Below are 57,671 nucleotides of genomic sequence, written 5' to 3'. Positions count from 1 at the left end.
CATCTATGCATGGTATGAGTGAGATGTTGTTACGTTATCACCGTATAATCGGCATGAATCATGAACAATTGATTTTGTTACAAGCAAGTATTCAGTTACATGATGCTGTGGAGATTGAAGAGGCAACGGGATTTTCGAGAGAGACGATTGCAGAATTGTTTTCACAGATATCCGAGCTGGGTATTATTCGTTTTAACGAACGAAACGAACTTGATTATCAGAGCTTATTTGAGACTCTAAAATCGATTGAAAAAAGATCGATGCCGTTTCGCGAGCGGTTAACGAGGGAATATTCGAAAGCGTCACGAACGAATCAGAAGCATGTGGGGTATGTAGAATTGGTACCAGTGAAAAAGGGAGTGGCTGTGAAGTTAATGGATGGTACATTCCTCTCTATTAAGCAGACAAAGGATTTGAGCAACGAATTAATGATGTTTGCTCAATCGATGAAGGAAGAGGACTTACAACGTTTTAATCGAAATGTACAGCAGAAGCAAGACAAGGTTCAAAACGATGAGAATCGCTATGAAGAGTATGAAGATTAACTTCAAGTTATGATATAATGAAAATTCCTAGAATGTGTGTTCGCTTGGTGTAGGGGGGATAGTTTTTGCGGATTATGGGGATTGATCCGGGCTATGCGCTTGTGGGATATGGAGTGATTGACCAAAAAGGTGGCAGATTGGAAGCAGTTGATTATGGTGCGATTCAAACAGAGCCTCATTACTCCATCCCGACCCGAATGAAGCAGGTTTATGATGCGATGAAGGTATTATTGGATCGCTTTCGACCTGAAGTAGTGGCGATTGAGAAATTATTTTTTAATAAAAACGTAACCAATGCACTACTTGTGGTCCAAGCACGAGGTGTTATCATCTTAGCGGTGGAAGAGGCAGGAATCCCGATTACAGAATATACCCCTTCTCAGGTGAAAGTGGGAGCTGTGGGATACGGGAAGGCAGAGAAGCGCCAGGTTCAAGAAATGGTGAAGATGCTACTTCGTTTGTCTAAGGTTCCCAAGCCAGATGATGTAGCAGATGCACTGGCAATCGCAATCTGTGAGGCACATTCTTCCAAGTCGATATCCCAAGTAGGACGAGGAGGAATTTCGTGATGATTGATTTTTTGCGGGGATCGATGGCGTACCGAGGAACTGACTATATAGCGATTGAAGTAGGAGGAGTTGGGTATCAAGTCACAGTGACCAATCCATTTTCCTATGAAGAGCAAGAGTCGGTTTTTCTCTATACTCATCAAGTAGTCCGAGAGGATGCCCAGTTATTATATGGCTTTCAAACAACAGATGAGCGAGATTTATTTCGTTTATTACTAGAGGTTTCTGGAATAGGACCTAAGGCAGGGATTGCGATCTTAGCAGGAGGGAATCCCCAGCAGATTGTATCGGCGATTCAGTTAGAGGATTTAAAATTTCTAACAGCATTACCTGGGATAGGAAAGAAGACCGCACAGCGGATTGTGTTAGATTTAAAAGACAAATTACAGAAACTAGGCTGGGATCGTCGATTCCAATTGACTTTATCGTTGCCAGACCAAATAATGGAGAAATCGGTTCATCGCACAATGGATGACGACTCCAATATGCGAGATGTGGTGGAGGCATTAACGGGGCTTGGCTATCACGAAGAGGAAGCTAGGTCATCCGTGATAAAAGCGAGAGAATCTACCGAAAAAGAACTTTCTACAGGAGAATGGGTTCGTTTGGCTCTACAAGTGTCTGTGAAGAGATAGGAGGGTGAAGGATGGAAGATCGGATCATCTCAAGCAAGATGATGATGGAAGAGGATGAGATGGTTGAGTTTAGTCTGCGCCCTCGATCTCTGCGGGAGTATATCGGACAGTCTCGGGCCAAGGAGAATCTAAAAGTCTACATAGAAGCAGCCAAGATGAGAAATGAAACGCTTGATCATGTATTGTTATACGGACCCCCAGGTCTAGGGAAGACGACACTTTCCCATATTATTGCTAACGAGATGGGAGCACAGATCCGCACGACTTCAGGTCCTGCGATTGAACGCCCTGGGGATCTAGCAGCGATTTTGACTAATTTACAACCGCATGATTTTTTATTTATTGATGAAATACATAGATTAAATCGTTCTGTAGAAGAAGTATTATATCCAGCAATGGAGGATTTTGCGCTTGATATTATGATTGGTAAGGGTCCTAGCGCCCACTCAGTTCGGTTGGACCTCCCCCCCTTTACCTTGGTAGGAGCGACTACAAGAGCGGGTTCTCTTTCTGCCCCCCTCCGAGATCGATTTGGTGTAGTGAGCCGTTTGGAGTATTATACCCAAGAAGAGTTAGCTTTTATTGTGATGAGAGCATCTGATTTGTTACAAGTAGGGATTCGAGAAGAAGGGGCTCTCGAGATTGCGGCTCGTTCCCGAGGGACGCCTCGTGTTGCAAATCGGCTTCTAAAACGAGTACGTGACTTCGTTCAAGTGCAAGGGGATGGGGTCATCACAGGAGATGCTGCACGAGATGCATTAGACCGAATTCAAGTGGATAGACTGGGATTAGATCACGTCGACCATCGATTGCTACTCTCGATTATCGAGAAGTTCCGCGGAGGTCCCGTGGGACTGGATACCATCGCCGCTACCATAGGTGAAGAGCCAAATACCATTGAAGACGTGTACGAGCCCTATCTTATGCAAATCGGCTTCCTTCAGAGAACCCCCCGTGGGCGGATGGTGACGTTACGTTGCTGCGAGCATTTTGGTTTACAATGGCCCGAAAAGTGATTCTTACTATTTGAGCTGTGGATAGATACATGCCCGAGGATTGTCGCGACAGACATTCCTTTGATTTTCGTATTGGTAATGATATTTTGGAGTGAGCATACATGAACGTAGCAGATTTTTCATTTGAGTTACCCAAAGAACTAATTGCACAGACCCCATTAACCGATCGAACTGCTTCTCGGTTAATGATTGTAAACCGCAAGTCAGGAGAGCTAACACATACGCAATTTCCTGAGGTTGTGGGCTATTTAGAAGCAGGAGATGTACTGGTCCTAAATGATAGCCGAGTTCGACCTGCGCGGCTTATTGGGACGAAAGCAGATACGGGGGCGAAGATTGAGCTTTTATTATTACAACCGATGGGCGGAGATCGCTGGGAAGCTCTAGTGAAGCCAGCTAAGAGGGTGAAGCAAGGATCGGTTATCCAATTTGGCAATGGAGAACTGCGAGCTGTTGCGGAAGAGTCGACCGAAGTGGCAGGGGGGCGTGTGTTTCGCTTAGAGTACCAAACTGATGATATAGAAGCCCTGTTTACCCAATTAGGCGAGATGCCCCTGCCTCCCTATATTCATGAACAATTAGATGATCCTGAACGATATCAGACAGTCTTCTCTCGCTCGATAGGCTCTGCGGCGGCTCCAACTGCGGGGCTTCATTTTACGGATGAGATTTTGACGGCGATTCGCCAAAAAGGTGTACAAGTTGCATTTATTACCCTTCATGTGGGATTAGGTACATTTCGACCTGTTACGGTTGATAAGATCGAAGAGCATCAGATGCATGCTGAGTATTATGAGATGAGCGAAGAGACAGCATCCACTATAAGGGAAGCCAAAAAAGCAGGAAAACGAGTGGTAGCCGTCGGAACGACTTCGATTCGTACCTTGGAGACCATTGCGAGAAGGTTTGTGTCAGAGGTGCAAGCTTGTAGTGGATGGACGGATATTTTTATCTATCCAGGATATGAGTTTCAGATAGTAGATGGGTTATTGACGAATTTTCATTTACCACAGTCCACTCTATTAATGCTGGGAAGTGCTTTTAGCAGTCGGGATATCTTGCTTCATGCGTATGAAGAAGCGGTGCAGGAGCGATATCGGTTTTTTAGTTTTGGAGATGCTATGTTGCTTATATGATGACTTGTCTTCTATAATATTGGCAGTGGTAAAGGTTTTTTCGTTATAATGGATAATAAGTTAGGAAGGAACTAGAATATTGGCTGTACGTTATGAACTATTGAAGCAATGTAAGCAGTCTGGTGCACGACTCGGAAGGCTTCATACGCCACATGGTGTCATTGAGACCCCCATCTTCATGCCGGTAGGTACACTGGCGACGGTAAAAACAATGAGTCCAGAAGAGTTAAAAGAGATGGATGCACAGATTATCTTGAGTAATACATACCATTTATTTATTCGGCCAGGTCATGAGATTGTAAAAGAAGCGGGTGGATTACATCAGTTCATGAACTGGGATCGTCCGATTTTGACCGATAGCGGTGGATTTCAAGTTTTTAGCCTAGGTGATTTGCGTAAGATTACCGAGGAAGGGGTGCAATTTCGTTCGCATTTGAGCGGAGAGAAGTTGTTCTTATCTCCTGAAAAGGTGATGGCGATTCAAAATGCTCTCGGTGCGGATATTATTATGGCGTTTGATGAGTGTCCGCCCTATCCAGCAGAGTATGAGTACGTGAAAAACTCGACTGAGCGCACTTATCGGTGGTTAAAAAGATGTAAAGAAGCCCACGATCGTCCAGAAGATCAGGCGTTATTCGGTATTGTCCAAGGGGGCGAATACCGTGAGCTTCGCGAAGAGAGTGCTCGACAGTTAGTGGACTTGGATCTGCCAGGCTATGCGGTAGGTGGGTTAAGCGTAGGAGAACCACATGAGATGATGTTTGAGATCCTTGGATATACGACACCCCTTCTTCCTAAGGACAAGCCCCGCTATCTAATGGGAGTCGGTTCACCAGAAGCTCTAATTCAAGGAGCCATTCTGGGGGTCGACATGTTTGACTGTGTCTTACCTACTCGAATAGCAAGAAATGGGACTACGATGACGAGTGGAGGTCGCCTTGTTGTGCGGAATGCTAAATTTACGCGTGACTTCGGTCCATTAGATCCCAATTGTGATTGCTACACTTGTCGCAACTATTCTCGTGCCTATCTTCGTCATCTTATTAAGGCAGATGAAACGTTTGGGCTTCGATTGACAACGTACCATAATCTGTATTTCCTACTTAACTTGATGCACCAAGTACGTCAAGCCATCATGGAGGATCGTCTTCTCGATTTTCGTGATGAATTTATGATGAAGTACTATGGTACCTTAAATCCGGTCCAAAAATTTTAAATTTAAACCACATTTAGGAGGAATACCCATGCAACAGTACCAAGCATTTATTTTCCCTGTCTTGCTAATCGCGATTTTCTATTTCTTGCTAATCCGTCCACAAAATAAGAGTCGTAAACAGCGTAATGCTATGATCGCTTCTTTAAGTAAGGGAGATAAAGTTGTAACGATTGGTGGCCTTCATGGTACGATCGTCGATTTAAATGATCAGACCATTACCATTAAAGTAAACGACAACACTCGTCTTGTTTTTGAACGTGCCGCGATCAATGAAAAGAAAACCGGCACAGATGTAACAGCCACTTCAACTGAAGAGACATAAGAAGAAAAATAAAAAGCTATTTTCTCCGATCAAAGGAGAAATAGCTTTTTATTTTTTGGATAGGTTAATCCCAATCATCCCGCCTAAGGCTCCTAGTCCAAATGAGCATATACCAAAGATCAACGGCTCGACACGTAGTGAGGTATCAAAGGCGAGAAATCCGATGATCATCAGTATCAGTGTGTAAAGAATGCCTTGAATCCCCCCCATAATCCAGCCATTTCGTTCCGTTCGTTTTCCAGAGATCAGACCGCCCGTAAAAATCGAGCTAGCGTTAATCAGAAAAGTAATCCATGGCAAGCTACTGGTTTGGAGGTCCGTGTAGCGGAGTACGACGGCTGTACCGAGAGAAAGGATGAGTACGGATGACCATATCACACATTGGCCCATGATCCATGGGGAGTTCAGGCCAGTACGATTGGAATGAAAAATCGTTGCTTTCATAAAGGATTCTACTCCCTTCGTATGTTGATTAGGGCAATTCGGGCAAAGTAACTTCGGAAATGCCTGCTTTGGTACAATTTATGAGCCAGTCCATTCATATATGATTTTAATAGTAGAGATTTCGAGATCATAAAAAATCGGCTTACGGTCAAAATAAACAAATAGGACTGAAATATAATCGACCAACTATGCTAAACGAGGAGCAATGTATCTTACCATTTTCACCGGAAAGGAGGAAACTGTGTGCTTTGGATGTCCGTGCTACGAACCATTTTCATCTATATTTTTCTTTTTCTCATGATGAGATTAATGGGAAAAAGAGAGATTGGGAAATTATCGATATTCGATTTAATTGTATCATTTATGATCGCGGATCTAAGTGCGATCGTACTAGATGATATTGAAAGACCTCTTGTGGATGCCATTGTACCCATTCTCGCTCTGGTTTTATTACAAATTGGGATGTCATATTTGTTGCTTAAGAGTCGCAAAGCACGCAACCTGATTGAAGGAGAGCCAACTGTTATCGTCAGAGATGGAAAAATTATTGACTCCATAATGGCGAAATCAAGATATAATCTTGATGACTTATTAATGCAACTACGTGAAAAAGACATCCCTGATGTATCGGATGTAGAGATTGCTATATTAGAGACTTCAGGGAAATTAAGCGTGTTTCCCAAGGTGGAAAAGGCCCGACTAACAAAGGGAGATGTGCAAAATGATGGTTCTAAGTTACGTCCGTTTCGCATGCCAATTCCTGTTATCATTGAAGGAAGGGTGCAGGAGCAGGAACTGACGGAATCGGGATATAACCATATATGGCTTAAGCAAGAGTTGCGAAAAAAGGGAGTGAAGGATTTTAAAAATGTATTTTATGCAAGTGTTGATCAATATGGAAATATTTATATCGATTTAAGAGATACATAATGCCTTTGCCTAAGATGAAAGGAATCATTTTAAGCAGAGGCATGTTTAATTTATCTTGGGAGGAACCGAGCCACCCAAGCTCCTACATATGGGAGACGAGATACGTCATCTTTTCGAATTAAGGAAAAGAGAACGAGGCAAATGAGATAGATCCCGAACCCGCATAAGATGGTTAATAAAATGCGTTGTAACAAGGGACTATGTGCTTGGGTTCCTAAATAGTAGCAGACGAATCCCATCCCACCGATGCTGATACTAAGTTTTACTAGTTCTCTAGCATTAATCATGTAAGGGACGAGTTTGATAATACTAAGAAAATGCAAGCAGGTTACAACGAATATGCCGATATTGATAGCGATGGCCACTCCCATAATGCCAAGTGATGGCCTAGTGGCGAGGAGCCAGATAAATACCATTTTAATGACAGCTCCGATAATGGAATTTCGCATCGCGATATTTGCTTTGTCCAACCCTTGAAGCACAGCGGCAAAAGGACCTTGTAAGTAGTGAAATAAAGAAATGGGAGCCATGATCTGAATCATTTGACCAACACTTGGTTGATGATAGAGCAAGGTAGCAAGTGGTTCTGCTAGCACATAAACCAACATAGTACAGGGAGCACCGATAATTAAAGAAAGCCGGATTGCCTGTTGTAGTCTTCGCTCGATTAAGGTGGTATTATTTTGCGCTGCTGCCTCGCTCACTGCTGGAACGAGGGAGACGGTTAAGGCGTAGGTAATAAAAGCGGGAAAGAAGACTAACGGTAACGCCATTCCCTCTAACTGGCCGTATAAGGCTGTAGAGGTAGCTGCGGCGATCCCAGCAATGGCTAAACTTTGCGATACAATAATAGGCTCTACCGCATAAGCAAGGGAGCCGATGGTTCTGCTCAACGTAACGGGAACAGCAACCCGGAAGAAGTCGGTTATCGTGTTGAATCGACTCACAATATTTTTTTCATCTTTCTTGTTTTCTCTCCTCTTCCATATTTTTCTTAAAATAGGACACTTTGGATCTTTTCGGTATCGATAATAGAGGAATAACATCCCTGTAAACTCACCGATTACCATTCCGATCATTGCCCCCGAAGCGGCATATTCCACACCGTAGGGTAGCAAATATTTTGCTAACATGAGGACCGTAAAGATCCTCACTACTTGTTCGATAATTTGAGAAAGAGCATACGGGCTCATATTTTGTCGGCCTTGGAAGTAACCGCGGAAGATGCTGGATACGGCGATAACAGGAATGATGGGAGTGATTCCCATCAGAGCGTAGAGTGTTCTAGGGTCAGTTAATAGGGTTTTGGCTAAGATTGGAGCAAAGACAAATACCAAACTGGTAACGATTGTACTGGTGATTCCTACTACAATCCCTGCTACAATAATGATGTGTGGGATCTTGTGCTCTTCATTTTTAGCCTCAGCTTCGGATACTAGCTTTGAGATTGCTACAGGGATTCCAGCAGAAGTGATCACAACAGCGAAGATTAAAATCGGAAAAGCAAGTTGAAAAAGGCCCATTCCTTCGTCCCCGATCAGACGAGATAAAGCAATGCGATAGATAAAGCCAAGAATTTTGGTTAAAAATCCAGCACCTACCAGTATGAGGGTGCCAGCGAGGAAGCTCTGTTTGTGCATGGTAACTCCCTTCTTCCGTCCACTACGTTTTAGTACAAGTTATGCCTTGTCCGATAGGCTCATGACTCTTTTTCGTAGATAGAAGGAAAGAAGGTTACGCGTGCAGAATTGATACATTCAAAAGATGTCGAATGAGTAAGATTGGAGGGAAACGATGTCGATGCTAGCTTTGCCTGAACAGGAATATGATTTCGATGAAGATGAAATTCAACAATTAACATCGGAAGAATTAGATGAATGCCTCGAAGATCTTTGTAGAAGTAAAGCATCCGAGTTTCATTTATATGGATATGAAAATGTAACACCCGAACAAATATGGGCTTGTGTTTCAGATGAACATCGTCAGGGCACCCCGAGACTAAACCGCTTAGTGAACGATATTATGTCTCTAAAAGCGAGCCGCTTTATGAACTGGTTAATGCTACATAATATCTATAAAAGTGAGTAAAGTCTTAAAGGTCATCAGCCATGCTGATGGCTTTATTTGTCACAATTGACTCCCGGGGCTTCACTTGGGATAATAGGACTTGGTAATGGAATAAGGAGGACAGTCCATGAAGGTCAAAAAAGGAAAAGTAACGATTTTTATCATCATCGTCGTGGCGATCCTCGCGCTTGCTGGTACGACCGCTCTTCCAGTGTGGAACAAGATTACAAAGGGATTGGATTTACAAGGGGGCTTTGAGGTTTTATATGAGGCACCCAAGGATCAAAAAGTAGATAAAGCCATTCTTCTTGATGTAGCAAACGCACTTGAGCGACGAATTAACGTACTGGGTGTGTCTGAGCCCGAGATTTCGATTGAAGGGAATAATCGAATTCGGGTACAGTTAGCAGGGGTGAAGGATCCTGCGAAGGCTCGGGAGCTCTTAGGGAAACAGGCTGAATTAACATTCCGTGAACCAACAGGAAAAACGGCTGTTATTAAGGGTGCCGACCTGAAACCAGGTAGTGCCAAATTAAGTTTCGATGAATACAATAGCCCGGTTGTGGCCATTGAATTTAAAGATGGAAAAAAATTCGAAGAGATTACAAAAAAATACATAGGGCAACCTTTACCGATCTATTTGGATGAAAAGGAGTTGAGCAGCCCTGTCATTCAAACCGTGATCAGTGGTGGGAAAGCAACCATCAGTGGACAAAAGACCCCAGAAGAGGCAAAGGAATTAGCAAGCCTCCTAAATGCAGGTGCCCTTCCGATCAAGCTTCAAGAAGTTCAAAGCTTTGCTGTGGATGCGAGTTTGGGACATCAATCGATGAGGGATACCTTAATAGCAGGTGGACTTTCTGTTCTCATGATCTTTATCTTTGTAATTGGTTTCTATCGTCTACCAGGTCTTGTGGCTGTTATGACTCTGATCGCATACACATACCTAAACTTGGTTATCTTCGCTTTCTTAAAAGTAACTCTTACCCTGCCGGGGATTGCCGCCTTTATCTTAGGGATTGGGATGGCAGTAGACGCCAACATCATTATGTCAGAGCGTATTCGTGAAGAATTACGTGTAGGTCGTACGGTGAAGAGTGCGCTGAAAGCAGGTTCTAAGCGCTCATTCTTAACGATTTTTGATGCGAACTTTACGACTATTTTAGCTGGTGGTGTCTTATTTGCTTTTGGTACGGCTGGGGTAAAAGGATTCTCAGTGGCATTGATCGTCGGGATTTTGTGTAGTTTTGTGACCGCAGTTGGATTGTCACGTTGGTTGATGTCACTCTTAGTCAACTCAAATCTAGTGAAAAATCCCGTGCTGTTCCGTGTGAAGGAGGATGAGATTGGTGAACTATAAATTTAATTTTGTGCGTTATCGCAAACCGTTCCTATTAGCCTCTCTCATCATCGTGTTAATCGGGATTGGTTCTCTCTTTATTCAAGGATTAAATCTAGGTGTTGACTTTGTGAGTGGTACACGCCTTGATTTTACGGTGAAGCAAAACGTTGATGTGGAAAAGGCAAAAAGTGTTCTAGAGAACAACGGTTTTAAGCATCCTAATGCACGTGCGGCTGGCGACAAAAAAGAAATAGTCGTCTTCCGTACAGAAAGTATTTTAGATAAGCCGAAAATCGATAAACTCGCAGGGGATTTATCAAAGGAATTTGATGTGAAGGTAACGGTGCAGGAACAGAAAGTAGACCCCATTATCGGGCGCGAACTGGCACGTAATGCCATCATTGGCGTACTGATTGCTTGTGCCATTATTGGGATTTACATTGCATTTCGCTTTGAATATCGATTTGCGATGGCAACGGTAGCTACGTTGTTATACGATGCTTTTCTTATCATCACGTTCTTCTCTCTGTTCCAGATCGAAGTAGACCTATTCTTTATCGCCGCGATCCTAACCATCATTGGTTATTCGATGAACGATACAATTGTCGTCTTTGACCGGATTCGTGAAAATGAAGAGAAGCTACAACCAAAGACATGGGAACAATTATCTGATATGGTAAACCAAAGTATCCAACAAACCTTGGTTCGATCGATTAATACGGTTCTCACTGTATTATTTGGCGCCGTATCCCTATTCCTACTGGGTGGAGAGGGAATTCGGAATTTCTCCCTTGCTCTAGTTGTTGGACTATTAGCAGGAGCGTATTCTTCGATCTTCATCGCCTCCCAGACCTGGGTTATGTGGAAATGGCGCTCAATAAAGGCTGGAAAAGAAGAGCCGAAATTATCACCTACAACTGAATAAGAACATCATTGTTTCCATACAATGAAGGAAAAGACCGCGGAGAAGATCTGCGGTCTTATTTCTGGAGGAGCAACTATGGGTGATCAACGGTTTCAAGAGATCAATCGAGCAGCGTGGATTGGGATATTTTTTAATATCTTATTGACCATTGTAAAGGGGATAGTTGGCTTTTTGGCTAATAGTCGTGCCTTGATTGCGGAAGCGGCTCACTCAGCAGCTGATTTAGTGGGCTCTCTTACTGTCTATTTTGGAATTCGTGTAGCGAAGCGTCCTCCAGACCCCGAACATCCGTATGGGCATGGCAAAGCAGAGATAGTGGCATCATTTATCGTAGCGGTCTTGTTATCTATGGTGGGAGTGGAGATTGCACGAAGTTCCTTCCAAGCATTATTTGATAAATTGGAGCCCCCAGGTATTTCGGCTGCGGTTGTCGCCTTGCTATCGATTTTGGTAAAAGAGATGTTATATCGTTATACTTATCGGATAGGAAAGCGTCAAAATAGTCAAGCTACAGTAGCTCATGCTTATGAACATCGCGCCGATGTATTTGCCACGATCGCGGCCTTAGTGGGGATACTCGGGGCGGTGCTAAGCCAGTATATCGGTGTTCCCGAGTTAGTCTATCTCGACCCGATTGCAGGTATGGTAGTCTCGCTATTTGTCTTTTGGATGGCTTACCGATTAGCTCGTGAAGCGATTTATAATTTACTAGACCCTGTCCTTCTTCCGAAAGAAGCCCAAGAATTAATTGATGCAGTTCGACCAGTAACAGGTGTGATGGATATTGATAACTTACGTGCTCGTCAGCACGGTCATTATGTGATTGTAGACGTAAAAATTTCCGTAGATCCCCATATTACAGTTGAAGAAGGGCATCGAATTGGGAAGCAGGTAAAGCGAACCCTCTTAGACCGTTTTGATCATGTAGAAGATGTATTTGTACATGTAAACCCATATGATGGAAAAATTTTGCAGTAGAAATAAGGAATGAATCACCGTTTTCCCTATCTTTGTGCTATAATCATACCGCGAAGAGAGGTGAACGGTTTTTTATGATTCGTTCGAAGACGAGATGGATCCCTGTGGAGGCAGATCCACAGCAGATCCAGAAATTAGCGGAAGGTTTGTCTGTTCATCCGACGATAGCCAGGTTACTGATTCGTCGCGGGCAAACCGATATCGAAACGGCTCAGAGGTTTTTACGTCCTTCCATGGATTTCTTACATGATCCCTACGCATTAGATGGTATGAGGGAAGCGATTGAACGAATTCGCTCTGCGCTGACTCATCAAGAAAAGATCCTTATTTATGGTGATTATGATGCAGACGGTGTGAGTAGTACGAGCTTATTATTAAATGTGTTTCGTACCCTGACTACGCGAGTTGATTACTATATCCCGAACCGCTTTCGGGAGGGTTATGGCCTTAATCAAGAAGCTCTCAAAGAAGCAAAAGAACATGGTTACGACTTAGTGGTTACGGTTGACACGGGAATCAGCGCTACAAAAGAGGCGGAGTTTGCCCGTGAGATCGGTTTAGACCTGATTATAACGGATCATCATGAACCACCCCCTGTAATACCAGAAGCGGTAGCGGTGATCAATCCAAAGAAACCAAATTGTACATATCCTTTTAAGTCCTTGGCTGGAGTAGGGGTTGCTTTTAAGTTGGCCACTGCCTTGTTAGATAGAACCCCTACCGAGTGGATGGATCTAGTTGCTATTGGTACCATTGCAGACCTCGTTCCACTGGTGGATGAGAATCGAGTGCTGGCTACATATGGATTAGAACGTTTAAATGAACGTACCAATAAAGGCCTCTCCGCATTAATGGATGTGGCGGGGATTGCGGGGCAAGCTACTGCGGGGCACGTGGGATTTTTTCTAGGCCCCAGAATCAATGCAAGTGGCCGTTTAGATTCTGCAGGACAAGCGGTTGAACTGTTAACAACAGATGATCTAAGTAAAGCGCAACATCTGGCTGAAAAAATGCAAGAGATGAACCAAGAACGTCAGCAGATCGTAGAAGAAATTACAGAACAAGCTATAGAGATGGTAGAACAAGATCCAGATCGTTATCAGCACGTTATCGTTGTCGCTAGGGCCGGCTGGAATGTCGGTGTGATTGGCATTGTAGCTTCCCGGCTTGTGGAGAAATATTATCGACCTGTGATCGTATTAGGTTGTGATGAAGAGACAGGCATAGCAAAAGGATCGGCCAGAAGCATCGCTGGATTCGATCTATATGAGTCTTTGACTGCATGTAAAGAGTATCTTCCACAATTTGGGGGACACTATATGGCAGCAGGCATGTCGCTAAGGATTGAAGATATCCCAGCTTTCCATGCCAAATTGTCAGGTGTTGCGCAAGAGACTCTGCAAGAGGAAGATTATATCCCTTTGACACATATTGACGATGAATTAACGATCGATCAAGTGGAGCTATCAATGTTAGAACAGTTGGCTTTGTTAGAGCCATATGGTATGGGTAATGCAACGCCTAGCTTTCTATTAAAAGATTCATCTATCGCGAAGATTCAAACCATTGGTGCTGATAAAAACCATCTTAAATTGACTCTTCAGATGGATCGTATCTTCATGGATGCACTTGCATTTCGCAAAGCAGAATTAGCAGAAGAGTTGGTTCCAACTAGTAAAATCCATGTGGTCGGTGAATTACAAATTAATGAATGGAATGGTCGCCGTACCCCGCAGTTGATTTGCAGGGACCTAGCTGTACATGAGAGGCAAATCTTTGATTGGCGTAGTAATCACAAAGAGGACCATCTGAATAAATTACGTGACAAGCCTGTCCTATTGATTGGGCATCGGCTACCAGCAGGAAACACATACTCCTGTCTCGCATGGAAAGATTGCGCTAAGGGAGCAGAGGAAGTGCTCGCCCAATATACACAGATTGCTTGGATCGATCCCCCGCCCTCTATGGAGATTTGGCGGAATCATCTCAATCAAATTCAACATATCGAACGGGTCTACTTTATCTTTGGAGATCGTGACTTCGACCAAAATTTATTAGCAGTCCCTTCACGCGAACAATTCAAACAGTTATACAATTTATTGTACGGAAAAAAGCCGTTTTCTTTATTGAAATCATATCCATCTCTGACAAAAAGAACGGGATTGTCAAAACGAACACTTTCCTTTATGATTCAAGTGTTCGAGGAATTACAGTTCTTACAAAATAATAATGGAATGATCCAGATAATAGAAAGCCCTTCCAAACGACCTTTAACCGACTCGTTGGCTTATCGACAACAACTGGAGAAAGAGGAAGTTCTTCAGGCATTGGTATATAGCTCGTATAAAGAGATATGTCAGATGTTTTCTGGATTATAATCAGGAGGTATACCCATAATGAACTTCAAAGACAAAATTCGCGTGATCCCAGATTTCCCTTCTGAAGGGATTCGCTTTAAGGATATTACTACCTTATTAAAAGATGGCGAAGCGTACAGAGCAGCCATCGAAGAGTTAGCAAAGCATTATAAAGGAATGGAAATCGATGTCGTACTAGGCCCTGAAGCTCGTGGGTTTGTCGTGGGAGCTCCTCTCGCTCTTGCACTCGGCGCTGGGTTTGTGCCGGTTCGAAAAAAAGGCAAACTCCCAGGTGATATTATTGAGGCGAAATATGACTTGGAATATGGAAAAGATATTTTAACGATGCACAAAGATGCGATTCAGCCAGGCCAAAAAGTTCTGATTGCAGATGACTTGCTAGCTACAGGTGGTACGATTAGCGCCACTCTTGATCTCGTTCGCCAATTAGGCGGAGAGCCTGTTGGTGCAGCATTTTGGATTGAGTTAATGTATCTAAATGGTCGTGAGAAGTTAGGGGATGTGGAGATTTATTCTCTTGTTAAATACGACTAAGATTGGTTTATTTTGTTAGATGAAAAGGAAGCCGGGGTTATACTATTATGAGTATAGACCTCGGCTTTTTCGTGGGTCTAAATATTAGATTAAGAAACATACTTGACATATGTATGTAGAGGATAGTAATATACTTACGTAAAGTAAGTTTTATATTTAGTATTAGGAGGCTACACAAGTGGCAAAAGTATTATATATTATGGCTAATCCCAAACCGATATCTGCATCTTTCAGTTCACAGGCAGGCGAAGCTTTTCTTACAGAATATAAAGCAAAGAATCCTCAAGATGAAGTAATGACCCTTGATATCTATAAAGAAGAAATTCCTTATATTGATGAAGATGTACTATCTAGCTGGGGTAAGGGCGCTAAGGGGATTGAATTGACTGCTGATGAAGCAGCAAAAGCAAAGCGCATGGGCGAGTTAGTGAATCAATTTGTAGACGTGGACAAGTATGTATTTGTTACCCCACTATGGAACCTGAGTATTCCGGCACGTCTAAAAGCTTATATCGATACCGTTGCCATTGCAGGTAAAACATTCCGCTATACACAGGCAGGCCCAGAAGGTCTACTTAAAGGAAAAAAAGTTCTTCATATCCAAGCTCGTGGTGGTATGTACAGCGAGGGTCCAGCCAAAGAATTAGAATTTGGAGATCGTTATCTTCGTGCGATTACTTCCTTCATGGGAATTGAAGATTATGAGCATATTGCAATAGAAGGTCATAGTGCTCTTCCTGATCAAGCTGATGCGATCTTACAAAAAGGAATCGCTGAAGCAAAGGAAATAGCAAGCAAGTTTTAATTACTGAGATAAGCGGGTTCAACTATAGAAATAAAATAGAAGAACAACCAACTCATGCGTGAGTTGGTTGTTCTTCTTGTTGTACCTTGAGCAGACTTCAGGTAGTTGCTGCTGATTCATTCACAATGAACTTGATTTCGTGAAACCGGAATCCAAATTTCACATAGCACATCTGGAGAAGTTAGATCCTTACTCTTAATGGATAACATCTCCGGTCCTCCCACCTGTTGATAAAGAGAAGATGGAAACCACTCTGAATAGATACGTCCCCATGTCTCTTGTAGTGTTTGTGGAAAGGGCCCAACGGTTTCAAACACGGCCCAAGTTGAACTGAGAACCTCTAGCCTTTCAAATTCCTCTAGGCTATCTGCGGTGGTTGCTACACCTATATAATGATCCAGTTCCCCTTGCTCCTCCATACGACCTTCTGAAAAATTTGTCGATGCCTGAATCATTCCCTTAGGCTCAACATCAGATAACTCCATTAACTGGTGAATCATCTCCATATTTAATGATTTCCACATAGCTGTAATCTCTGGATTCTCCCCTTGGAAAACAATCGGAACTCTCTTTTGAATCCCTATGATACGAAATGACTCTTTCTCTTCTATTCGGTAATTCATTTCTGCTCCTCCTTGAATGGTTAATTGGAAGGTCATTCGTGGATAAGCTTTTACATTTTGCGTCTGATTCCTTGCCTCAGTTGGAGTGATTCCGTGCAAACTTTGAAAGGCTCTGCTAAATGAATCAGGGGAGCTGTACCCATATTTAATCGCAATATCGATGATACGTGGGGTTCGATTCTGAAGCTCGAAGGCTGCAAGTGTAAGCCTCCTCCTGCGAATATATTCAGATAAGGGAATACCAGCAAGAAAAGAAAACATCCTTTTAAAATGATATTCAGAACAGAGAGCGATTCTCGCTACTTCTTTAAGATCGATCTCTTGAGTAAGATTCTCTTCTATATACCGGAGAGATGTGTTCATGTTTTTTAGCAAATCCATTCGTATGACCTCCCTGACTAAAAGATAGCAAAAATAGCATTTGCCTTTCCGACAATACAGGTTCTACTTATGTAGGGATCGAGTAAAAATATTTGACGTTTATAACTTAACTGATAGTGGAATGAATCCATTGGATACTAGGAGGTGATGATTTGTGCCGTGGGATACATTAGGAGGAATCCTCTTTTCGGGGTTAGGTTTTCTGATTTCACTAGTCGTTTTGGTTGTCTTGGGAGTTATGATGTTATTTAAAAAGGGAAAAAACCTTAAAGTTTGGGTCCTGATTCTATTTATCATTTCCATTATTTCGATTGTCTTTTTTGCAATGGAGCTATTTAGTCTATTTGGATGGTTTATTGATTTTGCAAACTGGAATTTTTCATAAAATTAATTGAGCAAATACAGAGAGGATGCTACTTATTTTAGTGGCATCCTCATTTTATCATTCACTATCATCAGTGCAAAATGCTTTACTAATCTGATAAGATGAAATTGATTAATCTTTCTATCAGATCATTGTGGAAGGAAGTGGTGTTATGCCGTTTTATCATCAATTAGGAAAATTACCGCATAAGAGACATATTCAATTCCGACAACCGGACGGAAGCCTTTATCATGAACAAGTAATGGGAACGAAAGGCTTTTCTGGAATCCAGTCTATCTTATATCATGTGAATCCACCTACTCAAGTGAGTCAATATCGTAAGATTCGTGATTGGATTGTTACACTTGAAGAAGAGGGAGCGAATCGCCATCGTCATTTCTTTACTTTTGGGCATGAGGCAAAAGGAGATTGCATAGATGGGAGAGTGTACTCGCTAGCAAATGAAGATTGTGCTATATCAACCGTATACGCCTCTGAGTCGATGGATTATTTTTATCGGAATGCGGATGGGGATGAGGTACTTTTTATCCATGAGGGGAGTGGTAGATTAGAGACGATTTTCGGAGAGCTACCGTTTCAGCAAGGTGACTATTTGGTGATTCCGATTGGCACGACTTATCGAGTAGTAGCAGATACATATCCGATTCGCATATTGGTGATCGAAACAACGGGTGAGATTACGATTCCCCGGCGTTATCGAAATGAATACGGACAACTGGCGGAACATAGCCCGTTTTGTGAGAGGGATATCCGGGTCCCTACTCAACTAGTGGCTTATGAAAGCAAAGGTAGCTATGAAGTACGAGTAAAAGCGAGAAATCAGTTGCACGGCTATACGTATGATTTCCATCCACTGGACGTTGTAGGATGGGATGGCTATCTGCATCCGTGGGCATTTAGCATTCATGACTTCGAACCGATTACGGGTTCCATTCATCAGCCGCCACCTGTGCATCAGACATTTGCAGGACCAAACTTTGTGATCTGTTCCTTTGTACCACGTATGTATGATTATCATCCAGAAGCGGTCCCAGCTCCTTATTACCATAGCAATGTAGAGAGTGATGAGGTTTTATACTATGTGCGGGGGAATTTTATGAGTCGAAATGGAATTCAAGAAGGATCACTAACCCTGCATCCAAGTGGGATTCCACACGGACCTCATCCAGGAAAAGTAGAAGGCTCCATTGGCAAGACTAGAACAGAAGAGCTGGCGGTTATGATAGACACCTTCCGTCCGCTAAAAATAGCTAAATCTGCGTTAGAGACCGAAGATGCAGAGTATATGTTGTCATGGAACAGAAAATCGTAAGGAGGAACGAGCATTGCGACTTGATCCCAAGCAATTAACGCAGAAAGAAAACTATAAACTGATGATTGGCAGCGTGTTACCTCGACCGATCGCATTTGTCACTTCTATGAATCAAGAAGGGATTGTAAATGCGGCCCCTTTTAGTTTCTATACAGCTGTAAGTACCAACCCTCCTATGATTGGTTTTACAGTGAATCGCAAGCCAGGAAATGTGCAAAAAGATACTGCGCGCAATATCCAGTTAAAGGGTGAATTTGTTGTTCATGTAGTGGATGAAGCCAATGTGACCATGGTAAATGAGACCGCCACCGAATTCCCAAGTGAAGTAAGCGAGGTGGAGGCGGCTGGATTTACGCTTGCACCGAGTGAGGTAGTGAAAGTACCACGTATTCGAGAAAGTAAAGTTCAGTTAGAATGTAAGCTGCATCGAATCATTCCAATGGGCGGGACGGCTGATGCCCCTAATTCAGATTTTATCGTCGGCGAGATTGTCCAGTTCCACGTACAAGATGATTTGCTGATGGACGGAAAGATTAACACGGACCAATTACAGCCTGTAGGGCGATTAGCTGGTTTATACTATGGAAACATAGGAGAGACATATGCGATGCCGCGTAAGTCCTATGAAGCATGGCTAGAGGAAAAGAAATAGTGGAGTCATGAAAAAAGAAGGCTGATGAACAAATCATCAACCTTCTTTTTTCTATTCAGATCGTGAAGCATGGTAACCTTTGTTTTTATTATAACGCGAGCGATCTGTCTTGGAGAGATAACGCTTCCGAATACGGAATGTTTTCGGGGTTACCTCCAGTAACTCGTCATCCTTTAGATATTCGATGGCATCATCGATTGACATCTGCCGAGGAGTATCGAGGCGTAGGGCTTCTTCCTTGGTAGCACTACGGATACTGGTAAGGTGTTTCTTTTTACACACGTTTACTTCGAGATCGTTATCCCGAATGTGTTGTCCGATGACCATTCCTTCATAAACATCGGTACCTGGGGTGACAAACATCTGACCACGCTCTTGTGCCGAATGGAGGGCATAGGTGGTAGCCGTGCCAGATTCCCAAGCAATCAGAGAGCCGAAGCCATGAGTGTCAATATCACCTGCATATGGCTCATAACCAGCGAGTAGGGAGTTCATCAATGCTTCACCACGTGTTGCCGTAAGCAATTGTTGACGGAACCCGAGCAAGCCCCGTGATGGGACGAGATAAGAGAAATGGATATTTCCATTATCTAAGATCTCCATGTCCTTCATTTGACCTTTCCGAATGCCAAGCAGTTCTACTACAGCGCCTTGATGATCACTGCCTACTTCAATTTCAACTGCTTCAACAGGCTCATGTTTCTTTCCGTTGATTTCTTTGATGATTACTTCAGGCTTACTTACTTGGAATTCGTAGCCTTCACGGCGCATGTTTTCAATCAAGATGCCTAAGTGAAGCTCACCACGACCAGAGACCATGAAGTTATCTGCGGATTCGGTGTCATCCACTCGAAGGGCTACGTCGCGTTCTGCTTCCCGATAGAGTCGTTCACGAAGTTTACGTGAGGTGACAAAGGTACCATCTTGTCCTGCAAACGGGCTGGTGTTAACCCCAATCGTCATCCGCAGTGTTGGTTCTTCTACTGTGATAGAAGGTAATACTTCTGGGTGGTTTGGATCTGTTAATGTATCTCCAATCCGTACCTCGCCCAAGCCGGTTACAGCGATAATATCTCCTGCCGAAGCTTCCTCTACTTCTACACGTGCAAGCCCTTGATGAGTGAAGACTTGAGCTGCGCGTGCATTGCGAGTCGTTCCATCTGCTGCTATAACGGTAATACTCTGATTTCGCTTTAGCTTTCCGCGATGAAGACGGCCAATGACGATTTGTCCTTTGTACTCATCAAAACCAAGCAATGTGGCTTGCATCTGAGTAGGTCCGTCTACATCCACCTTTGGGGACGGAAGAGTTTCTAAAATCGTGTCAAGGAGTGGCTCCATGGTTTCGCCTAATTGATCTGCTTCGAGACCTGAAGTCCCAGCAAGACCACTTGCGTAGATCACAGGGAACTCACATTGCTCATCACTTGCCCCCAAGTCAACAAACAGGTCAAAAGTAGTATCGATTACATAATCAGGACGTGCATTTTCACGGTCGATTTTATTGATGACCACTACTACTTTATGTCCACGTTCTAATGCTTGACGAAGAACAAATTTGGTTTGTGGCATCGGTCCTTCTACTGAGTCTACGAGTAGTAGCACACCGTCTACCATGTTCATTACACGCTCTACTTCTCCACCAAAGTCGGCATGTCCAGGAGTATCAATGATGTTAATCTTGATTCCTTTATAATCAATGGCAGTATTTTTCGCTAGAATGGTGATTCCACGCTCGCGTTCGAGTGCGTTGGAATCCATCACGCGCTCATCTACTTGTTGATTGGCGCGGAATATATGACTTTGCTTCAACATCGCATCAACCAATGTTGTTTTCCCATGGTCTACGTGCGCGATAATCGCGATGTTGCGAATCTGTTCTGGTTTCATGAGGTTCTTGTTCACCTTTTCTTCAAATATATGTTCTTCGAAATCGTACCACATGGAAGCCAAAGAAAAAAGACCCGCACAAAGTACGAGTCTTTTTTCTTGGTGTGGACTCACTCCATCGGTAGTAACTTGCCGAATCTTGCAAGGCACTACCGATGGAGCAAGTTACCTAAAATTGTATCGATCCTTCCGTCAATTGTCAATTAGAGCGGGTCAATTGATTTAGAGAAAAGATCATTTTTCCAGATAAAAATGCTAACAAAGAGGGTGATGACTAATGGATAGAATAGTGACCATCCAACAAATGGAATAATGGAAAGGGTCAGATAAAAGGAAATCCAGCTAAACAGTCGTGCAATCTTAAAATCGCGAAAGATTCGAATGGCTGCCGCACAACCGAGCAAATAGGTCATAATAAAGGTAGCATTTGGCAATTGAATCAGAGTGGATAATGGAATGAAACCTGTAGCGTATAGAGACATGATAATCGTAAATGCTCCAGTCAAGAAATAAAGTCCACCTACTGGAGTGCCGTAGCGTGGATTGAATAAACCCATAAATGCAGGAGCTTTCCCAGCTTGTGAGAGCGCGTAGGCTAGACGAGAAGCAGCTCCAAAGTAAGCAATCATTGTAGCCATGCAGATAAAGAAGCCAAGTCCACCTGTCAGGACAGAACCGCTCATTCCAAACGATTTCTTAATAATCCCAACCAAAGCCGTCTGTGCTCCGTCTAGGTATGAAGCGGTTCCCACTGTCGCTAAGGCAGTGAGAAAGTATAAGACTCCCACGATGACAGCGGCTATGGTAACCGCTTTTACGGTATCGTGCTTGGGATTTACAAATTCCTCACTGAGATGGGTGACAGCTTCCCAACCAATGAAGCACCAAAATAAAATGGCCGCTGATTCTCCTACATTCCACCAACCATGTGGCACAAATGGTTGAAAGTTTGCAGGCTCCATATGTGAAAAAGAACTAAAGATTACAAGAAATAGCACAAGTACAATTCCACAGGTGAGTATGACTTGAATTTGCCCACTTACTTTCATTCCAACATAGTTCATAGTTAAAGCTAAAATAATCATGATGACGGCGATTACAATTTGCCCGGTACTACCTATACCGATGGCGGAACCCAGAAAACTAGCTCCTGTTAATGCGTTAACGGGGGCTCCAATGATTACGGACATCAAAAAAAACCAGCCTGCCAACGTTCCGAGCTTTTCTCCAAACGCTTTGGTCACATAGTGTGCTACTCCTCCAGAGTGAGGATATAGAGCTGATAACCACCCCATAACTAGAGCCATTGGAAACACGAGTATCATCATAACCCCCCATGCAAGTAATGAAGAAGGGCCTGCTATCTGTGCTGATAATCCCGGTACCAATAAAATACCAGAACCCATTACGGATCCGATATAAAGAGCGATGGCTTGCGGAAGCTGAATGGTTTTGTGTAATGCAAGTTGAGTGCCCACTAACCCCACTCCCTTTTTCATTTTGATATCTGTATGGTACTGTAAAAGTATATCATCAGTAAAATAGATAGTTTCGTTTATAATCATCGTAAAAATCGATTAATGAGGTGAACTACCGCATGGAGTTGCGTAATTTGATTACATTTCGAACGGTTGTATCATGTAATGGGTTTACCAAAGCGGCTGAGGTCTTGGGATACGCACAAAGCAGTATTACCGCTCAAATTCAGGCTTTAGAAGAAGAGCTGGAAAGCCCCCTTTTTGATCGGATAGGCAAGAGGATTATCTTAACAGAAATGGGACAAAGGCTCCTTCCCTATGCGAATCAGATGATACAACTACATGATGAGGCTAAACTAGCGATTCGCCCAAATTCCATTCCTTCAGGAGTTCTCACGATTGGCTCACCCGAATCTCTAGCAGCGTATCGCTTACCTGCTTTGATTCATGAGTATAAGCAAAAGTTTCCTCAGGTTAAGATTATTTTAAAGCCAGGGCTATGTTGGCAAATGAGACAGATGGTTGCTAAAGCAGAGTTGGATATTGCTTTTTTATTGGAGCCGAACTCTGGGAACCAAGATGATATCGAGATTCAGACGATTGTCTCCGAACCGATTGGGCTGGTGACTTCACCTGATCATCCCCTAATCCAAACTCAAGCATTTGAGCTACATGATTTACAAAGGGAGACTCTCCTTCTTACAGAGACAGGATGTAGCTATCGAAATTATTTAGAACATGCAATGCAAAAACAGGGGATTAAGCCAGAATCAGACATGGAATTTTGGTCAATTGAGGCGATTAAAAGCTGTGTCTATGCGGGGCTGGGGATTGCGTATCTTCCTTTTATCAGTGTTCAAACGGAGATTCGCGAAGGGAAACTAGCTTGGCTACAACCTGATGTGATACAAGATCAAGTTTATACCCAAGTAGCCTATTCGAAAAAACGCTGGATGACCGCTGCTGTTCGAGAATGGTTGATATTAGTAAAGAAGTATCAAGGGATTTGGGAGAGGCATGGTTCACTCCCTAGTTAGAGCCTCTCTTTCGTAAAATCCGATTGACAGTCTCGCGACTCAGCCCAATAAATTGAGCAATTTCTTCTTGAGTAAAGAGATCTTCTATATGATAATCCTGAAAGTACAATTGTAGCCATTTACGAAACAAATCAGGCCGTTCTTGAGGCGGGGCTGTGAGAATATCAATGCGTTGTTGCATCATGCGAAGTTTATTTTGCAAGGTTTGTGCAATCGAACGATATCGAATGGGCTCTTGTTGGATTGATTCATACCAGTGTTCTGCTGGAATTTTTACTATTTCTGATGTGGCTAATGCGATAACCGTACCATAATAATCCTTTGGTGATACGAGGCTATGATGAGGGAATGTTTCTCCAGGTACAAGAATATTTAAGAAAATAGTACTTCCATCTTCTTTTATTCGAATTACTTTAAGTAATCCTGATTCAAGGTAATAGAGATAATCTCCTTGATCTTCCTGTCGAAATAAGACTTCCCCTCGACACAATGTTTGTACGCTCATTTGTTCAATCCTTTCTCACAATCAATGTGATGTAAATCACAAAGCTTCTTATTCCATCTTTCTTATAATAAAGCTAGATCTCAAATATTATGAAGAGGTGAATGGTATGTTATCACATTCAGAGATGGAAATGATTCGGACTACAGCCCCTGTATTAAAAGAACAAGGTCTCGCCATTACTTCCTACTTCTACACAGAAATGTTTAAAAATCATCCTGAGTTGAAAAATGTCTTCAATTTAACACATCAACGAGAAGGAACACAGCCCCAAGCATTAGCCAATGCGGTGTATGCAGTTGCAGCCAATATTGAACAATTAGAAAGTCTCTTGCCAGCTGTTCGTCATATCGCTCAAAAACATCGTAGTGTGGGAATAAAACCTTCTCAGTACCCGATTGTTGGAAAGTACTTATTATTAGCTATTCAAGAGATATTAGGTGACGCTGCAAGTCCAGAAGTGATCCGTGTCTGGGGAAAAGCATATCAAATCCTCGCTGATCTTTTTATCCAGATCGAGAGTGAGATGTATGAAGAAGCCAAAGAACTTCTTGCAGAAGAGTTTATTCCTGCAGAAGTATTTCGAAAAGAAGTAGAATGCGTAAATACCGTTTCATTTTATCTGCGCCCAGTCGGATTGAAAAATTTCCGAGCTAGGTTTAAACCTGGACAATATATCAGCGTACGGGTTTGCCCGCAAGGGAGTGAATATCTGCAGATTCGCCAGTATAGTTTATCAGATATCCCTGATAAGGATTATTACCGAATCACTGTGAAGAGGGAGAGTGGTGGTGATCATTTCCCGAATGGTGTAATTTCCAATCACCTTCAAGATCAAATCCAAGTCGGGGATAAAATAGAAATTAGTGCTCCAGCTGGTGAATTTTACGTGGATCAGACCAAAGAGAATACGATATATCTCATTAGTGGTGGTGTAGGCCTGACCCCTATGCAATCCATCCTGAAGAAAGTGGCCCATACACAAACGAATCGAAAAGTGATCTATGTTCATTCATCACGCAATGAAAGCTACCACGCCTTTAGCAGTGAATTGGAGCAGATTACTTCCCAACACCCACGAGTAGAGAAATATGTTAATTATGATGAAAGAGTGGATCCAAGTACTTCAGCAGATCATATTGGGCAACTCGATCTCATGATGTTACCACAAGGACTCGACCCCCAAGCCGATTACTATCTCTGTGGTCCGAAGGGCTTCATGAAAGCGATGATTGAACAGCTCACTTCTGTCCATATTCCGATCGAACAGATTCACTATGAATTCTTTGGTCCTACCGAAGCATTGTAGTATATGAGTAAATAGGAGTATCGTTAAGCTTTTCGTTTAGCGATACTCTTTTTTAGAATAATGATAGTCTAATAGATGTCTATCTTGAATTAGAATTATTTTATATGGTAGAATACTACTGTCTTGTTTTGCAATGTAATGGTCATGTTTCGTCCAACTAACTTGTTATACAAGTTAGTTGGACTCGTGGAAAGAAAAAGGGGGAAGTTCATTGTCCACGAGCCAAATATTAAAAGGGATTTTAGAAGGTTGTTTGCTAGCAGTGATTGCTAGAGGAGAAACATACGGATACGAGATGATAGAGAAACTAAATACATACGGCTTTACGATGGTTAGTGAGGGAAGTATCTATCCGTTGTTAATCAGAATGAGGAAGGAAGGTTTAGTGACAACCAGTGAAAAAACACTTCCTTCAGGAGGGCCTAAGCGAAAGTACTATTCTTTAACGAAAAAAGGAAGAGAGAGGTTAGACGATTTTCAAGAGAGATGGAATGAGGTTGCAAGTAGTGTCAATTGTTTACTAGAGGGGAAGAATAGTTGATGGTGGTATCAAAAGAAAGCCAAGATTTTTTAGATGATTTAACTGTTTATTTGTATTCAAGTGGAAAAAAGGAAGAAGAAGTTAAGGGAATAGTTGAGGAGTTAAAGGATCATCTACATGAGGCAGAAAAAAATGGAAAGAGAGTAGATGATATTATTGGAATCAAACCAAAAGAATACATGAAGCAATTGGCTAGTGAGATGCCGTTTGACGTAAGAGGTTGGTTAAAGTATCTGCCGATAGTTTTTATGGGTGCACTGGCGTATACAGTAATGGGTGATGCAATCAAAGGAGAGATAAAATACTCACTTATCGAATGTATTGGCTACCCATTTATATTTCTATTGTATCTATTCTCTATTTCTAGGCTATTTAAATATACTTCAAGCCACAAAGTTTCCAAATGGAAGGAGTATATCTTGTTTTTGGGAGTTACCGCTGTCATTCCTACTGCTTCATTTGTGGCACTGATATTTTTAGGTAAATCTTATAGCACAACGGCTATTCATCTTGGAGAGACGGGAAACATCGTGGCTATTATGTTATCCATTCTTGCTTTTATTGGCATAGCCATTTGGAGTAAAACATGGGATGCCATTATGCTCCCTGCTATTTTATTTTTACCTGATGTACTTCTGAAGTACACAAATCTGACTACAGGTCCGAAGGATATGTTATCGCTCCTACTCTCGATGTCTGGTATATGTCTTTATGCATTTCTAAAATTAAAAGAAATAAAACTAAGGATATAGGTTAGTATCATTATATTTCGGGTAGTATGAGATTGGGCTAAATCATTTTTAATTTAATAATTGGGAGGAATATAAATGAATTCATCTTCACAAGAAAATATTGTTTTAAAGAAGCCTACTATTTTAGGAGTTATGACTAATCCTACTGAGCAGTTTGAGCGTATTAAGAAGAATCCGAAATTTGGCTTGGCTTTGGTCTTATTCATCATTATGGGAGCGATTTTAACTGGAATTACCACATATATAATGATAAATGACCCATCACTTATGCCATCCCCACCGGCCTCGGATGTTAATATCGACACTAAAACGATGAATATGATTATGATCATTACCGGTGCTGTAACGGGAGCTATTATGGTCGTCATAGCCGCTGTAATCTATGCTCTTATTACATGGTTGTTGGTGACACTCCTTCAAGGTGAAATTACTTTTAAACAAGCATTCTCTCTATTTATCCACTTAAGTGTGATTACATATTTGAGTTTAATTGTAAATATTGTAATGTACTACTTGTTTCACCTTAGTATGGCTATTCCTGTGACCAGTCTAGCAAGTGTAATAGAGACTAAAGGATTTTGGCACGGAATATTGAGCTACATAGACGTATTCCAAATTATATACACAGTTCTCTTGGCTAAGGGTTTACAGATTATCGGAAAGCTTTCTGCTTCGAAGGCATGGACCATTGCTATTTTATTCTGGTTCCTAGGGGCATTGCTTTTATTAATTAAGTTCTAAGGGCTGCTTTGAGGGTTCAAATCATTTCGTGTGTCAAACAAATTTATTCGATCACCTATTTACAATCGTTATAAATTACTGTAAAATTAGACTGTCGAAATATTAAACGGAAAGGGAGGTGCTGAAAAGATGAAGAGAAGAGCTCAATTAGCAACCACTGGTGTCAAAAGTGGCGCTGCTGTAGCTTTACTGGTTGGCGCATTTGTCGCTGATTCAACTCAACATGATATGATTCGGCAACCTCTCTACGGCGGGTCTATTTCACATTTCTAGCTTATTTGATAAACAGTTAGATTTGGCATAGAAACGAACCATGGGTTGCCTTGCTATAGGCATTTCCATGGTTCGTTTTTTATTTCGACGACCTTAGGGACTCCTAAGGTCTTTTTTATATCTTCTTTTTAAAAGGGTGTGGGATTTTGAGTGTTTTTAAAGACTTATGGTGGTTTTTTAAACAAGAAAAACGAAGCTATCTCGTTGGATTTTTTGCCTTAATCATCCTAGCGATATTAGAACTTGTTCCAGCTTGGATGGTGGGTAGGGTTATCGATTTAGTAAATACGAAGCAACTTACTTACGATCATTTACTTCAATATGCGCTTATATTAATAGGTTTTGGGATTTTGGCTTATGTTTGTGGTTATTTATGGCGCATCTCCATCTTTGGAGCAGCCCATCGATTAGGTAAACTATTGAGGAATCGCCTGTATAAGTCGTTTACTAAGATGTCACCTCAGTTTTACCACAAGCAACGAATTGGGGATATGATGGCTCATTCGACGAACGATATTCAGGCGGTGACGATGACCGCTGGAGAAGGTGTCATGACCTTAACGGACACGGTGGTTTTGGGCGGTTTAGTCATTGGAACGATGGCAATTACCATTGATTGGCAGCTTACATTACTCGCTGTTTTACCTCTTCCTATTTTAGCATATTGTACGAACCGATATGGAACGTTGCTACATAAGCGGTTTCATCTGGCACAAAAAGCGTTCTCAACGATGAACGATAAAGTACAGGAGTCGATGGCCGGGGTTCGTGTCATAAAAGCATTTGGTCAAGAAGATGATGAGAAGAAAGAATTTGGTGGCTTGTTAGATGACGTGGTTCAGAAAAATGTAGCTGTTGCGCGAGTCGACGGGCTGTACGATCCTACCATTATCATACTGATGGGGATTTCTACCTTGATCACAATTGCAGTAGGTACATTAAAAGTACTGGATGACACGATTACGGTTGGTCAACTTACTCAGTTTACCATTTTATTAGGCCGTCTTATTTGGCCTATGTTAGCATTTGGTTGGTTGTTTAACATTGTAGAAAAAGGGCGTGCTTCTTACGATCGAGTAAATGCATTACTGACGACTGAACCCCAGATTCAAGATTTACCTGATGCGGTAGCGGAAATTCCATCAGGTGATATTGAATATAAAGTGAAGCAGTTTCAATATCCAGAGGCAGGGAGTCAAGCACTGGAAGATGTTCAGTTCTCGCTAAAGAAAGGACAGACGCTAGGCATCGTCGGGAAAACGGGAAGCGGGAAGACGACTTTGTTTCGTTTGCTACTTCGCGAGTTTGAAGGATCCTTGGCACAAGTATTTATTAACCATAGACCCATAGACCAATACCAAATGAGTTACCTAAGAAGGGCGATAGGTTATGTGCCACAAGACCATATTCTCTTCTCGGCCAATATTGCGGAGAATATTGCTTTCGGGAACCCTGATGCAACTGGTGAGCAGATTGAAGCAGCAGCTAAAGTGGCTTGCATTCATGAAGATATCATGCAACTTCCACAAGGATACGAAACGGTAGTGGGAGAACGAGGGGTAACTTTGTCTGGTGGGCAAAAACAACGTGTTTCGATAGCCCGTGCTCTTCTTCTAAATCCAGAGGTATTGATTCTAGATGATTCGTTGTCGGCAGTTGATGCTAAGACAGAACATTCCATTCTACATGAACTACGAATGAACCGGTCTGATAAAACGACGATGATAGCTGCACATCGACTAAGTGCGGTGGAAGAAGCCGATTTAATTATCGTCATGGAAGATGGACGAATTGCCGAACGAGGAACACATGCAGAATTAATGCAGTTAGACGGTTGGTATAAAGAAATGTATGAGAGTCAGCAACTTGAATCTTTAATCATGGAAGGAGGAAGATAATATGTCCACGACTGCACGTAGATTGATTCGCTACTTATCACCTTATCGTTCGTATTTTTGGATAGCATTTGGATTCTTGTTAGTAGCAACTGCGGCAGATGTTTTTGCTGTGCCACTTGCCGCTAACTACATTGATGAGATGGTAAGTCCGCGTAATTTCGATCCGAAGTGGATTGCAATTTATGGAGGTGTATTTTTAGGATTGCATATCTTGTCCTCGATTCTCCATTACTATCAATTAGTTCGCTTTCATACCTTGGCGCAATGGATTGTCAGACAGATCCGGACTGATGTATTTGCACGTGTCCAACACCTCGGCCTATCGTTTTATGACAAGAAGCCAACTGGTTCACTTGTATCAAGGATTACGAATGACACAGAAGCAGTGAAAGATTTGTATGTAGAGGTACTTGCCTCTTTTATGCAAAATGCGATTTATGTGATAGGGGTTTTTGCCGCCTTGTTTGCATTGAACTGGCGTTTAGCATTAGTAACGACATTTATCCTACCTATCTTTTGGTGGTTGATGAGAACATACCAGAAGTATTCTTCTGTATCGTTTCGTAAGTCACGTGAAAAGCTAAGTGCAATGAATGCTAAGTTAAGTGAATCTCTTGGTGGGATGAACATAATCCAAGCTTTTACTCAGGAGAAGCGATTACAGAAAGAGTTTGGAGAATTAAATAATGAGCATTTTCAAGCAAATATGCGTAATCTTAGGCTGTTTGGGTTACTTTTACGTCCTGCGACACGTGTTGTTTATGCGCTTGCTTTAGTAGTAGTTTTGTACTACTTTGGAATTTTATCTTTTGATGGGGCGGTTACCATCGGTGAGATGTTCGCTTTTATCAATTTGTTTGAGCGTGTGTTTGAGCCATTTAACCAAGTAATGATGCGTCTAGCACCGATGCAACAATCAATCGTATCGGCTGAGCGTGTGTTTGAATTAATGGATGAGACCGAATCTGCTCCTGCGAAACAAGGAGAAGGAAACCCGGAGATTACTGCAGGGGAAATCGAGTTTCGCAATGTGACATTTTCTTATGATGGAGAAACGGATGTGTTAAAGGATATCTCCTTTAAGGCAAAGCCAGGTCAAACAGTAGCGTTAGTGGGTCACACTGGAAGTGGGAAGAGCTCAACTATTCAGCTTTTGATGCGCTTTTATCCACTTGTACAAGGTTCTATTTTGATTGATGGTCACCCTCTTGAATCATTTACCGATGAGGAGTTACGAAGCAAGTTGGGCTTAGTACTACAAGATTCCTTTATGTTTTATGGGGATGTGAAGAGTAATATTCGACTCCACAATCAGGAGATTACAGATGAGCAAGTACGTGTTGCCGCGGAATTTGTGCAGGCAAATACGTTTATCGAAAAGCTACCACAAGGGTATAATGAACCAATTGGTGAGCGGGGTGCTACCTTTTCCAGTGGACAACGGCAATTGCTCTCCTTTGCGAGGACGATGGCAATCGATCCGAAGATCCTTGTCTTAGATGAAGCTACAGCAAGTGTTGATACTGAGACGGAAGAAGCGATTCAAGTAGCGCTAAATAAGATGCGTAAAGGCCGCACTACGATTGCCATTGCTCACCGACTTTCTACGATTCAGGATGCAGATTTGATTCTCGTGCTCCATCGAGGGGAGATTGTAGAACGTGGAACGCATCAGGAGTTGTTAGCAGAAGAGGGTTTATATCACAAGATGTATCTCCTTCAGCAAGGAGCATCTTCTTTAGTGGTGAACTAGTCTATACAACGGATCAAGAAGAAGTACATCCTCCTTGCTAATAGGGTATAGGGACTTCTTCTTGATCTACAATTAGCTGAGAAGAATCGGGTAAGGAAACAGAAAAAAGCATATAAACATCTTGAAAAAGAAACCATTTTAGATAAAGAAAAAGTAGGTGATTTTTATGGCGTATGAATGTAAGACGAAAGAGACAGAGCATAGCGTGATAGAGTTTATTGAACTCATACCGAACGAGAAGAAGAAAGCAGATGCATATCAATTATTAGACATCTTTACTGAGGCTACAGGTTATACAGCAAAGATGTGGGGATCTAGTATTATTGGATTTGGTTTTTATCACTATCGATATGCTTCTGGACACGAAGGAGATGCGCCGTTAGTTGGCTTTTCGCCTAGGAAGGCGAAGATTAGTTTATACTTTGCACCAGGAGATGAAGCAAGGGGAGAGTTGTTAAAAAGATTTGGCAAACATACGACTGGGAAGGCTTGCGTGTATATTAACAAAGTGGCTGATATTGATATAGATGTGTTAAAAGGGTTGATTCATCAATCTGTGGACTTTTTGAAGAGGATTTACCGGTAAGTCTCTTCTGGGTTGGCTTATGGCTAGCTGTAAAGGTAGTTTTTTTTATAGAATTATTCTTTGATATATGACATGAATATGTTTAAATAAATATATAATTATTTACGAAATGATTATATTTCGTTGTATTGGTTTTGGAGGTTGTAAGGTTGGAAGTTTGGATTATGGATTTTATTGAAGGTCTTGGGGATATAGGGATTTTCTTATTAGTTGCTCTAGAAAATGTATCTCCGCCCATCCCATATGTGATGGTTTTAACATTAAGTGGTTTTATGGTGACGGAAACAAGTTTGACGTTTACAGATGTTATTATAGCTTCAACGTTAGGATCGGTTGTGGGTGCGAGTATCCTGTACTCTATAGGGAACATGTTGCGAATCCATTTGCTGGAACAAATAGTGGATCGCTATGGGCGCATACTCATGTTAAAAAAGGAAGATGTTTCCCGAACTCTTGATTGGTTCCGGCGTTATGGGATCTGGATGATATTTTTTTGCCGTATGATTCCGTTTCTCCGTAGTGTCATTTCGATCTTTGCGGGTGTATCAAGAATGAAATTGGGACGATTTTTATTGTTCACTGCCCTTGGCTCTCTGATTTGGAACGTAGCACTTCTGATCCTTGGATTTGCTTTAGGATTAGAGTGGGGATTAGTACTAGGTTATCTAAAAATATATGATCATGTGCTACTCGTGCTCACATATGTGTTAGGTGCCTTATTTATGATCTGGTATGCTCGGCGGACTTGGAAACGAATAGTAAAGGTAACCTAGATAGAAACGAGGGAAATGGATCTGTTCATGAGAGCAGATCCATTTTTCATATTATAATGCTCCCTATACCATCACACGTTTTAGTTGTGCTAAGTAACGAGCACGAACGATTAAGAGGTAAGCGGTTTGGATAGCAGTAAAGATACCAAGCGCCCATAGTCCGGATGTTAAGGTATTAGTCTTCGAAGAAAACAGGGGGTTTACAGTAGAAAGTCCTACTAGTGTTTGGATTCCAGCGAAGAACAAAGGGATATAGAAAAGAATGGAAATTTGCTTCGTGACAGCTCGTTTCATTTCTTTTAAGCTTAATCCCATTTTGGATAATTCATGATAATACCGTTGATCATGTTGTAAGTCGATAAATAGCTTGAAATATAAGAAGCTCGCTATAAAGATGGAAAAGATCGCCACAATGAATAGTCCGATAAAGATGGCGATACTAGTTAACTGTTTATACGTGTAGTGATTTTGTGCACGGCTGTCTATATAACCATCAAGGAGTTCATTTTCATTAACAGAGAGGGAATCATACCATTTTTGTAATTCTAGCCCTATTTTTAACTCGATTGAATTGGTGTCAGGTATGGCGTGGTTGTCCCAACTCGGGATTAGATAGTGATATCTATGGTCTATGATGTCAGGTTCAGAGGATAAAGCATGTACCATTTGATCATACGTTTTATCATTTACTACTGCTACATATTCTGATGGAAATAGTGATTTTGTGTAATGGTCTTTGATCTTGATTTTGCCGAGTGAACTAGTTAGTTGCTGATTTTCAAATGTTAAATGAGTTAGCTTGTCTGATACGTCTTCTCGTGTGACCAAAGGGGAATTAAATAATAAGACCTCACGATCTTGTAGGGAAACAAGCGGAAGAGAGAGTGCTTTAGCCATTTCCAGATATTCTGTATGGCGGATGAACCGTATATAACCTACCTTTTTAAAGGAAAGCCCTATCGTGTTCGAAGAAAACCTTTGATAGGCTATCCCTTTCTGTCTCAAGGTTTGTTCTATTTTTTGCGTAACAGAAATGACATTTTTCGTAGAATCTTGTTTCCTTGTGCTTGAAATGGTATAAGCAAAAGGGTCTTCGGTGTATGTGTTGTCACCATAGTTCTGGACTGCTAATACAGAACCAGCTGTCGAACATGCCATAGTGGTTACCATGGTAATGATGAAAAACATACGAGCATTATCCTTCATTTTGTAAGCTAGCTCGGTGATCCATAGTAAGTTTAGTCCGCGCCAAGAGAAAAGACGATTCTTTTTTAATAATCGGATGATGACAACAGATAGCTGTGTAAAGAAAAAATAAACTCCAATGATATCAAATAAGATAGCCAATGCAATATTTTCATTCCCATCTTGTGTCATTAGGTAAACAGCGCATGAAAGGGAGATTGCTGATAGTAGAGCAAGCCAGATGGACGCTTTGGGTTCTTTCTTAGGCCTGTTAGACCCTTGCACGATTTCAAGCGCTTTTCGTTGACGAATGAAAATCGTTGTCATGAAAGAAAGAATAAGGAAGAGTGCCATAAAAGAGGCTACTGTTATCCAGATTGCTTGCATGGGTAGATACATGGCAAGCTTTAAATCGAGTATATTCTCTCCAAACAATAAAAATAGCTTGGAGAAGAGGAGACCGCAAAACATTCCTGTACTTACGGAAGCTGTGCCTATCATTATATTTTCTAGAAAAATCAAGTAGTTTAGTTGTTTTCGTTGTGCCCCTAGTATAGTTAAAATGCCAAATTCTTTTAGGCGAGCTTTTAGAAACGCACTCATCGAGTAAAGTATAAACAAAAATGAAAAGAAAAAGGTGATGAGGGAAGCTAGGGTCATCCCGTAAAAGACGGTCGGAGCTTTCAAAATGTCAGGATGGTTAATAAATACAAGATAAGTAAAAAAGATCATGACAGCAAATGAGCTACTAAGAAAATAAGCAATGTAGGTAGAAGCATTTCTGCGTATGTTATTTAGCGCAAACTGTCGAAAGCTCATAAAGTAGTTCCTCCATGGAGTGTTGCTTGCAGAGTGAAGCTATTATACCGTATTCTTATTCCATTAAAACAGAGGGATCTGTAATAAAAACAGATCCCTCTGATGTATATAGTAAAATTAGTCGTTTTGATTAAGTTCTTTCCATATTGAAGATATAGTACTTAGGTATTTATTCCTCCTAAACGCGAACTGCTGAAAGTTCGTGTGCATTTCCGCCCAAGAATGACAACATATCGATAATTTCTTGGAAGAATTCTTGTCTGTTTTGTCCACGATGGATTTCGTTATATAACTCACCATCTTTAATGAAGACAACACGGTGACAATAGCTTGCTGCTAGAGGATCATGCGTAACTAACATGGTTGTAGTACCGTCTGTTTGATTGATTTTCTCCATCATTTCCATTACATTTCGAGATGATTTCGAGTCCAGTGCACCAGTAGGCTCGTCCGCTAGTAAGAGGACTGGAGAGTGGATGGTGGCTCGTGCGATGGCCGCTCTTTGGCGTTGTCCACCGGAAACTTCATAGGTGCGCTTGTTCAAAATCTCAACAATGCCTAGTTTCTCTGCAACTGCTTTTAGCTTCTGATCCATCTCCCTCAAGCTTTTTTTCTCTAACGTTAAAGGTAACACGATGTTTTCGGCGATGGTTAAGGTATCCAGTAAGTTAAAGTCTTGGAATACAAAACCTAATTGGCGGCGGCGAAATTGCGCTAGTTGGTTTTTCTTCATTTGGTGAGGGTTTTGATTATTAATCAAGATTTTTCCTGAGCTAGGTGTATCAATGGTGGATACCATGTTTAGAAGGGTGGTTTTCCCGCTTCCGGAAGCACCCATGATTCCTACAAATTCTCCTTGCTCGATTGTAAGATCAATATTGTTAAGTGCCCGTGTTGACACCTTACCGTTATAAATTTTGCTTAGTTTTTGGATTTCCAACATGCCCATTTTTTGAGCTCCTCTCGTAGATCGATTGATTCGATGTATAAATCTTATATATCAAATGTAAAGGAAAGGGAGAATGTCTACCATGGATTTAGCTTACCGTTTCCTTACTTCTTTGTAAGATAGCATACCTTGCATGTCCGATTCTTACACCATTACTTTCTTTAACTGTGCTAAGTAACGAGAACGGACGATTAGAAAATAGACGGTTTGGATAGCAATGAAGATGCCGATTGCCCATAGGCCGGTCGATATGGTACTAGTGGCGACAGGGAATAGTGGATTTAAGGCTGATAATGCTACGAGTGTTTGGATTCCAGAAAAGAAAAGAGGAATATAGAAAAGAATGGCTATTTGTTTCGTCGCAGCTCTTCTCATTTCTTTATGACTTAATCCCATTTTAGATAGTTCGTGATAGTACCGTTGATCTTGTTGTAAATCGATAAATAGCTTGAAATATAAGAAGCTAGCGATAAAGATGGAAAAGATCGCGATAATGAAGGTGCCGATAAAAATGGTAAGGCTCGTTACCTGTTTCAACGAATAGTAATCTTCAGCGCGACTCATGATAAAACCATCCCGTGCTACTTTGTCGTTATCAAAGAAAGTCTCTTCCCATTTTGATAATTCAATCCCCATTTGTACCTCTGGTGAATTCACATCAGGCAGTACTTGGTCGTTCCACTTTGGAAGTAGATATTGATCAATTTGATTGAGTGTATAGGGATCAGAAGCTAGGGCTTCGATAATCTGGTCATAGGTATGATCATTTACCACTACTAGGTTTTCTCGTTGAAGTAGTGATTCCGGGTATTGATGTTTTATTTTGAGCCTTTCTACCTTACTAGATAGTTTTTGATTTACAAACGTTAAATGTGTTAGCTTATTAATTGATTCATTTATCGGCGCCAGGTTAGAGGGGATAAAAAGGGCTTCACGATCTTGTAGGGAAACGTTCGGACAGGAAAGAGTTTTTGCTATCTCCTGATATTCCGATTGACGGATAAGACCAAGATATCCTAAATGTTGAAAACGAATGTCTACTGTATTAAGACGAAACTTCTGATAAGAAATTCCTTCCTTTTTTAACGTCTGCTCTAACTTTTCCGCTACATGGATGATTTTTTTATTAGCCTCGGTGTCTAAATCGAAATAGTGAACGGTATAGGCAAAAGGGTTTTCTGTATAGGTATATTCAATATATCGCTGGATGGCTAAGACAGAACCGGCTGTCGTACATGCCATGGTAGCTACGATTGTGATCATGAAGAACATGCGAGCGCTGTCTTTCATCTTATAAGCTAATTCTGTAATCCATAGTATGTTTAACCCATACCAAGAGTATCGCCGATTCTTTTTTAATAAACGAATGATGAAAACAAATAGTTGTGTAAAAAAGAAATAAAGCCCAATCATATCAAATAGAAGAGCGAGTGAAAGATTGATAAATCCACCTTGTAACACGAGGATAGGGGTTAATATGAGGGATACGACTGATAGTAATACTAGCCAAATAGATGCTTTTGGCTCTTTTTTTGGTTTGGTAGATCCTTGTACCATTTCGAGTGCCCTGCGTTGGCGAATAAGGATGGTTGTCATGAAGGAGAGGATCAAGAACAGCCCCATAAAGGCGGCTATGGTGATCCAGATGGCATTCATGGGAACATACATAGGTAGCTTTAGATCGAGTACATTCTCTCCAAATAGTAGAAACAGCTTGGAAAAGAGAAGTCCGCAAAACATTCCGGTGATCACCGAGGTGGTACCGATAAACATATTTTCTAAGAATATGAGGTAGTTTAGTTGCTTTCGGTGTGCACCTAATATGGTTAGGATTCCAAATTCTTTTAGGCGGGCTTTCAGAAAGGCACTAATCGAGTAAAGGACAAATAAGAATGAAAAGATAAATGTGATAACGGCAGCAACCTTCATCCCATAAGAGGCAGGTAATCCGATAGGAGTTTTTGTAATGTCCGGATGAAATACAAATATAAGATATGTAAAAAAGGTCATGACAGCAAATGAGCTACTCAAAAAGTAAGCAATATAAGTAAAAGTATTTCTGCGTATATTATTGAATGCAAATTGTCGAAATCTCATGAGCGGTCCCTCCATCGATACGATTTCCTTCATGAGGTAATAAGGGTACCGATTGCGATTGATCTACTGATAGCATGTTTATAGAAAATATTTTTATACTTGATTGTCCAGCTAGTACTTCTAAATATAGAGGGAAAGGAGACGGAGTACTATGTAATTAGATTAATCTTTCCTTACTTTTCTGTAAGATGTGCGGAAAGCAAACCCCTTTCAAACTGGAAGGGGTTTGCTTTCATTATCAGACATGGTCAAAGCTAAGGCGCACCGTTGTCCCTACTCCGACTTCTGATTCAATTATTACTCTATGATTTAGTTTTTTACAGATTTCACGTACTAAGTACAAGCCCATTCCGGTGGATTCCTGATACTCCCGACCATGTTCGCCTGTGAAATAGGGGTCAAACACACGTCGTAAATCTTGCTTTGGGATTCCGATACCGTGATCGCATACTTCTAACGCCACATAGTTACCAGCTTGCTTTCCTTGAAACGTAATCTTTTGCCCTTTTCCAGCAGAGTATCGAACTGCATTTGTTAGTAATTGATTCAGAATAAAGGCCAGCCATTTTTCATCACTGTAAACGGTAAGATCATCTGGAACTTGAATATCAGGATATACTTTATTCCGGAAAAATAGGCGGCGATTCTCTGCGATCACTTTTTTGACCAGAGGTGCTAAGGAGATAGGTTTTACATGGAAATCATGCTCAAATTCATCTAAGCGAGAAGCATATAGTACCATGTCCAAGCCTTTTCGGAGGCGGTCCAGCTCTTCCTGAATGCTCTTACTCTGCTCGTTATCGCCATCTTGAATCGTTAGATGGATCACGGAAATGGGTGTTTTCATCTGATGAACCCATTGATTAATAAATGTAATGTGATCCTGTAGTTTTTTCTTGTAGTGAATAATTTCATCTTGGTAGCATTGGAACTGTCTCTCCATTAAATAATCCAGTGCTTCAGGAAGGGGAGAGTCTCCTGATTTTTGCATTGCATCATCTAAAGCATCCATTGTTTGGGACATACGACGATAAAATGTTTTGTGGCTGATGAAGCGTTGGAACAAGTAAGTGGTTAAGAAAAACAAACTTAATCCCATCGAGTAAAATATGATGGGCAACTGCTTATAGCCATCGAGCCAGTAAAGCAGGGGAAATAAAGCCATTTGGATAAAGTAAAAAGCTAAAAGAGGAATATGCTCTCGAAAAAATAACCTCATGCTTCCCCACTCCATGTTACTTTTAGCATATAACCTGATCCCCTTACCGTTTCAACTGCTTCTTGTATTCCAAGATCTCGAAACTTCTTGCGAACACGAGTTACGTAAACATTAAGTGTATTATCATCAATAAAATGTTGATCATTCCACAGTCGATCTAGTAGTTGATCTCGACTTACCACGCGCATTTTCTTTTCCATGAGTGCTTCTATTAGTATGGCTTCTTTTTGGCTCAATTCAACACTTTGATCTTTTAGTGTAAGTAACATTCGCTCAGGGTATAGAACTAGACCCTCCACTTCTACAGTTCGCTCACCCTGATTCGCATACGTCCCATACGCTCTGCGCAAGGCACTGCGAATTTTTGCTAGTACGATTTCATAATGAAATGGCTTAGTAATATAATCGTCGGCTCCATTTTCTAAAGCCATCACTTGCTCCATACTACCTTCACGAGCACTAATGAAGAGAATCGGACACTTGGAGGTCTGGCGAATTTGTCTACACCAATAGAATCCGTCAAAGCTTGGCAAATTTAAGTCCATGAGTACCAAGTGGGGTTGAATTCTCATAAATTCTTCCGTAATTTGGTTAAATTGAGTCGCAATTTCTACTTGAAATTCATAACGAGTTAGATGGTCTTGTAAGAGTTGAGCAATTTTAGGATCGTCTTCTACAACCATAATTTTGTACATCAAATTAGTATCCTCTTTTCTGTGAACGAGTAGATCAATAAAAATATTTGACTTGAGAATATAAAGAATACAACATGTAAATTATTAAGAAAAATAGGGGTGTATAAAATGATATTGGAACGTAATGAGTATAACACATGTTATCGAACAAGTGACTATGAGCGCCGCGGCCCTTCTCGTATGAGTAGCATATCAGATGCTCGTGATCCGTTTGAAAAAGATTATGGCAGAATCGTTCATAGTTCTGCGTTTCGGCGATTGCAAGCGAAAACCCAAGTAATTGGCTTAGATGTAGGCGATATTCATCGGACCCGGCTAACGCATTCGATGGAGGTTGCTCAAATTGCCCGGGGAATTGTGATTCATCTAAATGAGAATCATGCTGTCTTTCAAGAAAAGCAGAGCTTAGATGCTTCACTAGTAGAAGCTGCCGCCCTTGCCCATGATTTGGGACATCCTCCTTTTGGACATCATGGGGAATATGCACTACATGAATGCATGAAACCATACGGAGGTTTCGAAGGGAATGCTCAAACCTTTCGTATCTTGACCCGGTTAGAAGGAGATAAAAAGCTAGGATTGAATCCGACTCGGGGCTTACTGATGTCTATTTTAAAGTATCCAATCCTGCTGAACAAAGCGATGGCAGATGCGACAGATCCAGCACAAACCCAGCATCCCCCAAAAGCAAGCGCCTATCAGAGTGATAAAGAGGCCTTTGAATGGATGTTAGCTCCCTTGACGACAGAAGAACGTGCGTATCTAACTCGTACAAAAGAACAACCTAACGGATATCTAAAAACGGTACATAAACCATTGGAATGTTCCATTATTGAACTTGCTGATGATATTGCATATGCGACTCACGACCTCGAAGACGCTATTAATCTCGGCTTTTTACGGGTAGAGGAGTTGGTTGATCTAGTACAAGTATTCCTCAAATACAATAAAGAACCCGCTCTTCACCAAGCTATTTCTGATTTAAAACAATTGGAATCAGATCGAGACAGTTTAAAATATCAGCTAAATCGAGTCTTTGGTGCTATTATTTCCACATTCATTCATAGTTTAGAAGTGCATCAGTTTTTTTCTGCGGATCAAGCTCCTTCGATGAGAATTTCTCATACGGTTTTGATGCCAGCCGATTTACAACTTATCTTACAACGCTTTAGTCAAGTTGTAATGGAGAGGGTCATTTATTCACAAAAAGTGCAAATGGTTGCCTTTAAAGGTCAGCGTATGATTCACCAACTTTTCGAAGCAATGATGAATAATCATCTACTTCTTTCCGAAAATGATCGTATCTTATATCAACAAGTTTCTGCCGACTCCGATCGCGCTAGGGTGGTTTGTGATTACATAGCAGGGATGACGGATTCGTTTGCTACCAAGATGCATGCTCGTCTCTTTGGTCATAGTCGAAGTTTTTTTGATCACTAGAGTTGACAGCTATTCGAAAGGAGCGTAAGATTATTCTTTGTAAAACCTTAAATTCATATTAATATACTAGGGATTAGTTTTTAGGAGGAATACGGGAATGAAGAAGTGGCTTTTAGGAATCGTGTTGAGTTTCTCAGTGGTGGTTACTGGCTGTGGTGGTGGCCAAGAAAAAGCAACAGGCACGGACCTTTACGATAAAATGAAAAACCAAGGATTTATTACGATTGGGACAGAGGGTACCTATAAGCCTTTTAGTTATCACGATGAGAAAACAAACGAATTAACAGGTTATGATGTAGAAGTATCAAAAGAAGTGGCTAAACGGTTAGGCGTTCAAGCGAAGTTTCAAGAGATCCCTTGGGATGGAATGTTGGCAAGTCTTCAAACGAAAAAAATTGATCTTGCTGCGAATCAAGTAGGGGTTAAGCCTGAACGAAAGGAAAAATTTGATTTTAGTCAGGCATATACAGTTTCATTTGCACAAATAGTGGTTGCGCAAGATAATAATTCAATTAAAGCGATTACTGATGTAAAAGGGAAAAAGGCAGGTCAGACGCCAACTAGTAATTATGGAAAGATGGCAATGGATGCGGGTGCAGAAATTAAGGCATACGAGGATATGATGACTGCTATGCGCGATGTGGCGGCGAAGCGAATTGATTTTAGTATGAATGATCGCCTTGCGATTGCTGAGATGATGAAGACAAATAAATTGCCACTTAAAACGGTAGGTGAAGCGATGGAGCGTGCAGAAAGTGCCTTTCCGATTCCAAAAGGGAACCCTAAGTTGTTAGAGGCGGTTAATAAGGCAATTGATGAGATGAAGAAAGATGGTACCCTGGAGAAGATTTCGAAGAAGTATTTTGGTGAGGATGTATCGAAGGGGTAAACTTGAGGGTTAATGAAAGGATTAACTAGTAAAGGATGTCCTATTCCGTCTCATTACTGGATGACATTTAATAGTGCGGATAAAAAGTAAAAAACGTGTGCGGTGTGAAGTGTCCGCACACGTTTTTTTATTCAGTTTGGAGTGGTCTTTGCAAATGTTCATTGGAGCATTATTTACCTCTACTGATTAACCCCCACTAATGCTAACGGATTGCGCACTTTTCCAAACTCCGATGCATGGGGTCGCCCTGCATCATCTCCATATCCGTAATCGAGCATCCGATTGCGGTTTAGGCATAGTTTGGTAAATTCAGGTCGTAATAGATCGAAGACTTCGAAGCGTTCTTCTAGTTGTGGGAAGCGTTTTTGATAGGATTCGATTACGTTTCTTACTTCTTTCCAGAAGCATTGTTCACTCCAACCGGTATGCGCTTCTAGCAGTTGTCCGAGGTAGCGGAAGTGACAAACGAATAGCCCTGTAAAGATAAACTGGCATAGTCCTTCTGGCTCTTCGCTTCGTAGTACTTGGCGAAGTTCGTCTGAAAGGGTTGCGAGCTCTGGCAATGGGTATTTGCTGACGTTAACATCGTCTACGAAGTCTTTGATTGCTAAGCGGTGTGGACGGTGGTCTTTTAGGACTAGGATCGTATTTTGTCCGTGTGGAGAGAAGACGACTCCATATTGATACAAATAATGTAATAGTGGAGGGAGGAGAGTAGCGAATAGCTCTTTCATCCATTCCTCTACGGATAAACCTGATTTTTCAATTAGGGATTGAATGAAGGGTTTCCCATTCCCGTCTACATAAAGAAGAGAAGCTAAGGTAATGGGTTGTTCGCCTTCGTCAATTAAGTTATAGATGCTTTCTCGCCAGATACAGCCGAGTAGTTCTAGATACTGATAAGGGGAACCTGCAATTTTTTCAAAGTAAGGGTGGCTTAAATTGATACTTGCATTTTCCCCAGGTAGAATCACTCGATGTTCATCACGTAAAAAGGAATCATGGCGATAGATATTTTGGATATATGTGGTGATCTCAGGTGCTAAGACGGTACGCTCACTTGGTAGTCCACGATAAACAAGTGTGTTTAGGATGCTCATCGGCAGTTTTACATGGTAGCGATCTTTTCTGGTCATATTGACAAAGGTGCGTACGGATTGCTGAGGTAGATACACGTCTGCGCCACGCCCCATAGGGATGATAACTCGGGTAGCAATTTGCTCCGCAAACATTTGAATCAGGTATTGATCCCACTGCCATTCATGAACCGGCATAAAAATATATTCATTTGTAGTATGTCCTTCTTTAATGAGTTGGTTTCTCCACTCATTAGCAAGTTCTGCTCCTATTTCCTCTACAATGAGTGTCTCTAAATCAACCTGTTCGACGGATTGAAGGTCGGTATAATCTTTGCGAACGGCAATCCATAGAAATCGAGTTGTTTGTCGCTGTTCGGGTGCATATGCAAGGTAATCTCCATAGCTAAAGCCAATTCTTCCTTTGTTATACGTAATCCAAGGATGACCTTCCATCATGCCCTCTAGATCGGAGTAGTCAAGTCTAGTCAGATCAAGGTCTTGTGTCGTTTTCTTTTTATGAAGAATATGAGCATCTGCGATTAAGGTTTGTTGATATTCACGAATCAAATGAGCTGCTGTTTCGCCAGACATCGGGATGATTGGTTGTAGCTCATATAGAAATTGCAAGGGATTGGTAGCTTGGGTAGTGATACCTTCCTGTATTCGTTTGATAGAGGAAGGGGTTACTTGATAGCTATCAAATAGATGCTTTTTTGCTTCATAGGTGTAAACAACTTGGTTGGCTACTTCTAATTCATATAAATAGGATTTTTGTTTAACGTCATACGAAATTTCCTTGGGTTGAATGATGTCTTCATACATCATTTCAGAAAGCATTTTACTTAGGAGTCGTACGGAAACTTCTCCCCAGATGGCAGGAGTTAGGATTTCCTTTATGTTTTGGCTAGATGAATTGATTGTCATCGTTTTCTCACCTCTAATTATAGCTAGGAATACGAGCTGTGCCGAATTGTTGAAATACATTTTTCTCTTGTACAGGATACACTTCAGAACCAAACAATGAATTAATAATGACCGAGTTTCGATATGCCCCTAGCCCTAGATCAGGAGCTCCTATACCATGACTATGAAGTTCCCCGTTTTGGATATAGATTCGGTTGTTCTGACAGCCCTGAGTAGCAATTTGATAATCCTCTTGGATGATGGGCCGTTGTTTTTCGTCGCGCTGGATATATTCGCCAAAAGGATGAAGCATGAGATCGACTTGAGAGGCATATCCGGTTGAAAGGATTACGACATCGCTCTGCTGAGTGGAGTTAACTTCTTGTTCGGTATGCTTGAGAGTTAATTCGTAAGTTCCGTTAAATCGGGGTTCAATCGACTCTAATGCGGTCATAGCTTGTAAGGTAACAGGAACTGATTGTCCACCTATGGTGCGTTCGTAATATAGATCATAGATATCAGCAATCGTTGAGGCACTAATTCCTTTATAGAGTAAATCTTGCTTTCTTCTTCGCTCATCTTTTTGTTCTTGGGATAGGGAGTAAAAATAACGAGTGTAATCAGGTGAAAAGTGTTCAAGGCCCAATTTTGAATACTCCATAGGGAAAAATCCATTCGATCGTGTATACCAGCTTAGCTCATAGGAATGATTTGGTTGATCTTGAAAAAGGCTTAGAAACACTTCTGCCGCGCTTTGTCCCGAGCCAATAATGGTAATCTTCTTCGCTTCCTGGCATCGTTTCTGCCTTTCGAGAAACAGCGAAGAATGAAAGACGTCTTGATCTGAGAGTTGTTGGAAACGCTCATCGATGATTGGAGTGGTTCCTATACCGAGAACGAGGTGCCTACAACGTAGCAGATCGATCTCTTTACTCGTTGTATCTCGTACACAAACTTCGTAGTAGTTTTGAGTTGGATCATCTTGTTGATGAAATTCGAATCCAATTACTTGTTGCCCAAACTGACAGCTGTTTAATTGCTTTGAAACCCATTGACAGTAATGACTATATTCCTTACGTGGCACATGGAAGTGCTCTAAGAAATAAAAGTGATATAGACGTTTTTGATGCCGTAGATAATTCAAGTACGAAAAGGGACTTGTCGGATCTGCCATGGTAACGAGGTCAGCTAAAAAAGGAACTTGTAAGGTCGTATTTTCGATTAATAAACCAGGATGCCAAGCAAATTCTGGTTTTTGTTCGAGAAATAAAGCATTTACCTCTTTTACAGGATCTAATAATGCTGCTAATCCTAAGTTAAAGGGTCCGAGCCCAACTCCAATCACATCATACAGAGTGTTAGATTGCATGGATATCCTGCCACCTTTGTATAAATTCGTTTCGATCGCAGAAGAGAAGGGCCGCTTCCTTACCAGGCAAAGGGATTTTCTTCTGAAATTGGAATCCACATTTTTCAAAAACATGAATCATTTTCTTATTTAAACAGTTTGGTTCTGCAACTACTTTCTCAGTCTCAGCGTTTGCAAACAATAGATGCGTAATCGCACGTAATAAAGGAAGTGCGTATCCTTTTCCAAGATAATGAGTATCACCAATGAGAAGATGTACGCCTTGATCAGCTGGGTGATATTCATAGCTATTTTCAAGGATGTCTCCTTTTACCCAGTAGGTCTCCCAATAGCTCATCGGAACCCCATCGATCAATCCGATATGTAAACTTTGATGGGGGTCTTGGAGAAATTGTGTTAAGTGTTTGAGATACTCTTCACGTGAGATGTTTAAATTCCAGTAAGGAATCACATGTGGCTCTTGATGCCACTGATAGAGCATTTCGAAATCAGCTTCTAACTGAACGGGACGAAACGAAATTTCTTTTTCAATCGATTTATCCCAAATGATTCGACGGGGTAACTGGTGTTTGCCCAATAGAAGAGGCTCCTTTCCAAAGCGGATTTGGAATCATGGTATAAATGGATTGTGTGTCTAGGGAACCAACAAGCTCGTCCATCTCATAGAAGCGGGTTAGGTAATTGGCTTTACAGGGCAGCTCTTCATGTTCCAACAGGCTCGTTAAGAACTGAGAAGAAGGACGATCATGAACCCGCCATGCTTGGAGCCTTTCACGTAGATCAGAGAGTAGAATCTCTTCTTCAATTAAGCCAGCATTTCCAAATGCTTGGATCAATCCAAACATGTGATTATAGATGAGATAGTACCGGAAACGCTCATCTGCAACCGCATCGGAACACATCGTTTGGCTTAAGGTGCTTACGTCCGGGATCAACTTTTGTAGTTCTTCAAACATCGATTCTGCGTAATAGTACCCCTGGTTATCGCGATAGAAAAACTTTACAGGATACCCAGCCATGGAAAGTTGTACTAAGCTATTTTGCTGATGAGCCTCTAGCGCGATTCCATGATGTAGATAGAGATCCAGCATAGGTTCGAGTGAAATCCCGAGATAACGCTGGAACCATTTTCGGCTTACCTCTGCTACCGATCGTTGCTCAATCTTAGCAAGATTTTCGATAATCTGTTTCAATCGGGAGCCGTGACCTGGATATATGTCTTGTCCTAATCCAGCAATTAATGTGACTTGCTGATCAAATCCAGAGATAAATGGATTTGATCGTAGCGTGATTTCAAATCCAGATTCTTCTTCAGTTGGATGCTGAACCGTGATGAAAGCAGGATCTGTGATAATTTGGAAGTCAGGATAACGGTCGTATAAGTTACTACCAATCGGGCTTTCCACGATCTTGGAAACTTCTACACCCCGTTCCAGTTCTTTATATTTGTTTACTCGCAAGGAGTTCGTAATTTGAATCGGAACGGAGCCTTTGATCATAAAGCGAGCCTCCGGATGATACAAAGTGCGTAACGAAGAGGTGGCTTGATATTCTCTGCCGATGGTCCCGAGATGATAAATCGTCCCGTTTACGATTGCGGATTGAACCCATTCCTGTTGGAGAAGTTGTTCTGCTTGTAGTGGATGAATGGGGATAATCGAAAAGGAATCATTTTCTTGGCAATATGTACTCTTCCACTTTGCAGGAATCGCCTGATCATTGCGTAGTTCCTGTTTGATACAATCGGTTGCACTTTCGGATAGATTCGATTTTTCGAGTACAAGGGAGTGATGTACACGGAAGTAGTGGAGTGGAAATGCCCCTTTGGTCTCAGGAGCATAACGAATTTGCTCTGATTCATGTAGCCCTTGTCTACTCTTTGGTGTTGGATGGAGGAGATGTCCTACTAAAAGTGATTGTTCTGCTTCAATAAAACTAAAATAGGTGTGCGTAAGGGACTCCTGATCTGTAGAGCGGTTTTCGATAAACTGGGTCATCAGTTGCTCGCTTTGCAAGATTCGTACGAGTAGATCACTCGGAATGAAGTTAACTCCCTCTAATGCTGCTGCTTCTTTCGCTAGCAGCGTGGCTAACCATACAAAATCTAGCTCTTCTACCTTTGAGCCTCTTTCAACGTAGAGTGGGAATGTAAAGAGGTGTCTCCCAGTCTTTGAAACATAGGAAATAGGTGCGAAAATAGTAAAACCAATTGATTTTAAAGGAATTTCAAAAACAGTTTCTACACCCACAGTGGTTGTAATGGATGAAGGTAGAGATTGGCGATCGATAATGGAACCAATTTGAGTTTCACGTAAAAAGCAGTTTAGTAGGTTTTGCATGCTGTGTTGCGTTGCGATTTGTCTACTTGGTACTTGCATGTGCGAAAAGCCCTCCTTCTAATTTCTTCCCGATCTCTGTTATTTCGGTTAATAGCGCTTGGATATCAGATCGTTGGGTCCGTGGATTCAATAATGTAAATTTGAGATAGACACGCCCTTGATACCTCGTTTTTGCAATGACAGCTGAGCCAGATTGTAAGAGTGCTTGTCTAATTTGATAATTGAGTTTATCTAACTGATGATCAGAGTAGTTTTGATTCACATCATTATATCGAAAAACAATAGCATTGATCTCAGGATTTGGATTTATTATTTCAAAAGAAGAATGATTCGCTATATCGTGCGCCACGTCCCTTGCCAAATCAATCGTGGTTTCAATCAACTTTGGAAACTGATTCTCTCCTAATACCTGCAAACTAATTAATAACTTACACGCATCAAAGCGGCGCGTTGTCTGTATCGATTTATTTACGAGATTAGGCACGCCCTGCTCCTCATCATCTTCCGGATTTAAATAGTCCGCATGAAGGCGAATATACCCGAAATGCTCCTGATTACGTAAGAGAAAAGCCCCACAGCTAATGGGTTGATAAAACAATTTATGAAAATCGACTGTGATGGAATCTGCTTGAGAGATACCGGCTAGTTTGACAGACTCTCGTTCACTTAAGATTAAAGCTCCACCGTATGCAGCATCGACATGGAGCCATATCGAGTATTGTTTTGCAATCTCAACGATCTCATCGAGGGGATCAATACTACCAAAGTCAGTTGTTCCCGCTGTCGCAATGATGGAAAAAGGTTCTAATCCTTCATCAAGTAAGCGATCGATCGTCTCCTGTAAATGAAGAGTTGACATTCGTTGATGCTGATCGACTGGAATGGAGATGACCGATTGAGAGCCGAGACCTAGCAAAGCGGCTGACTGTTGAACGGTAAAGTGAGCCTTCTCCGAGCATAAAATCCGTAGCTTGGATGCTTCCGGTGGCAATCCTTTTTGTTGGATATTCCAATTCCATTTTGACTCAGCATATTGATCACGCGCTAGATGAATGCCCATGAAGTTTGATTGGGTTCCTCCGCTAGTAAATACACCGTCGCTGGTTGGACTATAACCATATAGCCCGCATAACCACTCGATCATCCGATTTTCAACAAATGATCCTACAGAGCTTTGATCCCAAGAGTCCATCGACTGATTAGTGGCTGAGATAAATTGTTCTGCTGCTAAAGCAGGGATCAACGGTGCACAGTGTAGATGAGCAATCGAGCGTGGGTGATGAACAGCAATCGAGTGCTTTAAGACACTTTGAGATAGTTCGAAGAGGGATTTCGTCAAAGGAACACCCTCCTTCGGATAAATTTCAATTTGTTCTACCATTCTTTTGATTTCAGAAATGTTAGCTCCACTATATGGTTGTGACAGCTTGGCAAATTGTTCCTCGATTGCCACCCGGGTCGTTTCGGATGCTAAATTTTGATTAATGATGGAACCGACTGAATGATTTAGGAACCAATGATCCCAATTTTGTTCATTCATGAAATCGTTGCCTCCTGACGAGGAGAAAGGGTTTTTTCTGCTACGAGAACAGCTTCTCCGAAAATATTAGTAATCTCTTCTATTTGTTCGGACGTAATGATTAGAGGGGGCAAGAACCGCACAACGCTACCGTGACGACCGCCTAACTCTAGGATTAATCCTCGTTTGAAACACTCTTGCTGAATTAGACGTGCTAGTTCAGGATGAGCTGGATGGCTTCCTAAGTGATCAGGAGATTGATTGAAGTTGACGATTTCCGCACCAACCATGAGTCCTTTTCCGCGAACTTCCCCGATTGAATTCGTTACATCTTGGATGAGGCGTAATTTTCCTCGTAGAAGTTCTCCCATTTTATCAGCATGATCAGCAAGGTTGTTTTCTCGAATAAAGCGAATTGTCGCAAGCCCGGCGGCCATCGCCATCTGATTACCACGGAATGTACCTGCATGAGCACCAGGACCCCACTTATCTAGTTCTTCTCGATATACCACCACGGCTAATGGCAATGAACCTCCAATGGCTTTTGATAAGACGAGTACATCTGGTTCAATTCCAGCATGTTCAAAGGCAAACATCTTGCCGGTTCTGCCAAAGCCCGTTTGAATCTCATCAACAATCATGGGAATATGATGCTTCTTTGTCATTTCACGCACATGCCTAGCCCATTCATCTGGAGCAGGGATTGCACCACCTTCGCCTTGTACCATCTCTAAAATAAGCCCTGCTGGACTTGTTACGCCCCGTTCAGGATCATCTAAAAAACGCTCTAAGAAATGTTGATGAACTTCTATCCCCTTCTCTCCTCCGATCCCGAAGGGGCAGCGATACTGATAGGGATATGGTAGGAAGTGAACATCAGGCATCAGACCTGGCATGTCCTCCTTAGCTCCCAAGTTTCCCATCAAACTAAGTGCTCCATGAGTCATTCCGTGATAACCACCTTGAAAAGAGAGGATGGAGCGTTTTCCAGTGGCGATCTTGACAATCTTTAGAGCTGCTTCAACTGCATCTGTTCCAGCCGGTCCACAAAATTGGATTTTGGCTCTTTGAGCAAAGGAAGAAGGGAGTACGGAATAGAGTTCGTCGATAAATTCATCTTTAATCGGCGTTGTAAGATCTAACGTGTGTAAGGGATACTCGGATTCAACGGTTTCTAAAATGGCTTCCTTTACAACTGGATGATTATGGCCGAGTGCAAGTGTACCTGCGCCTGATAGACAATCGTAATAAACCTTTCCTTCTACATCTGTGATTTGAATCCCTACTGCTTTCCGAATGGCAATGGGAATTCGCCTCGGATAGGAGCGAGCATTTGATTCACGAATGGATTGTCGATCTAAATAATGTTGATTGTTAAATGTATTCGAACTCATAGAGATGCCTCCTAAAAGAGTAGAAAATGAACATGAGAATCATTATCACTTAAGATACGACCTCACTATAGCTCAGCTACAAATGTTTGTAAATATGTTTTTATTAAAAAAATAAATTGACAGTGATAATCACTATCAATTAGATTAAAGGTAACCTGTTTACAAGTAAAGGGAAGGGTTTGAGAATGGCATCCTATAAATCTAAAGTAAAAGAATTTCGACATGATGCTGGGACGCGATATCATGCTCAAATAGATAAAACCATTACAATTAGAAAAGCCGATTGGATCTGAATGGCTACTCGATAGGAGGAATAGCATTGTGATTACTACTTCCATTATGCAAATTATACAAGAGAGACGAACAATTCGCCAATTTTCAAATCAACTAGTAGAGATCGATACAATTCGAGACATTATTGATGTAGCCAGATGGGCACCTCATCATGCTAAAACAGAGCCTTGGAGACTGATCTTGTTCCACGGTGAGCAGCGCCAGCAGGTGATTCATATGGCTAAAAAAGCTTATACACATCTATCTGAAACGGCATTATCTGCTTTTCTTTCGTACCTTCAAACGGTCCCTGCTTTTCTAATTGTAGTGATGGATCAAAAAGAGAATCGTAAACAGTGGGAAGACGATTTATGTGCTACTTCTGCCTTTATTCAAAACATACAACTAGTCGCTTGGGAAAAGCAAGTAGGTGTGGTCTGGAGAACATTTGGCGAGCAAATCACAAGCCGGATGAAAGAGCATATAGGTGTGCATGGTGATGAAAAAATAGTTGGCTTTTTGCAAATGGGATACTTTGTTGACATTCCAGAAGTGACTCAGCGTAAATCAGTGGATGAACTTTTAACCATTATGTAATACTGTAAATGAGAAAAAAGGCTGTAGACTATGTCTAAAAACAAGGTCTACAGCTTTTCTTTGATTAAACTACTTTTAATTCTACTTCCATATTTCCTCTAGTTGCTTTGGAGTATGGGCAAACTTGATGAGCTTCTTCAACTAACATTTTTGCTTCATCTAACGATACACCAGGAACGTGAACTTCCAAAACGACACTTAGGCCAAATCCAGAAGCATCTTTCCCGATTGTAACATGAGAAGTAACTTCTGTAGTCCCTACCTTAACCCGCTTAGTACGAGCGACTAGGTTTAAGGCTCCATCGAAACATGCTGCATATCCTGCTGCAAACAATTGTTCGGGATTGGTTCCTTCTTTTCCAGTTCCACCTAATGCTTTAGGCATTTCAATATTTAAATCCAATTGTAAATCATCTGTTCGTACCTTGCCTTCTCTTCCTCCAGTTGCTTTTGCGATAGCTGTATATAATTTTTGCATTTGTATATCACCCTTCGTTATTTTATTTTATAAAATTTAATTTCGTAAAATCAATATAACATGTGTAGTTATTTCTTGTCAACATAATTATGTATAATTGTATTTTGTGTAATTTAGTTGATTGTTATAATAGGGATATGGGTTTACAATATAGAAAAGAGGAATATGGAGGCTACACACTATGAAGATAGAAAATCCGTTGGTATTATCCAACTTGATGTGCTTTTCAATCTACGCTTGCTCCCGAGAATTTACAAAGCTCTATACACCGATTCTCAAAGAGTTAAACATCACTTACCCACAATATCTGGTCATGGTTGCTCTGTGGGAACATGAACCTTTATCTGTTAAACAGTTAGGTAATCAACTTTGCCTAGATTCAGGTACACTAACACCGCTGCTGAAAAGACTGGAAGAGGCTGGGTTAGTCATTCGTAAACGGTCTCAAGAGGATGAGAGAAGTGTGCTCATTTCATTAACAGACAAAGGGACCGAATTAAAAGAAAAGGCAAAATCTATCCCTGCCCAGATCTTTGAAAAGACGGGTCTCACACTGGAACAATTTGAAGAGTACAGTCATAGCTTTAAGGAGCTACTTACTGCGATAACCAAAAAAAAATCATAAGAAAATCCCTCTAAACAACGCGTTTAGAAAGGTTATGTACAGACGAAACCAGCCCGAAAAAGGGCTGGTTTTATGTGGTGCTATCTCTGTTTTAGTAGCTTTTATTTAAGAACTCCCTAAGCCCATGTATAGCTGTTAAAGTTTTTTCAACTTCATCCGTATGGTTTCTACTTTGTCGTGCATGAAGCAGGACAGGGCGAACTGATTCAACAGATTTTCCAAATTCATGCATCCAATCATAGCGTGGAACCATCCATGTGTGGAAGTGATGGGTAGTGTCTTCATTATAGAAATAGTATACATGTTCGATGCCTAAGACTTCACGTTGTGCTTTTCGAATTTGATAAAGTGTATGAATATAGTCACTTCGTTCTTCTTTAGTAAGCTCGTCTAAACATGTAACATGCCTTTTTGAAGCCAAAATCACAAGCCCTCTAATGGGATATGCGACATCTTGATGAGCATGAAAAAATGTTGTTTCATAGATCGTACCGCCACTTGGCTGTATTTCCCCTGTGACAAGGGAACAGCTTAAACACTTTACCGTAATATTACGACCATCTGCTAGAGTAATATTCTTCAATTTGTTCTCACCTGCGCGGGGTCCTTGGCTACTGCCACTTTTTTATTCATCAACCAAATACCTAAAATAATCACAACTGAGCCTACTAATTGTAGTTGGTTTAACGATTCATGTAACCAAATGATAGATAAAACGAGACCCGATATCGGGACGAAAAACATAAACATGGCTGTAGAAGTAGGACCAATGCTTTTTACTCCATATGAAAAGAAAAAATTTGCGAGTACTGTAGGGAAGATGGCGGTGTAAAGTTGAACGATCCAAAAGCTTGTATCCACTTGTTCCCACGATACTTGAGAATACTGAGGAAGTGCAACGAATACTAACAAAATGCCACCGAAGATAAGTGCATAGGAAGTGGCGATTAATGGGTGAACTTCTTGAAATACGGTCCGCCCAATCATCGTATAGACAGCCCAACAAGCTGAGGAACCGATAAACATGAGATCCCCCCACAGACGGGCCTGATCGAGAGAGCCTACTGCTGTCGAAAAGAAGAAAATAGCTGCTCCACTTAAAGCTAGGGCGAGTCCAAGCATCTTTGAAAGCGTTTGACGCTGTTTTAAGAGGAAAAAGGCGAGACAAGTTGTAAGTACCGGGCTCATTGCCGGAATAATAACTGCTCCATCGGAGGCTTGTGTGTGGGATAGTCCCACGAAAAAAAGCCAATTGTAAATGGCTATTCCACTTACCCCCATAATGAATAATTTTCCAAGATTTTTCTTACTTACTTTACGAGGATGCTGGGTCTGGATCATGAGAAAAAGCCCGCATATAAGAGCAGATAATCCAAAACGAATCGAAGCTGAAACAGGTGCTTGTACGGAGTTAATGGCTATCTTAGAGGTTACAAATGAACTTCCCCAAAGAACCATGTTTGCGAGTAGCATGATATAAATGGTTTGTTTCTTAGCTAGCATAATGCCTCCAATAGAAAATTTCGTTTTTCGTAATAAACATATTATAGACTACAGAATGTTTTTAGACTAGATAAACATATTTTTATCATTCTGCTCTATTTACTGATACAATTACTATTTAGTATGGCTACATATTCCAAATGATCTAACACATAATAAATTCAACGATGAAGTAGTTGTGAGGAGGATTCAAAATGGGGATTGGAAGAAAAACCGAACCGTTTACCCTTGTGATTTTTGGTGCTACTGGTGACCTAGCCAAAAGAAAACTGTTCCCTGCACTTTATAGCCTTACTCAAAATGATTTATTACACGAGCAATTTACCGTTGTAGGTACGGGACGTTCTGAATTATCGATAGAGCAGTTTCGCCAAGACCTTCGCCAGTCAATTGAGACTTTCTCACAGAGGGAAATAAACTCAGAATCAGAGTGGGAGAGGTTTGCAGAGCGTTTTTTCTATACTACCTCTGATGTTCGAAATCCAGAAGGGTACGAATCGATTAAACGGATTGTAGAAGAAGAAGAGGCAAAATGGAAACTACCAGGTAACCGCCTATTTTACATGGCCATTGCACCTGATTTCTTTGGAACTGTGGCAATCAATTTAAAAGAGTCGGGATTAACGACGACACCAGGCTGGAAGCGACTTATTATCGAGAAACCAATCGGACATGATTATGAATCTGCAAAAAAATTAAATGAACAAGTAAAACAATCATTTGCTGAAAATGAAACGTATCGAATTGATCATTACCTTGGAAAAGAGATGGTTCAAAATATAGAAGTGATTCGGTTTGCCAATACGCTCTTCGAACCTCTCTGGAATCATCAACATATTGAAAACATCCAAATTACCGCTGCGGAGACCGTGGGTGTAGAAGAGCGTGCAAGTTATTATGAGGAGGCAGGAGCTTTGCGGGATATGGTGCAAAATCATATTCTTCAAATGCTCATGATTGTGGCGATGGAACCTCCAAGTCGCTTAAAAACGGAAGCGATCCATGATGAGAAGGTAAAGGTTCTCCGTTCGCTTCGTCATATAAAACCAGAAGAGGCAGCGCAGTACGTAGTGCGTGGGCAATATGGGGAAGGGATGATGGAAGAGAAATCAGTTCCAAGGTACTTGGATGAAAAAGGAGTAGACCCTCATTCACAAACAGAGACGTATGTAGGGGCCAAGCTATATGTCGACAATCTTAGGTGGGCGGGGGTTCCTTTTTATGTGCGTACCGGAAAGAGAATGTCGGAGAAATCAACAGAGATCATCGTTCAATTTAGAAATATGCCCCCAAATCTGTATTTCAATCGAGAGAATACCCTAGAGCCTAATCTGCTTATCATTAAGATTAATCCGCAAGAAGGAATTAGCTTTGTTTTAAATGCGAAGAAATCTGGGGGGATTCAAGGATTGACTCGGATTGAAATGGAGTATTGTAACAATTGTATTGATGCATCTCCAGAAGCATATGAATCCTTGATTCACGATGCGATTATGGGAGACTCTACCTACTTCGCTCACTGGGATGAAGTCTCATTAGCTTGGAAATTTATTGATCCACTTGAACAAGCCTTTCGGGATCGCTTGATTTCATTAGAAACATATGAGAGCGGATCTTGGGGGCCAAAATTGGCAGATGAGTTGCTGGAAGTAGAAGGACATAACTGGTGGTCAGTAGGGGCTAACAGAGATACAGAAACGATCCCGGCACATGAAACCCAAACCAAAAAGAGATTGAAATAGGAGGAGAACGAACATGAAAATATTTGATGTAACGATGGCGATCAGTGAAAACATGCAAGTCTATAAAAATAAACCAGAGAAGAAGCCTTCGATTCGCGTGGTTCAAGATTTTGATAAGGCCACTGCCCGCGAGTCTAAGATCGAGATGGATGTTCATACCGGGACCCATATTGATTCCCCACTACACATGTTGCCTGAAGGTGGAACGATGGAGACGCTATCACTAGAAACATTGATCGGATCGTCTAAAGTTTTGGATATGACTCATGTGACAGATGGAGTACGTAAGCCAGATCTAGAGAAGCATGAGATTAGGGAGGGAGATTTTGTCCTTCTCAAAACTCGCAACTCGATGGAAGAAGAGTTTAACTTTGATTTTATCTATCTTGCGGAGTGTGGCGCAAAATATTTAGCTGAGAAAAAGATTCGTGGCGTAGGAATTGATGCTTTAGGAGTAGAGAGAGCCCAACCTGGACACCCCACTCATAAAACACTGTTTCATGCAGGGGTTCTCATCATAGAGGGGCTTCGATTAGCAGAAGTACCTGAAGGAGAGTATTTCATGGTTGCCGCGCCTCTGAAAGTGATGGAGACGGAAGCAGCACCCGCCCGTGTATTACTATTTGAAGGGATTACGGGTTAGATTTACGATATGTGCCGGCAGGAGACTCATCTAGAGGAATGCCGGCTTTTTCTAATAAAATAGCTACTAGCCAATCTAGTTTATTAGCGTTATGATATTACATAAAAATCTTACATTAATTCAACTAGAAAGGATTATCTATGATGTCTAAATTTTCTAGATTACTTATTGCATTTCTTCTTTTTATGGGTACTCTTTTTCCTTATCAAGTGAGGGCTGATGATCATGTTACATTACCTCCTCCTAAGGAAATTGCAGGTTTTCAACTGACAGAGACCCCTGGAACGTGGCAAATGGGAGCTATACCGCCAAATGTAGATGTAAGCAAACCCCCTGTTGTATTCGTCCAAGGTAGAAGTAGACATGCTCAAGACTGGTGGAGCAATACAGAGTACCATGGAATCAATGATATGTATGAGTTGGCATATAATGCTGGATATCGAACGGTCTTTGTTCACTTGCACGATTCTGCAGGTAAAGGTACAGCGAATCCCTATGACAATGGTCAGTTGATCGCTAAGTCTTTAAAAGAGATTTCGCAGTATTATGGACAAAAAGTAAATATCGTTGCACATAGTAAAGGTGGAGTCGATGCCCAAGCCGCATTGGTTCACTACAATGCGTATCCATATGTGGGTAAAATCATAACACTAGGTTCCCCGAACTATGGGTCCCATTTAGCAGATATGGCTTATAGTTGGTATGCTAGTTGGTTAACTAAACTAGTTGGAGAGCAAGATGATGGGGCTTACTCGCTACAAACAGGAGAGATGGAAAAGTTTCGCAAGCAAACCGATCATCATCCAAACGTGATGAAAAATGAATACTACACGACGGCAGGAACAAATTGGGGACCTTCTGGAACAGCGCTTTGGTTAGCGGGATTTGCCTTATCTAGCTATGGAGAAAATGATGGGCTTGTCAATATATCAAGTACATATTTACCCTATGGAAACCACTTATTTACCATTCCTGCTGATCATGATAGTATCCGCAAGGGCTCTGTTTCATTTAAGTTAATGGAACCCGTTTTACGTAATGTGACTCCTACCAGATCACCCAAAATGGCATTCTTTCATCAAACCCAACAGGCTCCAGCTACTCAAATAGCTGATCAGTCTCTAGCGGGTGGATCATTAACAGCAAATCAACCGGTCGAAAAATCCATTTTGGTGGATGCAAAAGA

Annotated in this window: 55 protein-coding genes (2 of these 55 only partly in view); 35 read left to right on the top strand and 20 right to left on the bottom strand. The window is 41.4% G+C overall.

Going from position 1 to position 57,671, the window contains the following annotated elements:
* From BT147_RS02310 to yajC, 7 genes are all read left to right on the top strand, one after another.
* Positions 1–545: the 3' portion of a hypothetical protein gene (locus tag BT147_RS02310; RefSeq protein ID WP_072330485.1), read on the top strand. 28 nt of this gene lie to the left of the window's left edge; 545 of the gene's 573 nt are visible here — the last part of the coding sequence; the start codon falls outside the window, past its left edge; its stop codon occupies positions 543–545.
* A gap of 65 nt (positions 546–610) precedes the next feature.
* Entirely contained in the window at positions 611–1,114 is a 504-nt protein-coding gene (gene ruvC / locus BT147_RS02305) for a crossover junction endodeoxyribonuclease RuvC (protein ID WP_072330483.1), read from the top strand.
* Positions 1,114–1,749: a Holliday junction branch migration protein RuvA gene (gene ruvA / locus BT147_RS02300; RefSeq protein WP_072330482.1), complete on the top strand. Its 636-nt coding sequence runs from the start codon at positions 1,114–1,116 to the stop codon at positions 1,747–1,749. Before ruvC ends, ruvA begins: the two co-directional genes overlap by 1 nt.
* An 11-nt stretch (positions 1,750–1,760) precedes the next feature.
* On the top strand, positions 1,761–2,765 hold the full coding sequence (ruvB, locus tag BT147_RS02295; protein WP_072330480.1) for a Holliday junction branch migration DNA helicase RuvB: 1,005 nt from the start codon (positions 1,761–1,763) through the stop codon (positions 2,763–2,765).
* A gap of 101 nt (positions 2,766–2,866) precedes the next feature.
* Positions 2,867–3,901, top strand: coding sequence for a tRNA preQ1(34) S-adenosylmethionine ribosyltransferase-isomerase QueA (gene queA / locus BT147_RS02290; protein WP_072330478.1), 1,035 nt, complete (start codon positions 2,867–2,869; stop codon positions 3,899–3,901).
* Between the two features lie 76 nt (positions 3,902–3,977).
* Positions 3,978–5,117: a tRNA guanosine(34) transglycosylase Tgt gene (gene tgt, locus BT147_RS02285; protein ID WP_072330476.1), complete on the top strand. Its 1,140-nt coding sequence runs from the start codon at positions 3,978–3,980 to the stop codon at positions 5,115–5,117.
* Positions 5,118–5,145: 28 nt separating this feature from the next.
* Entirely contained in the window at positions 5,146–5,439 is a 294-nt protein-coding gene (gene yajC / locus BT147_RS02280; protein ID WP_072330474.1) for a preprotein translocase subunit YajC, read from the top strand.
* A gap of 48 nt (positions 5,440–5,487) precedes the next feature.
* On the opposite strand, the gene BT147_RS02275 is transcribed toward yajC, so the two are convergent.
* The gene (locus BT147_RS02275; RefSeq protein WP_083426294.1) at positions 5,488–5,883 is read right to left on the bottom strand and encodes a TIGR04086 family membrane protein; all 396 of its coding nucleotides are present in this window, start codon (positions 5,881–5,883) and stop codon (positions 5,488–5,490) included.
* A gap of 252 nt (positions 5,884–6,135) precedes the next feature.
* On the opposite strand from BT147_RS02275, the gene BT147_RS02270 reads away from it, so the two are divergent.
* Entirely contained in the window at positions 6,136–6,813 is a 678-nt protein-coding gene (locus BT147_RS02270) for a DUF421 domain-containing protein (protein ID WP_072330879.1), read from the top strand.
* Positions 6,814–6,863: 50 nt separating this feature from the next.
* On the opposite strand, the gene spoVB is transcribed toward BT147_RS02270, so the two are convergent.
* The gene (gene spoVB / locus BT147_RS02265) at positions 6,864–8,453 is read right to left on the bottom strand and encodes a stage V sporulation protein B (protein ID WP_072330472.1); all 1,590 of its coding nucleotides are present in this window, start codon (positions 8,451–8,453) and stop codon (positions 6,864–6,866) included.
* Between the two features lie 154 nt (positions 8,454–8,607).
* Here spoVB and BT147_RS02260 point away from each other — a divergent pair, with 154 nt between their 5' ends.
* From BT147_RS02260 to BT147_RS02230, 7 genes are all read left to right on the top strand, one after another.
* Entirely contained in the window at positions 8,608–8,901 is a 294-nt protein-coding gene (locus BT147_RS02260) for a post-transcriptional regulator (RefSeq protein ID WP_143187881.1), read from the top strand.
* Positions 8,902–9,007: 106 nt separating this feature from the next.
* Positions 9,008–10,240, top strand: coding sequence for a protein translocase subunit SecD (gene secD / locus BT147_RS02255; protein WP_072330470.1), 1,233 nt, complete (start codon positions 9,008–9,010; stop codon positions 10,238–10,240).
* Positions 10,230–11,147 carry a protein translocase subunit SecF gene (gene secF, locus BT147_RS02250; protein ID WP_177239632.1) on the top strand — a complete coding sequence of 306 codons (918 nt, stop codon included), beginning with the start codon at positions 10,230–10,232 and terminating at the stop codon, positions 11,145–11,147. Before secD ends, secF begins: the two co-directional genes overlap by 11 nt.
* A gap of 75 nt (positions 11,148–11,222) precedes the next feature.
* Positions 11,223–12,125: a cation diffusion facilitator family transporter gene (locus tag BT147_RS02245; RefSeq protein WP_072330466.1), complete on the top strand. Its 903-nt coding sequence runs from the start codon at positions 11,223–11,225 to the stop codon at positions 12,123–12,125.
* Positions 12,126–12,199: 74 nt separating this feature from the next.
* On the top strand, positions 12,200–14,503 hold the full coding sequence (gene recJ, locus BT147_RS02240) for a single-stranded-DNA-specific exonuclease RecJ (RefSeq protein ID WP_072330464.1): 2,304 nt from the start codon (positions 12,200–12,202) through the stop codon (positions 14,501–14,503).
* 18 nt (positions 14,504–14,521) lie between these two features.
* Positions 14,522–15,037 carry an adenine phosphoribosyltransferase gene (locus tag BT147_RS02235; protein WP_072330462.1) on the top strand — a complete coding sequence of 172 codons (516 nt, stop codon included), beginning with the start codon at positions 14,522–14,524 and terminating at the stop codon, positions 15,035–15,037.
* A gap of 178 nt (positions 15,038–15,215) precedes the next feature.
* Positions 15,216–15,842, top strand: coding sequence for an FMN-dependent NADH-azoreductase (locus BT147_RS02230; RefSeq protein ID WP_072330460.1), 627 nt, complete (start codon positions 15,216–15,218; stop codon positions 15,840–15,842).
* A gap of 116 nt (positions 15,843–15,958) precedes the next feature.
* On the opposite strand, the gene BT147_RS02225 is transcribed toward BT147_RS02230, so the two are convergent.
* Entirely contained in the window at positions 15,959–16,846 is an 888-nt protein-coding gene (locus BT147_RS02225; RefSeq protein ID WP_072330458.1) for an AraC family transcriptional regulator, read from the bottom strand.
* A gap of 154 nt (positions 16,847–17,000) precedes the next feature.
* On the opposite strand from BT147_RS02225, the gene BT147_RS02220 reads away from it, so the two are divergent.
* From BT147_RS02220 to BT147_RS02210, 3 genes are all read left to right on the top strand, one after another.
* The gene (locus BT147_RS02220) at positions 17,001–17,231 is read left to right on the top strand and encodes a hypothetical protein (RefSeq protein ID WP_072330456.1); all 231 of its coding nucleotides are present in this window, start codon (positions 17,001–17,003) and stop codon (positions 17,229–17,231) included.
* 151 nt (positions 17,232–17,382) lie between these two features.
* On the top strand, positions 17,383–18,543 hold the full coding sequence (locus BT147_RS02215) for a homogentisate 1,2-dioxygenase (RefSeq protein ID WP_072330454.1): 1,161 nt from the start codon (positions 17,383–17,385) through the stop codon (positions 18,541–18,543).
* A 13-nt stretch (positions 18,544–18,556) separates the two neighbouring features.
* A complete protein-coding gene (locus BT147_RS02210; RefSeq protein WP_286118915.1) occupies positions 18,557–19,195 on the top strand; it encodes a flavin reductase family protein in 639 nt (212 codons plus the stop codon).
* Positions 19,196–19,246: 51 nt separating this feature from the next.
* Here the strand turns inward: BT147_RS02210 and typA are convergent, their stop codons facing one another.
* Positions 19,247–21,085 carry a translational GTPase TypA gene (typA, locus tag BT147_RS02205; RefSeq protein ID WP_072330452.1) on the bottom strand — a complete coding sequence of 613 codons (1,839 nt, stop codon included), beginning with the start codon at positions 21,083–21,085 and terminating at the stop codon, positions 19,247–19,249.
* A 203-nt stretch (positions 21,086–21,288) separates the two neighbouring features.
* Positions 21,289–22,563: an amino acid permease gene (locus tag BT147_RS02200; protein WP_286118914.1), complete on the bottom strand. Its 1,275-nt coding sequence runs from the start codon at positions 22,561–22,563 to the stop codon at positions 21,289–21,291.
* A 119-nt stretch (positions 22,564–22,682) separates the two neighbouring features.
* Between BT147_RS02200 and BT147_RS02195 the strand changes: the two genes are divergently transcribed.
* The gene (locus BT147_RS02195; protein ID WP_072330450.1) at positions 22,683–23,600 is read left to right on the top strand and encodes a LysR family transcriptional regulator; all 918 of its coding nucleotides are present in this window, start codon (positions 22,683–22,685) and stop codon (positions 23,598–23,600) included.
* Here BT147_RS02195 and BT147_RS02190 read toward each other — a convergent pair.
* The gene (locus tag BT147_RS02190; protein ID WP_072330448.1) at positions 23,593–24,105 is read right to left on the bottom strand and encodes a Crp/Fnr family transcriptional regulator; all 513 of its coding nucleotides are present in this window, start codon (positions 24,103–24,105) and stop codon (positions 23,593–23,595) included. The genes BT147_RS02195 and BT147_RS02190 overlap by 8 nt on opposite strands.
* A 106-nt stretch (positions 24,106–24,211) precedes the next feature.
* Between BT147_RS02190 and hmpA the strand changes: the two genes are divergently transcribed.
* The 9 genes from hmpA (at position 24,212) to BT147_RS02150 (ending at position 32,728) form a co-directional block, all read left to right on the top strand.
* On the top strand, positions 24,212–25,411 hold the full coding sequence (gene hmpA / locus BT147_RS02185; RefSeq protein ID WP_072330446.1) for an NO-inducible flavohemoprotein: 1,200 nt from the start codon (positions 24,212–24,214) through the stop codon (positions 25,409–25,411).
* A 211-nt stretch (positions 25,412–25,622) separates the two neighbouring features.
* On the top strand, positions 25,623–25,952 hold the full coding sequence (locus BT147_RS02180; protein WP_072330444.1) for a PadR family transcriptional regulator: 330 nt from the start codon (positions 25,623–25,625) through the stop codon (positions 25,950–25,952).
* Complete coding sequence (locus BT147_RS02175) at positions 25,952–26,704, top strand: HAAS domain-containing protein (protein ID WP_072330442.1); 753 nt, start codon at positions 25,952–25,954, stop codon at positions 26,702–26,704. The genes BT147_RS02180 and BT147_RS02175 overlap by 1 nt, the downstream gene beginning before the upstream one ends.
* A 75-nt stretch (positions 26,705–26,779) precedes the next feature.
* Entirely contained in the window at positions 26,780–27,445 is a 666-nt protein-coding gene (gene yknW, locus BT147_RS02170) for a YknW family membrane protein (protein WP_072330440.1), read from the top strand.
* 129 nt (positions 27,446–27,574) lie between these two features.
* Positions 27,575–27,718: a hypothetical protein gene (locus tag BT147_RS15375; RefSeq protein ID WP_177239630.1), complete on the top strand. Its 144-nt coding sequence runs from the start codon at positions 27,575–27,577 to the stop codon at positions 27,716–27,718.
* A gap of 146 nt (positions 27,719–27,864) precedes the next feature.
* Positions 27,865–29,616: an ABC transporter transmembrane domain-containing protein gene (locus BT147_RS02165; RefSeq protein ID WP_072330438.1), complete on the top strand. Its 1,752-nt coding sequence runs from the start codon at positions 27,865–27,867 to the stop codon at positions 29,614–29,616.
* 1 nt (position 29,617) lies between these two features.
* Positions 29,618–31,369, top strand: coding sequence for an ABC transporter ATP-binding protein (locus BT147_RS02160; protein WP_072330436.1), 1,752 nt, complete (start codon positions 29,618–29,620; stop codon positions 31,367–31,369).
* 166 nt (positions 31,370–31,535) lie between these two features.
* Positions 31,536–31,955: a DUF1801 domain-containing protein gene (locus tag BT147_RS02155; RefSeq protein ID WP_072330434.1), complete on the top strand. Its 420-nt coding sequence runs from the start codon at positions 31,536–31,538 to the stop codon at positions 31,953–31,955.
* Between the two features lie 149 nt (positions 31,956–32,104).
* A complete protein-coding gene (locus BT147_RS02150) occupies positions 32,105–32,728 on the top strand; it encodes a DedA family protein (RefSeq protein WP_072330432.1) in 624 nt (207 codons plus the stop codon).
* Between the two features lie 63 nt (positions 32,729–32,791).
* Here BT147_RS02150 and BT147_RS02145 read toward each other — a convergent pair whose 3' ends face one another.
* From BT147_RS02145 to BT147_RS02125, 5 genes are all read right to left on the bottom strand, one after another.
* Entirely contained in the window at positions 32,792–34,732 is a 1,941-nt protein-coding gene (locus BT147_RS02145) for an FtsX-like permease family protein (RefSeq protein ID WP_072330430.1), read from the bottom strand.
* 178 nt (positions 34,733–34,910) lie between these two features.
* The gene (locus BT147_RS02140; protein ID WP_072330428.1) at positions 34,911–35,681 is read right to left on the bottom strand and encodes an ABC transporter ATP-binding protein; all 771 of its coding nucleotides are present in this window, start codon (positions 35,679–35,681) and stop codon (positions 34,911–34,913) included.
* Positions 35,682–35,825: 144 nt separating this feature from the next.
* Positions 35,826–37,778 carry an ABC transporter permease gene (locus BT147_RS02135; RefSeq protein WP_072330425.1) on the bottom strand — a complete coding sequence of 651 codons (1,953 nt, stop codon included), beginning with the start codon at positions 37,776–37,778 and terminating at the stop codon, positions 35,826–35,828.
* Between the two features lie 238 nt (positions 37,779–38,016).
* Positions 38,017–38,997: a sensor histidine kinase gene (locus BT147_RS02130; RefSeq protein WP_072330423.1), complete on the bottom strand. Its 981-nt coding sequence runs from the start codon at positions 38,995–38,997 to the stop codon at positions 38,017–38,019.
* A complete protein-coding gene (locus tag BT147_RS02125) occupies positions 38,994–39,692 on the bottom strand; it encodes a response regulator transcription factor (protein ID WP_072330421.1) in 699 nt (232 codons plus the stop codon). The genes BT147_RS02130 and BT147_RS02125 overlap by 4 nt, the downstream gene beginning before the upstream one ends.
* 108 nt (positions 39,693–39,800) lie before the next feature.
* Here BT147_RS02125 and BT147_RS02120 point away from each other — a divergent pair, with 108 nt between their 5' ends.
* Both BT147_RS02120 and BT147_RS02115 read left to right on the top strand, forming a co-directional pair.
* On the top strand, positions 39,801–41,132 hold the full coding sequence (locus BT147_RS02120; RefSeq protein ID WP_072330419.1) for an anti-phage deoxyguanosine triphosphatase: 1,332 nt from the start codon (positions 39,801–39,803) through the stop codon (positions 41,130–41,132).
* Between the two features lie 97 nt (positions 41,133–41,229).
* Positions 41,230–42,021: a transporter substrate-binding domain-containing protein gene (locus BT147_RS02115; protein ID WP_072330417.1), complete on the top strand. Its 792-nt coding sequence runs from the start codon at positions 41,230–41,232 to the stop codon at positions 42,019–42,021.
* Between the two features lie 179 nt (positions 42,022–42,200).
* On the opposite strand, the gene BT147_RS02110 is transcribed toward BT147_RS02115, so the two are convergent.
* From BT147_RS02110 to BT147_RS02085, 6 genes are read right to left on the bottom strand one after another with little or no spacing between them, the layout of a single operon-like run.
* Positions 42,201–44,024: an IucA/IucC family protein gene (locus tag BT147_RS02110; protein ID WP_072330415.1), complete on the bottom strand. Its 1,824-nt coding sequence runs from the start codon at positions 44,022–44,024 to the stop codon at positions 42,201–42,203.
* Between the two features lie 13 nt (positions 44,025–44,037).
* Entirely contained in the window at positions 44,038–45,372 is a 1,335-nt protein-coding gene (locus BT147_RS02105) for a lysine N(6)-hydroxylase/L-ornithine N(5)-oxygenase family protein (RefSeq protein WP_072330413.1), read from the bottom strand.
* Positions 45,362–45,904: a GNAT family N-acetyltransferase gene (locus BT147_RS02100; RefSeq protein WP_072330871.1), complete on the bottom strand. Its 543-nt coding sequence runs from the start codon at positions 45,902–45,904 to the stop codon at positions 45,362–45,364. The genes BT147_RS02105 and BT147_RS02100 overlap by 11 nt, the downstream gene beginning before the upstream one ends.
* 4 nt (positions 45,905–45,908) lie before the next feature.
* Positions 45,909–47,750, bottom strand: coding sequence for an IucA/IucC family protein (locus tag BT147_RS02095; RefSeq protein WP_072330412.1), 1,842 nt, complete (start codon positions 47,748–47,750; stop codon positions 45,909–45,911).
* Positions 47,734–49,251 (bottom strand): pyridoxal phosphate-dependent decarboxylase family protein, encoded by a 1,518-nt coding sequence (locus BT147_RS02090; RefSeq protein ID WP_072330410.1) that lies wholly within the window; start codon positions 49,249–49,251, stop codon positions 47,734–47,736. Before BT147_RS02090 ends, BT147_RS02095 begins: the two co-directional genes overlap by 17 nt.
* Positions 49,248–50,624: an aspartate aminotransferase family protein gene (locus BT147_RS02085; RefSeq protein ID WP_072330408.1), complete on the bottom strand. Its 1,377-nt coding sequence runs from the start codon at positions 50,622–50,624 to the stop codon at positions 49,248–49,250. The genes BT147_RS02090 and BT147_RS02085 overlap by 4 nt, the downstream gene beginning before the upstream one ends.
* Positions 50,625–50,945: 321 nt before the next feature.
* Between BT147_RS02085 and BT147_RS02080 the strand changes: the two genes are divergently transcribed.
* Entirely contained in the window at positions 50,946–51,494 is a 549-nt protein-coding gene (locus BT147_RS02080) for a nitroreductase family protein (RefSeq protein ID WP_083426291.1), read from the top strand.
* Positions 51,495–51,558: 64 nt separating this feature from the next.
* Here the strand turns inward: BT147_RS02080 and BT147_RS02075 are convergent, their stop codons facing one another.
* On the bottom strand, positions 51,559–51,972 hold the full coding sequence (locus tag BT147_RS02075) for an organic hydroperoxide resistance protein (protein WP_072330406.1): 414 nt from the start codon (positions 51,970–51,972) through the stop codon (positions 51,559–51,561).
* Positions 51,973–52,153: 181 nt separating this feature from the next.
* On the opposite strand from BT147_RS02075, the gene BT147_RS02070 reads away from it, so the two are divergent.
* Positions 52,154–52,597, top strand: coding sequence for a MarR family winged helix-turn-helix transcriptional regulator (locus tag BT147_RS02070; RefSeq protein ID WP_072330404.1), 444 nt, complete (start codon positions 52,154–52,156; stop codon positions 52,595–52,597).
* A 91-nt stretch (positions 52,598–52,688) separates the two neighbouring features.
* On the opposite strand, the gene BT147_RS02065 is transcribed toward BT147_RS02070, so the two are convergent.
* Positions 52,689–53,180, bottom strand: coding sequence for an HIT family protein (locus BT147_RS02065; protein ID WP_072330402.1), 492 nt, complete (start codon positions 53,178–53,180; stop codon positions 52,689–52,691).
* A complete protein-coding gene (locus BT147_RS02060) occupies positions 53,177–54,100 on the bottom strand; it encodes a DMT family transporter (RefSeq protein ID WP_072330400.1) in 924 nt (307 codons plus the stop codon). The genes BT147_RS02065 and BT147_RS02060 overlap by 4 nt, the downstream gene beginning before the upstream one ends.
* Before the next feature lie 194 nt (positions 54,101–54,294).
* Between BT147_RS02060 and zwf the strand changes: the two genes are divergently transcribed.
* The 3 genes from zwf to BT147_RS02045 all read left to right on the top strand — a co-directional run.
* A complete protein-coding gene (zwf, locus tag BT147_RS02055; RefSeq protein ID WP_072330398.1) occupies positions 54,295–55,842 on the top strand; it encodes a glucose-6-phosphate dehydrogenase in 1,548 nt (515 codons plus the stop codon).
* A gap of 13 nt (positions 55,843–55,855) precedes the next feature.
* Positions 55,856–56,485, top strand: a complete 630-nt coding sequence (locus tag BT147_RS02050; RefSeq protein WP_072330396.1) for a cyclase family protein — start codon at positions 55,856–55,858, stop codon at positions 56,483–56,485.
* Between the two features lie 143 nt (positions 56,486–56,628).
* Positions 56,629–57,671, top strand: partial view of an esterase/lipase family protein gene (locus BT147_RS02045; protein WP_083426290.1) — the 5' portion only. 574 nt of this gene lie beyond the right edge of the window; 1,043 of the gene's 1,617 nt are visible here — the first part of the coding sequence; it begins with the start codon at positions 56,629–56,631; its stop codon lies off the right edge, out of view.

It is taken from the genome of Thermoactinomyces sp. DSM 45891, assembly GCF_900119485.1.
GTDB lineage: Bacteria > Bacillota > Bacilli > Thermoactinomycetales > Thermoactinomycetaceae > Baia.
Note: the sequence above shows the minus strand (reverse complement) of the source record. Positions and strands in the feature narration are given on the sequence as shown.

Bases quoted from the DNA above. Each gene is read 5' to 3' on its own strand.
- BT147_RS02270 (WP_072330879.1), top strand. From the start codon at position 6,136: ATGTCCGTGCTACGAACCATTTTCATCTATATTTTTCTTTTTCTCATG.
- BT147_RS02070 (WP_072330404.1), top strand. From the start codon at position 52,154: ATGAAGATAGAAAATCCGTTGGTATTATCCAACTTGATGTGCTTTTCA.
- BT147_RS02130 (WP_072330423.1), bottom strand. From the start codon at position 38,997: ATGAGGTTATTTTTTCGAGAGCATATTCCTCTTTTAGCTTTTTACTTT.
- BT147_RS02175 (WP_072330442.1), top strand. From the start codon at position 25,952: ATGGTGGTATCAAAAGAAAGCCAAGATTTTTTAGATGATTTAACTGTT.
- BT147_RS02085 (WP_072330408.1), bottom strand. From the start codon at position 50,624: ATGAGTTCGAATACATTTAACAATCAACATTATTTAGATCGACAATCC.
- spoVB (WP_072330472.1), bottom strand. From the start codon at position 8,453: ATGCACAAACAGAGCTTCCTCGCTGGCACCCTCATACTGGTAGGTGCT.
- recJ (WP_072330464.1), top strand. From the start codon at position 12,200: ATGATTCGTTCGAAGACGAGATGGATCCCTGTGGAGGCAGATCCACAG.
- BT147_RS02075 (WP_072330406.1), bottom strand. From the start codon at position 51,972: ATGCAAAAATTATATACAGCTATCGCAAAAGCAACTGGAGGAAGAGAA.
- BT147_RS02190 (WP_072330448.1), bottom strand. From the start codon at position 24,105: ATGAGCGTACAAACATTGTGTCGAGGGGAAGTCTTATTTCGACAGGAA.
- BT147_RS02125 (WP_072330421.1), bottom strand. From the start codon at position 39,692: ATGTACAAAATTATGGTTGTAGAAGACGATCCTAAAATTGCTCAACTC.
- BT147_RS02060 (WP_072330400.1), bottom strand. From the start codon at position 54,100: ATGCTAGCTAAGAAACAAACCATTTATATCATGCTACTCGCAAACATG.
- BT147_RS02110 (WP_072330415.1), bottom strand. From the start codon at position 44,024: ATGACAATCAATTCATCTAGCCAAAACATAAAGGAAATCCTAACTCCT.
- BT147_RS02105 (WP_072330413.1), bottom strand. From the start codon at position 45,372: ATGCAATCTAACACTCTGTATGATGTGATTGGAGTTGGGCTCGGACCC.
- BT147_RS02235 (WP_072330462.1), top strand. From the start codon at position 14,522: ATGAACTTCAAAGACAAAATTCGCGTGATCCCAGATTTCCCTTCTGAA.
- BT147_RS15375 (WP_177239630.1), top strand. From the start codon at position 27,575: ATGAAGAGAAGAGCTCAATTAGCAACCACTGGTGTCAAAAGTGGCGCT.
- BT147_RS02135 (WP_072330425.1), bottom strand. From the start codon at position 37,778: ATGAGATTTCGACAATTTGCATTCAATAATATACGCAGAAATACTTTT.
- ruvA (WP_072330482.1), top strand. From the start codon at position 1,114: ATGATTGATTTTTTGCGGGGATCGATGGCGTACCGAGGAACTGACTAT.
- BT147_RS02140 (WP_072330428.1), bottom strand. From the start codon at position 35,681: ATGGGCATGTTGGAAATCCAAAAACTAAGCAAAATTTATAACGGTAAG.
- BT147_RS02245 (WP_072330466.1), top strand. From the start codon at position 11,223: ATGGGTGATCAACGGTTTCAAGAGATCAATCGAGCAGCGTGGATTGGG.
- BT147_RS02120 (WP_072330419.1), top strand. From the start codon at position 39,801: ATGATATTGGAACGTAATGAGTATAACACATGTTATCGAACAAGTGAC.
- BT147_RS02260 (WP_143187881.1), top strand. From the start codon at position 8,608: ATGTCGATGCTAGCTTTGCCTGAACAGGAATATGATTTCGATGAAGAT.
- queA (WP_072330478.1), top strand. From the start codon at position 2,867: ATGAACGTAGCAGATTTTTCATTTGAGTTACCCAAAGAACTAATTGCA.
- yajC (WP_072330474.1), top strand. From the start codon at position 5,146: ATGCAACAGTACCAAGCATTTATTTTCCCTGTCTTGCTAATCGCGATT.
- BT147_RS02145 (WP_072330430.1), bottom strand. From the start codon at position 34,732: ATGAGCTTTCGACAGTTTGCGCTAAATAACATACGCAGAAATGCTTCT.
- secD (WP_072330470.1), top strand. From the start codon at position 9,008: ATGAAGGTCAAAAAAGGAAAAGTAACGATTTTTATCATCATCGTCGTG.
- BT147_RS02195 (WP_072330450.1), top strand. From the start codon at position 22,683: ATGGAGTTGCGTAATTTGATTACATTTCGAACGGTTGTATCATGTAAT.
- hmpA (WP_072330446.1), top strand. From the start codon at position 24,212: ATGTTATCACATTCAGAGATGGAAATGATTCGGACTACAGCCCCTGTA.
- BT147_RS02275 (WP_083426294.1), bottom strand. From the start codon at position 5,883: ATGAAAGCAACGATTTTTCATTCCAATCGTACTGGCCTGAACTCCCCA.
- zwf (WP_072330398.1), top strand. From the start codon at position 54,295: ATGGGGATTGGAAGAAAAACCGAACCGTTTACCCTTGTGATTTTTGGT.
- BT147_RS02225 (WP_072330458.1), bottom strand. From the start codon at position 16,846: ATGGATTTGCTAAAAAACATGAACACATCTCTCCGGTATATAGAAGAG.
- BT147_RS02215 (WP_072330454.1), top strand. From the start codon at position 17,383: ATGCCGTTTTATCATCAATTAGGAAAATTACCGCATAAGAGACATATT.
- BT147_RS02095 (WP_072330412.1), bottom strand. From the start codon at position 47,750: ATGCAAGTACCAAGTAGACAAATCGCAACGCAACACAGCATGCAAAAC.
- BT147_RS02155 (WP_072330434.1), top strand. From the start codon at position 31,536: ATGGCGTATGAATGTAAGACGAAAGAGACAGAGCATAGCGTGATAGAG.
- BT147_RS02160 (WP_072330436.1), top strand. From the start codon at position 29,618: ATGTCCACGACTGCACGTAGATTGATTCGCTACTTATCACCTTATCGT.
- yknW (WP_072330440.1), top strand. From the start codon at position 26,780: ATGAATTCATCTTCACAAGAAAATATTGTTTTAAAGAAGCCTACTATT.
- ruvB (WP_072330480.1), top strand. From the start codon at position 1,761: ATGGAAGATCGGATCATCTCAAGCAAGATGATGATGGAAGAGGATGAG.
- BT147_RS02115 (WP_072330417.1), top strand. From the start codon at position 41,230: ATGAAGAAGTGGCTTTTAGGAATCGTGTTGAGTTTCTCAGTGGTGGTT.
- BT147_RS02050 (WP_072330396.1), top strand. From the start codon at position 55,856: ATGAAAATATTTGATGTAACGATGGCGATCAGTGAAAACATGCAAGTC.
- typA (WP_072330452.1), bottom strand. From the start codon at position 21,085: ATGAAACCAGAACAGATTCGCAACATCGCGATTATCGCGCACGTAGAC.
- BT147_RS02090 (WP_072330410.1), bottom strand. From the start codon at position 49,251: ATGAATGAACAAAATTGGGATCATTGGTTCCTAAATCATTCAGTCGGT.